General features: G+C 66.8%; 44 protein-coding genes, 1 tRNA gene and 1 other RNA gene (1 of these 46 cut by a window edge). 21 read left to right on the top strand and 25 right to left on the bottom strand.

The features are described from left to right. The 9 genes from OP497_RS07965 to OP497_RS07925 form a co-directional block, all read right to left on the bottom strand. On the bottom strand, positions 1-417 hold a 417-nt coding region (locus OP497_RS07965), incomplete at its 3' end, for a hypothetical protein (protein ID WP_280547662.1). 223 nt (positions 418-640) lie between these two features. Beyond that, positions 641-1090 (bottom strand): YcgN family cysteine cluster protein, encoded by a 450-nt coding sequence (locus tag OP497_RS07960; protein WP_280547661.1) that lies wholly within the window; start codon positions 1088-1090, stop codon positions 641-643. 93 nt (positions 1091-1183) lie between these two features. Continuing rightward, a complete protein-coding gene (locus OP497_RS07955) occupies positions 1184-1495 on the bottom strand; it encodes a YcgL domain-containing protein (protein ID WP_280547660.1) in 312 nt (103 codons plus the stop codon). Continuing rightward, on the bottom strand, positions 1485-2618 hold the full coding sequence (gene rnd, locus OP497_RS07950) for a ribonuclease D (RefSeq protein WP_280547659.1): 1134 nt from the start codon (positions 2616-2618) through the stop codon (positions 1485-1487). The genes OP497_RS07955 and rnd overlap by 11 nt, the downstream gene beginning before the upstream one ends. Positions 2619-2644: 26 nt before the next feature. Continuing rightward, a complete protein-coding gene (recR, locus tag OP497_RS07945; protein WP_280547658.1) occupies positions 2645-3250 on the bottom strand; it encodes a recombination mediator RecR in 606 nt (201 codons plus the stop codon). Positions 3251-3272: 22 nt separating this feature from the next. Then, entirely contained in the window at positions 3273-3599 is a 327-nt protein-coding gene (locus OP497_RS07940; protein ID WP_280547657.1) for a YbaB/EbfC family nucleoid-associated protein, read from the bottom strand. 46 nt (positions 3600-3645) lie between these two features. After that, positions 3646-5496 carry a DNA polymerase III subunit gamma/tau gene (dnaX, locus tag OP497_RS07935; protein WP_280547656.1) on the bottom strand — a complete coding sequence of 617 codons (1851 nt, stop codon included), beginning with the start codon at positions 5494-5496 and terminating at the stop codon, positions 3646-3648. 138 nt (positions 5497-5634) lie between these two features. Next, positions 5635-7896 (bottom strand): EAL domain-containing protein, encoded by a 2262-nt coding sequence (locus OP497_RS07930; protein ID WP_280547655.1) that lies wholly within the window; start codon positions 7894-7896, stop codon positions 5635-5637. A gap of 227 nt (positions 7897-8123) precedes the next feature. Next, on the bottom strand, positions 8124-9035 hold the full coding sequence (locus tag OP497_RS07925) for a LysR family transcriptional regulator (RefSeq protein WP_280547654.1): 912 nt from the start codon (positions 9033-9035) through the stop codon (positions 8124-8126). A gap of 106 nt (positions 9036-9141) precedes the next feature. Here OP497_RS07925 and OP497_RS07920 point away from each other — a divergent pair, with 106 nt between their 5' ends. The 9 genes from OP497_RS07920 to OP497_RS07880 all read left to right on the top strand — a co-directional run bounded on the left by OP497_RS07920 (position 9142) and on the right by OP497_RS07880 (position 17475). After that, the gene (locus OP497_RS07920) at positions 9142-10515 is read left to right on the top strand and encodes an aspartate aminotransferase family protein (protein ID WP_280547653.1); all 1374 of its coding nucleotides are present in this window, start codon (positions 9142-9144) and stop codon (positions 10513-10515) included. Between the two features lie 6 nt (positions 10516-10521). Then, complete coding sequence (locus OP497_RS07915) at positions 10522-11223, top strand: CoA transferase subunit A (RefSeq protein WP_280547652.1); 702 nt, start codon at positions 10522-10524, stop codon at positions 11221-11223. After that, on the top strand, positions 11213-11866 hold the full coding sequence (locus tag OP497_RS07910; RefSeq protein ID WP_280547651.1) for a 3-oxoacid CoA-transferase subunit B: 654 nt from the start codon (positions 11213-11215) through the stop codon (positions 11864-11866). Before OP497_RS07915 ends, OP497_RS07910 begins: the two co-directional genes overlap by 11 nt. After that, positions 11866-13149 (top strand): ArgE/DapE family deacylase, encoded by a 1284-nt coding sequence (locus OP497_RS07905; protein WP_280547650.1) that lies wholly within the window; start codon positions 11866-11868, stop codon positions 13147-13149. Before OP497_RS07910 ends, OP497_RS07905 begins: the two co-directional genes overlap by 1 nt. Continuing rightward, positions 13146-14324 (top strand): acetyl-CoA C-acyltransferase, encoded by a 1179-nt coding sequence (locus tag OP497_RS07900; protein WP_280547649.1) that lies wholly within the window; start codon positions 13146-13148, stop codon positions 14322-14324. Before OP497_RS07905 ends, OP497_RS07900 begins: the two co-directional genes overlap by 4 nt. A gap of 122 nt (positions 14325-14446) precedes the next feature. Beyond that, positions 14447-15250, top strand: coding sequence for a transporter substrate-binding domain-containing protein (locus tag OP497_RS07895; protein ID WP_280547648.1), 804 nt, complete (start codon positions 14447-14449; stop codon positions 15248-15250). 77 nt (positions 15251-15327) lie between these two features. Beyond that, positions 15328-15984, top strand: coding sequence for an amino acid ABC transporter permease (locus OP497_RS07890; RefSeq protein WP_280547647.1), 657 nt, complete (start codon positions 15328-15330; stop codon positions 15982-15984). Between the two features lie 45 nt (positions 15985-16029). Then, positions 16030-16683, top strand: a complete 654-nt coding sequence (locus OP497_RS07885) for an amino acid ABC transporter permease (protein WP_280547646.1) — start codon at positions 16030-16032, stop codon at positions 16681-16683. 36 nt (positions 16684-16719) lie between these two features. Then, positions 16720-17475, top strand: coding sequence for an amino acid ABC transporter ATP-binding protein (locus OP497_RS07880; RefSeq protein ID WP_280547670.1), 756 nt, complete (start codon positions 16720-16722; stop codon positions 17473-17475). Between the two features lie 103 nt (positions 17476-17578). On the opposite strand, the gene OP497_RS07875 is transcribed toward OP497_RS07880, so the two are convergent. The 6 genes from OP497_RS07875 to ffs all read right to left on the bottom strand — a co-directional run bounded on the left by OP497_RS07875 (position 17579) and on the right by ffs (position 21753). Further along, positions 17579-18301 (bottom strand): tellurite resistance TerB family protein, encoded by a 723-nt coding sequence (locus tag OP497_RS07875; RefSeq protein ID WP_280547645.1) that lies wholly within the window; start codon positions 18299-18301, stop codon positions 17579-17581. Between the two features lie 185 nt (positions 18302-18486). After that, the gene (locus OP497_RS07870) at positions 18487-18645 is read right to left on the bottom strand and encodes a hypothetical protein (protein WP_280547644.1); all 159 of its coding nucleotides are present in this window, start codon (positions 18643-18645) and stop codon (positions 18487-18489) included. An 11-nt stretch (positions 18646-18656) separates the two neighbouring features. After that, positions 18657-19451 (bottom strand): ATP-binding cassette domain-containing protein, encoded by a 795-nt coding sequence (locus OP497_RS07865; RefSeq protein WP_280547643.1) that lies wholly within the window; start codon positions 19449-19451, stop codon positions 18657-18659. Beyond that, on the bottom strand, positions 19448-20329 hold the full coding sequence (locus OP497_RS07860; protein ID WP_280547642.1) for an ABC transporter permease: 882 nt from the start codon (positions 20327-20329) through the stop codon (positions 19448-19450). The genes OP497_RS07865 and OP497_RS07860 overlap by 4 nt, the downstream gene beginning before the upstream one ends. A gap of 47 nt (positions 20330-20376) precedes the next feature. Next, entirely contained in the window at positions 20377-21339 is a 963-nt protein-coding gene (locus tag OP497_RS07855; protein WP_280547641.1) for an ABC transporter substrate-binding protein, read from the bottom strand. 317 nt (positions 21340-21656) lie between these two features. After that, positions 21657-21753: signal recognition particle sRNA small type (gene ffs / locus OP497_RS07850), an RNA gene on the bottom strand. Positions 21754-21962: 209 nt separating this feature from the next. Between ffs and OP497_RS07845 the strand changes: the two genes are divergently transcribed. The 3 genes from OP497_RS07845 to OP497_RS07835 all read left to right on the top strand — a co-directional run bounded on the left by OP497_RS07845 (position 21963) and on the right by OP497_RS07835 (position 26052). Continuing rightward, positions 21963-23186 (top strand): ATP-grasp domain-containing protein, encoded by a 1224-nt coding sequence (locus OP497_RS07845; protein WP_280547640.1) that lies wholly within the window; start codon positions 21963-21965, stop codon positions 23184-23186. Between the two features lie 64 nt (positions 23187-23250). Continuing rightward, complete coding sequence (locus OP497_RS07840) at positions 23251-25269, top strand: hypothetical protein (protein WP_280547669.1); 2019 nt, start codon at positions 23251-23253, stop codon at positions 25267-25269. An 18-nt stretch (positions 25270-25287) separates the two neighbouring features. Continuing rightward, positions 25288-26052: a TlyA family RNA methyltransferase gene (locus tag OP497_RS07835; protein ID WP_280547639.1), complete on the top strand. Its 765-nt coding sequence runs from the start codon at positions 25288-25290 to the stop codon at positions 26050-26052. A 35-nt stretch (positions 26053-26087) separates the two neighbouring features. Here OP497_RS07835 and mscK read toward each other — a convergent pair whose 3' ends face one another. After that, positions 26088-29483 (bottom strand): mechanosensitive channel MscK, encoded by a 3396-nt coding sequence (mscK, locus tag OP497_RS07830; RefSeq protein ID WP_280547638.1) that lies wholly within the window; start codon positions 29481-29483, stop codon positions 26088-26090. 205 nt (positions 29484-29688) lie between these two features. On the opposite strand from mscK, the gene OP497_RS07825 reads away from it, so the two are divergent. From OP497_RS07825 to OP497_RS07805, 5 genes are all read left to right on the top strand, one after another. Continuing rightward, the gene (locus OP497_RS07825) at positions 29689-30729 is read left to right on the top strand and encodes a phospholipase A (protein ID WP_280547668.1); all 1041 of its coding nucleotides are present in this window, start codon (positions 29689-29691) and stop codon (positions 30727-30729) included. A gap of 82 nt (positions 30730-30811) precedes the next feature. After that, positions 30812-31144, top strand: coding sequence for a DUF883 family protein (locus OP497_RS07820; protein WP_280547637.1), 333 nt, complete (start codon positions 30812-30814; stop codon positions 31142-31144). Then, positions 31144-31539 (top strand): phage holin family protein, encoded by a 396-nt coding sequence (locus tag OP497_RS07815; protein ID WP_280547636.1) that lies wholly within the window; start codon positions 31144-31146, stop codon positions 31537-31539. Before OP497_RS07820 ends, OP497_RS07815 begins: the two co-directional genes overlap by 1 nt. Next, a complete protein-coding gene (locus tag OP497_RS07810; RefSeq protein ID WP_280547635.1) occupies positions 31526-31804 on the top strand; it encodes a YqjK family protein in 279 nt (92 codons plus the stop codon). The genes OP497_RS07815 and OP497_RS07810 overlap by 14 nt, the downstream gene beginning before the upstream one ends. An 83-nt stretch (positions 31805-31887) precedes the next feature. Further along, positions 31888-32343, top strand: a complete 456-nt coding sequence (locus tag OP497_RS07805; protein WP_280547634.1) for a CopD family protein — start codon at positions 31888-31890, stop codon at positions 32341-32343. 67 nt (positions 32344-32410) lie between these two features. Here the strand turns inward: OP497_RS07805 and OP497_RS07800 are convergent, their stop codons facing one another. Then, on the bottom strand, positions 32411-33586 hold the full coding sequence (locus OP497_RS07800) for an NAD(P)/FAD-dependent oxidoreductase (RefSeq protein WP_280547633.1): 1176 nt from the start codon (positions 33584-33586) through the stop codon (positions 32411-32413). A gap of 256 nt (positions 33587-33842) precedes the next feature. Here OP497_RS07800 and OP497_RS07795 point away from each other — a divergent pair, with 256 nt between their 5' ends. Both OP497_RS07795 and OP497_RS07790 read left to right on the top strand, forming a co-directional pair. Continuing rightward, positions 33843-34934 carry an efflux RND transporter periplasmic adaptor subunit gene (locus OP497_RS07795; RefSeq protein ID WP_280547632.1) on the top strand — a complete coding sequence of 364 codons (1092 nt, stop codon included), beginning with the start codon at positions 33843-33845 and terminating at the stop codon, positions 34932-34934. Continuing rightward, the gene (locus tag OP497_RS07790; RefSeq protein WP_280547631.1) at positions 34934-38047 is read left to right on the top strand and encodes an efflux RND transporter permease subunit; all 3114 of its coding nucleotides are present in this window, start codon (positions 34934-34936) and stop codon (positions 38045-38047) included. Before OP497_RS07795 ends, OP497_RS07790 begins: the two co-directional genes overlap by 1 nt. 69 nt (positions 38048-38116) lie before the next feature. Here OP497_RS07790 and OP497_RS07785 read toward each other — a convergent pair whose 3' ends face one another. Together OP497_RS07785 and OP497_RS07780 are read right to left on the bottom strand one after the other, a co-directional pair. Then, entirely contained in the window at positions 38117-38542 is a 426-nt protein-coding gene (locus OP497_RS07785; protein WP_280547630.1) for a DUF3617 family protein, read from the bottom strand. Positions 38543-38704: 162 nt separating this feature from the next. After that, the gene (locus tag OP497_RS07780) at positions 38705-39265 is read right to left on the bottom strand and encodes a flavin reductase family protein (protein ID WP_280547629.1); all 561 of its coding nucleotides are present in this window, start codon (positions 39263-39265) and stop codon (positions 38705-38707) included. 476 nt (positions 39266-39741) lie between these two features. On the opposite strand from OP497_RS07780, the gene OP497_RS07775 reads away from it, so the two are divergent. Next, the gene (locus tag OP497_RS07775; RefSeq protein WP_280547628.1) at positions 39742-39957 is read left to right on the top strand and encodes a hypothetical protein; all 216 of its coding nucleotides are present in this window, start codon (positions 39742-39744) and stop codon (positions 39955-39957) included. 2 nt (positions 39958-39959) lie between these two features. Then, entirely contained in the window at positions 39960-40610 is a 651-nt protein-coding gene (locus OP497_RS07770) for a hypothetical protein (RefSeq protein ID WP_280547627.1), read from the top strand. Between the two features lie 79 nt (positions 40611-40689). Here OP497_RS07770 and OP497_RS07765 read toward each other — a convergent pair. The 6 genes from OP497_RS07765 to OP497_RS07740 all read right to left on the bottom strand — a co-directional run. Next, positions 40690-40777, bottom strand: a tRNA-Ser gene (locus OP497_RS07765). A gap of 116 nt (positions 40778-40893) precedes the next feature. Further along, positions 40894-41397, bottom strand: coding sequence for a YiiD C-terminal domain-containing protein (locus tag OP497_RS07760; protein ID WP_280547626.1), 504 nt, complete (start codon positions 41395-41397; stop codon positions 40894-40896). A gap of 2 nt (positions 41398-41399) precedes the next feature. Further along, a complete protein-coding gene (locus OP497_RS07755; protein ID WP_280547625.1) occupies positions 41400-41960 on the bottom strand; it encodes a nitroreductase family protein in 561 nt (186 codons plus the stop codon). 186 nt (positions 41961-42146) lie between these two features. Beyond that, entirely contained in the window at positions 42147-42986 is an 840-nt protein-coding gene (gene queF, locus OP497_RS07750; RefSeq protein WP_280547624.1) for an NADPH-dependent 7-cyano-7-deazaguanine reductase QueF, read from the bottom strand. Then, positions 42983-43756: an ABC transporter permease gene (locus tag OP497_RS07745; RefSeq protein WP_280547623.1), complete on the bottom strand. Its 774-nt coding sequence runs from the start codon at positions 43754-43756 to the stop codon at positions 42983-42985. The genes queF and OP497_RS07745 overlap by 4 nt, the downstream gene beginning before the upstream one ends. Next, a protein-coding gene (locus OP497_RS07740; RefSeq protein WP_280547622.1) for an ABC transporter ATP-binding protein crosses the window boundary here: on the bottom strand, positions 43753-43784 show its end. The gene runs 931 nt beyond the window's last position; only the last 32 of its 963 coding nucleotides appear in the window; its start codon lies beyond the right edge, outside the window; the stop codon is at positions 43753-43755. The genes OP497_RS07745 and OP497_RS07740 overlap by 4 nt, the downstream gene beginning before the upstream one ends.

The raw sequence follows: 43784 nt of genomic DNA, 5'->3' as shown, positions 1-43784 counted from the left end.
GTCATCGCCGCCGCCGTCATCGCCGCCGCCGTCATCGCCGCCGCCGTCATCGCCGCCGCCGTCATCGCCGCCGCCATCATCGCCGCCGCCGTCATCGCCACCGGTCCCGCCACCGGCCACGGGCGCAGAGCCACCATCACCCACGGTGCCGGGGCCACCACTCTCGTCATTACCGGCCCCGGGGGGATAAAGCAGCAACAACTCCTCGGGGCTCTGCCGTGTCGGCAGCCACGCCAACAGTTGCTCCATCTCCTGATCGTCAAGCACCCTGCCCTCGTACAGGAGGTCGTTGAACATCGCGGCCAGTTCGTCGTTGCTGAGTGGATCCGTTCCCCATGGAGACGACTGTGCCGACGCGACGGTTGAGGCCAGGGCCCCCATCGCCACCACCAGCGTAAGCTTCCTGAAGCCTTTCATGATTCTTCCCCTCTGCGTTATCCCATGCTCCCGGGCGTTACCCGTCACATTCGCCGTGACCGTGACCAACATTCTGTTACACACAGCAAAGCATCGTAGCCGCCCATGAACTGCGCCATAGGACGGAGACATGAAACAGCTGTCACAGAAGGGTGAATCGGAATACCTACCTGGGTACGAGGGGTCTCATACGTCGCGAGATCGGCTGACGAGCCGCGTCATATCAGGCATCGATGGGCAGGATGGCGATGATGTGCTCCTCGAGCTCCTCATCGGGAACCTCGCGCTGCGAGACCGCGAAGCTGCGCACACTGATGCCCTTGCGGTGCATGCGCGCCGGGCCGCCGGCGATCAGCGGATGCCAGGCGGCGAGCTTGCGCCCTTCCGCCACCCGTCGGTAGGCACAGGACCTCGGCAGCCAGCGGAAATCGTCGATGCGCTCGGGGGTCAGTTGCGTGCAATCGGGTACTCTCGCGAAGCGATGGGCGTAGTCACTGCAGCGACAGCTGTGGATATCCAGCAGCTCGCAGGCGACGTTGAGCACCGCCAGGTCGCCGGATTCCTCGTCCTGGAACTTGAGCAGGCAGCACTGGCCACAGCCGTCACAGAGCGCTTCCCACTCCTCGTCGGTGAGTTCCTCCAGGTCGAAGCGCTCCCAGAACCGGTCTCTCATGGTCTCTCCTGCGCGGCGTCAGGCGCGATGATGGGATTGCGCGCAGCGTCGGGCGCGATCCAGTGCGTTTCGCGCGGGGTCGGGCGCGTTAAACTAGTACCTCGCCTCGGTGGGGGTGCGATAGAGGTCCATCAGGTAGTCCTCCTTGGCCGGCGGCATCTGCAGGTAGTAGCCCTTCTCGCGGATGGCGGCCATGACGTCCGTGGCCCTGGCCAGTCCCAAGGATTTCTCGGGGGTGAGGATCAGCGTCATGGCCGGCAGCGGCTTGCCGAACCGCTCGAGCAGGGCCTGGGGCACCTCCACGAGGCCTTGGCGCTTGTCCACGTAAAGATACATCTGCTCCTGGAGCGAACTCTTGAAGACCTCGCACAGCAGCTTGTCACCGCGCATGCGGTCATCGCTCATCGGATAGCTCCTCGAGGGCCACCGTCAGGCCTGCATTCAGTCGGTCGCCGCGCCAGCTCCCGGGTAGCGGCAACGGCTGGCCCGTGAGGTCGGCGCCCACCAGGGCCTCCAGGTCACGGCGCTTCAGCAGCACCTCCGGCGCCACGCCGAGCGCCTGTGCCTCGGCATTCACCACTTTCTTCAGCGCCTTGAGGCGCTGCTTGAACGCGGGGGCCATCGGCGAGAGCGGTGCCGGCGGCAGCTCGCTCTCGTCGACGTGCAGCGCCTCACGGACCAGCCTGAGCAAGTCGTCACCCTCACGCTTGACCAGCGGCGGCTTGAGGTCTTCGACCCGGGCCAGCTCGAAGCGGTTCTCCGGTAGCTGCTCGGCGATGGCGTAGAGCAGCCGGTCGGGCACCAACCAGCCCCGTGGCACATCGCGGCGCCGGGCCTCTCCCTCGCGCCAGCGGGTCAGGCGTCGATAGGCCTCCACCTGACGCGGCGAGAGCCGCCACAGCTGGCGATGGCGCCGGTACCACTGGCCATCGGCGGCGTCGCTGCGGGCCGACAGGGCAACCAGGTCGGCACAGTCCGCCTCGACCCAGGCCCGTCGCCCCTGATGCTCCAGCGCCTCGCGCTGGTGCTGCCACACCTCCAGCAGGTAGACCACATCAAGGGCGGCATACAGCCGTTGGGTCTCGCTAAGCGGGCGCTTGAGCCAGTCGGAGCGGGTCTCGTCCTTGGGCAGGGTCTCGCCGACCCAGGTCTCCACCAGCTTCTGGTAGCCCATGGAGGGCACCTCGCCGAGCAACGACTGGGCGATCTGGGTATCCACCAGCGGCGCGACCGGCACGCCGGCCCAGTGAGCGAAGACCTCGAGGTCCTCACTGGAAGCATGCAGCAGCTTGAGCGGTCCCGACGAGAGCAGGCGCCGGAAGGCCTCGGTACAGGCCACCTCCAGGGGGTCCACCAGAAAGGCGGGGCCGCCCGCGGCGAACTGGATCAGCGCCGGTACCGGGTGGAAGGTACTCTCGCGGAAGAACTCGGTGTCCAGGGCAATGACGTCGGCCGAGGCTACCTCGGCGCAGGCGGCATCCAGGGCCTCGGGGGTATCGATCCAGCGGATCTCGGGGGTCAGTGGCATGCAGGATTCCGGCAGGGAAAGGGGCGTCACTCGCCCCGGAAGGGCAGGCGACCATTGAAGGCGCGGCTCAGGGTGCCACCGTCGACGTACTCGAGCTCACCGCCCATGGGCACACCGTAGGCCAGCCGCGTGAGCCTCACGCCGAGGGGCGAGAGCTGGGCGGCAATATAGTGGGCGGTCGCCTCGCCCTCCACGGTGGGGTTGGTGGCGAGCACCACCTCCTCCACAGCACCCTCGGCGACGCGTGCCTCGAGCTGGTCGAGGCCGATATCCTCGGGGCCGATGCCGTCCAGCGGCGAGAGATGGCCATGCAGCACGAAGTAGCGGCCGCGGTAACCGCCGGCCTCCTCGATGGCCAGCTGGTCGGCGGGGGATTCCACCACGCAGAGCAGGTCATCATCGCGCCGCGCACTCGTGCAGATGCTGCAGACGTCTTCCTCGGTGAGGGTCCGGCAGCGTCGGCAGTAGCCGACCTGCTCCAGCGCCACGCCCAGCGCCTCCACCAGGCGCCGGCCGCCGTCGCAGTCACGCTCGAGCAGGTGCATGGCCATGCGCTGGGCCGTCTTGGGCCCGACACCCGGCAGCACGCGCAGCGACTCCATCAGTCTCTCGACCAGCGGGGAAAAGCTCATCGGCGGTCCGTCTCGGCGTCGATCAGAAGGGCATCTTGAAGCCCGGTGGCAGGTTGAGGCCGGCCGTGGCCTCCTCCATCTTGGTCTTGGAGCTGGCCTCGACCTTGCGCACGGCGTCGTTCACGGCCGCGGCCAGCAGGTCCTCGAGCAGCTCCTTCTCCTCCTCCATGACGCTGGGGTCGATGTCGACCTTGATCACGTCATGGCGCCCGTTCATGGTCACCTTGACCATGCCGGCTCCGGCCTCGCCCAAGACCTCTGCCTTGGCGACCTCCTCCTGGACGCGCTGCATCTTCTCCTGCATCTCCTGGGCCTGCTTCATCAGGTCGCCCATTCCACCCTTCATCATGGCGGATTCCTCTCGTGGTTGGTGTGTTCGGTGGCCGCGGCGTGGCTCAACCGCGAGCCTCGGCATCGGCGGGCTTGACCGTGGATTCGATCAGGCGCGCACCGAAGGCCTGCTGCAGTTTCTGTACATGGGGGTCACGGCTCAAGGCTTCAATCGCCCCGGCATGGCGCTGGGCGGCCAGGCGGTCGGCCTGCTGCTTCGGCGTCTCGACCTCCGTAGGCAACGCCCCGGGCTCGAGTGACAGGCGACGCTCGACCCCCATGGCCGCCAGCGCCTCGCGAATGCGCGTCACGTGGACCTCGGCCCTCATGGCCTCCTGGGAGGGGTCAAGACGCAGCGTCAGCTGCTCGCCGTCGTCGGCCTCGACCATGCAGTGGGCAGCCAGGTTGCGGGTCAGCCCGCCCAGCCCCAGCGAATCGAAGCAGGTCAGCCAGTCGGCGTGGCTGAAGTGTCCGTTCGCGGGAGCCGGCGCGGAAACCGGTAGTTCGGGCGCCTGCGCCCCCGCGGTCGGCGATGCTGCTATCGCCTGCTGCCCCGGCGGCTCCGCGCCCTCCTCCTCCCGCTCGACCCAGGGGGGAGGCGCATCGTCCGGCGCCGGTGGGGGAGTGTCGGGAGGCGGGCTGGCCGCCGGACTCTTGTCGGCGGTCTCGGGCGCAGCCTGGGCAGGCCGAGGTGACGAGCTCTCCTCGGGAGCCGATCCGCCCGGTGGAGGCGGCTCCTCTCCGGCCGGTCCAGCGCCGCCGGGCTCGCCCTGGCCGCGCATGGGCAGCGGCGTCTGCGCGGGACGCGGCACACCCTGGGGGCGGAAGGCCAGCATGCGCAGCAGGGTCATCTCCAGGGCGGTGCGCAGGTCCGGAGCATGCTCCATGTCGCCACGGCCCTGGATGCCAATCTGGTAGTAGAGCTGGATGTCCTCGGCGGTGAAGCGCGCGGCCAGCGCAAGCAGCGCCTCGCGGTCGCCGTGGCCGTTGTCCACGGCGTCCGGCACCATCTGGGCGATCGCCAGGCGATGCAGCACGCCGGTGATGTCGTCCAGTACCGCGGCGAAGTCCGGCCCCTGCTCGGCCAAGGCAACCACCTCGGCGAGCAGCCGGGGGGCATCCACCGCGGCCAGGGCCTCGACCAGCGCCAGGACATGGCGATGGTCGAGGGTGCCGAGCATCGCCGCCACGTCGGCATGATGCACCTCACCCTGGCCGAAGGCGATCGCCTGGTCGGTGAGGCTCATGGCATCGCGCATGGAGCCTTCGGCGGCCTTGCCCAGCAGCCACAGGGCACTCTCCTCGAAGGGCACCCCCTCGGCCTCGAGCACCTTGGCCAGGTGGCCGACGATGCGCTCGGGCGGCATGTGCTTGAGGGTGAACTGCAGGCAGCGCGACAGCACCGTGGGCGGCAGCTTCTGCGGGTCGGTGGTCGCCAGCAGGAACTTCACATGGGGGGGCGGCTCCTCCAGGGTCTTCAGCAGGGCATTGAAGCTGCTGGTGGAGAGCATGTGCACCTCGTCGATGAGGTACACCTTGTAGCGCCCCTGGGTCGGCGCGTACTGGACGTTGTCGAGCAGCTCCCGGGTATCCTCCACCTTGGTGCGCGAGGCGGCGTCGACCTCGATCAGGTCGACGAAGCGCCCCTCGTCGATGGAGCGGCAGCTGTCACACTCGCCGCAGGGCGTCGAGGTCACCCCGGCATCGCCCTGGCCGTTCGCCGTGCAGTTCAGGCACTTGGCCAGGATCCGTGCCAGGGTGGTCTTGCCCACCCCGCGGGTCCCGGTGAACAAGTAGGCGTGGTGCAACCGCCCCTGGTCCAGGGCATTGACCAGCGCGCGCTGGACATGCTCCTGGCCGACCAGTTCATGGAAGGTACGCGGTCGCCACTTGCGGGCCAGAACCTGGTAGCTCATGCAGCGCGGGATCCTTGCGATAAAGCGAACAGCAGCTGTGGGGTGACGGACACCGGGGCCTGCAACGACCAGGCCCGATGCCCGACTTGAACCCATCATTCTAGCGACCGGGGCGCTTCGCGGGAAGCGGCGCCCAGCTCAGGCCTCGCGAACCAGCCCCCCGCCGCCCCAGCGGTGCTCGAACTGCTCGGCGGTGAGCGGCGGACTCAGGTAGTCGCCCTGGTAGGCGGGACAACCCAGGGCCTTCAGGAAGGCCAGCTGCTCGGCGGTTTCCACCCCCTCGGCGATCACATCCAGCCCCAGGCGCTCGGCGATCGACAGGATGGCGGCGACGATCGTCTCGTCATCGGGGTCACCGGGCACATCGGCGACGAAGGACTGGTCGATCTTCAAGCACTGCACCGGCAAGCGCTTGAGGTAGGAGAGCGAGGAGTAGCCGGTACCGAAGTCATCCACGGCCAGCTCGACGCCCAGCAGGCGCAAGCCGTGAAGCCGCTCGAGCCCCTCGTCGGCATGGCCGATCACGAAGCCCTCGGTGATCTCGAGCTCCAGTCGCGAGGGCGACAACCCGCTCTGGTGCAGCGCGGCCCGCACGTCACCCACGATGTCCCCCTGCACCACCTGCAGCCCCGAGAGGTTGACCGAGACCCGCAGCGGCAGGCCCCTCAGCTCCCATTGCCGCGCCTGGTGACAGGCCTCCCGCAGCACCCAGCGGCCAATCGCATGGATCAGGCCGGCCTCCTCGGCCAGGGCGATGAAGCGCCCGGGACCGATCAGCTGGCCCTCGGGGGTCGTCCAGCGCACCAGGGCCTCGGCCCCGAACACCTGGTCGCCCGCCACCCTGGCCTGGGGCTGGTAATGCAGCACCAGCTCGTCACGCTCGAGGGCGCGGCGCAGCCCGGTATCCATGGCGAAACGCTCGCGGCTCGCCTCGCCCAGCTCGGGGGTGAAGAACTGCCAGGTGTTGCGCTTGAGTGCCTTGGCACCGTACATGGCGGTGTCGGCGTGCTGGATCAACTCCTCGGCGATGCGCCCGTCGCGGGGATAGAGGCTGATGCCGATGGAGGCACCGATGAAGATCTCGTGCTCGCCGATATCGAAGGGCCGCACCAGGGCATCGATCAGCTTCTGTGCCACCCGGCCGGCATCGGCAGGTTCGTGCAGATGTTCCATCACCAGCAGGAACTCGTCTCCCCCCAGCCGCCCCAGGGAGTCTCCGTCGCGCACCACCCGGCCCAGGCGCTGGCCCACCGCCTGGAGCAGGCGATCTCCCAACGGATGGCCCAGGCTGTCGTTGATGTCCTTGAAGTGGTCCAAATCGAGAAACAGCACCGCCAGCTGCCCCTGGGCCTCGTCGGCACGCTCCAGGGCCCCGTCCAGACGCTGATTGAGATGCGCCCGGTTGGGCAGGCCGGTCAGCGGATCATAGTTGGCCGAGATGCGCAGCCGCCCGGCCTGGTCGGTAATACGCGACAGCAGCGGACTGATGGTGCGTGCCGTGGCGAAGGCGCCCAGGGCCATCAGCACCAGCACCAGGATGGCGGGCCAGAGCAGCTCCTGGTAGACCGAACCGTAGAACGCCCGGGCGGGAATCTGCACCATCAGCCCCCAGCCGGGAGAGGCCAGGGGCACATGCACCAGTACCCGCTCACCCCGCCAGCCGCCCTCGCGGAACAGCCCGGCTCGTCCCCCCTCCAGGGCCTCGCGGACCCGGCCGGGAACCAGGGTCGCCGCTTCTGCCAGCGTCAACGCCCCCGCCGCATCCACCGCCAGCAAGGTCTCGCCGGTCGGACCCAGCAACCACTGCCGGGAGTTGCCAGCGAAGGACGTGGCATCGGCGAGCAGCGCCGCCATACCCGTCGTATTGAAATAGAGCACGTCGGTGCCGATGCGCTCGCTGTCCCGGGAGATGATCGGAGCCGCCACCTCCAGAAGCAGTTCATCGTCATGACGTACCAGCTGCATGCTGCCGAGCCGGGTGGCCTCCGCCAGCTCAGGACCCGGCGACGGCCAGGGCGTGCGGCCGATCGTCACCAGCGGCTGGCCCATCGGGCCCAGCCGCACCAGCCCTACCACGTCGGGGGACTGCAACATGGCATCCACCAGGCGCGGCGTGGTGAAGGCGACCAGCGACTGACGATCCACAGCCTGCTCGGCATAGCGTGCCAAGCGGCGGCGGATCTCGGTGCGGCTGGTGAACTGCCTGGCCAGGTCCCGATAGCGCGCCAGCAGGTGCTCCAGGGATTCCGCCTGGGCCGAGGCGCTGACTAGGGTGTTGGTCTCCAGCGCCTGGCGTTGGGCCTGGAACAGCGGCCAGGCCGTGGCGAGGCCCACCAGGGCCCCGGTGACCAGGATGCCGAGCATGGCCAGCAGCACGATGCGCTGCTGCGACCGTCTCATCACCGTGGATCACCCAGGAGCGGGCCGACTGCGATACCGGCACCGCGCCTCACCCGAACAGCATCGTCATACCACAGATCGTCGTGCATTATGCTTCCCGGTCCCAGGCGCTCTTCAATATTCTAGTAAAATCTCGCCCCGCGCGAACGCCAAACTTGTCGCCGGCCAGAGTGCACGGTCATCACGCTGGCAGGGTATCTCAGCGAGGAAAGGCACAGCGGTGGTCGTCAACCGGGATAGTCCCGCAGCAGGTCGCGACCACAGGCGCGGATGAAGTCCAGGGCCCGAGCATGCTTCCAGTCCTCGCGATAGACCAGCCCGAAACTGAAGTCGATCTCGGGGGTGAAAGGCAGCATCACCACCCCATCTCGCTGGGAGAGCTGGTCGGTTGCGGTGATCGGGTTCATCACGCTGATACCGACGCCATTGGCCACCAACGCGGTGATAGCCCCGATATTGGCCTCGGTCTTGCCGGCGATATGGATGCCGTGAGTGGTGGCCAGGTTGAGCAGCGGGTCGGCGCCGACATTGGGCTGGTTGCTGATCACCAGATACTGGTCCTTGAGATCGCCGATGGTCACCGCTACGCGGGTCCCCAGGGGATGGCCCTTGGGGACCAGACAACGGGCCTGGGTGGTCAGCCACTCCTCTACCCGCAGCACGCGCGAGGTGACCGGCAGCGTCACGAAGCCGATGTCGGCATGGCCAGACTCCACCTCCCGGAGCACGTCATGACTCGACATCATGTCGAAACTGATGCTGAACCCGCGGTTATCCTCGAGCAGGGCGGCCACCAGACGCGGCACGAAACCGAAGGCCAGGCCGGGGATCGCGGCAATCCGCAGCCGCGAGGTGCCGAATTCCTTGAGGGCCAGCACGCTGTGGCGAAGCTCATCGATATTGCCCATCAGGCGCAGGATCTCCTCATAGAGCTCCCGCGCTTCGGGGGTGGCCACCAGGCGGTTCTTCTCGCGCAGGAACAGCTCGAGCCCCAGATTCTGTTCCAGCTGGGACAGGGAGCGGCTGACCCCCGACTGAGTGATGCCCAGCGTCCTGGCCGCCTGCGAGGCGCTCCCGGCCTCGAACAAGGTCTTGAAGATCGCCAGCGCCTTGAGCGAGTGAATGTTGATGTCAGCCATGACTTAAACTCATCGTATTCGATAAAAACATCATATATTGAAATATCTTGTCGATGCTACCTAGACTGAGGTTATCCGACTTACACAACGACAACGGATCGACAAGATGACGGTTTCTCCCCTGTTCTACCAGGCCGGGCCCCCGCTGCCGGAAATCAGCCACGGGCGTGGCGTCTTCCTGTGGGACCATCATGGCAAGGAGTACCTCGATGGCTGCTCGGGCGCCATCTCCTGCAACCTCGGCCATGGCCGTGAGGACATCCGGGACGCCATGCTGGCCCAGCTTGACCGGGTCGCCTTCACCTACCGCACCCAGTTCGAGAATGCCCCGGCCGTGGCACTGGCCCATGCGCTGGTCAACATGACAGACGGCATGCTGGAGAAGGTCTTCTTCGTCTCCAGCGGCTCGGAGGCGGTGGAATCGGCCCTCAAGCTGGCCCGCCAGTACTTCGTTGCCCGAGGCGAATCCCGGCGCCGCCACTTCGTATCGCTGCGTCCCTCCTATCACGGCAGCACCCTGGGCGCGCTGGGTGTCACCGGCTACCAGCCCCTCGAGGCCCCGTTCACCGCCATCACTTCCAGCTCCATCAAGGTGCCGGGGCCGGATTTCTATCGCCAGAAGGACGGTGATCGTGACGCCCACATCCGCCGCGTCCTCGACGACACGCGCGCGGCGATCGAGGCAGCCGGCGGCGATACCCTCATCGCCATCGTGCTCGAGCCGGTGGGTGGGGCCAGCACCGGGGCGCGACTGGTCGACAAGGCCTACCTGGAAGGGATTCGTCGCTTGTGCGACGAGTTCGGCTGCCTGCTGATCTTCGATGAGGTTCTGAGTGGCGTCGGCCGAACGGGAACCTGGTTCGCCTACCAGCAGTGGGGCGTGACCCCGGACCTGCTCACCACTGCCAAGGGGCTGGGGGCCGGCTACTATCCGGTGGGGGCGCTGCTCGCCCGCGAGGATATCGTCGACACGGTCATGGCCAGCGGCGGCTTCCAGCACGGCCACACCTATGCCGGCAACCCGCTGGCCTGCGCGACCGCCCTGGCGGCCCTCCGCGCCATCCAGCGCGAGCACCTCCTGGACAACGTCGCTGCGCGGGGCCGGCAGCTGCAGCAGGGTCTGAATGTCCTGCAGGGGCGCCACCCCTGGATCGGCGACGTGCGCGGCCTTGGCCTTCTGTGGGGCGTCGAACTGGTCATGGACCCCGTGGCGAAGCTGCCCTTCCCCGCCGAGGCCAACCTCTTCGCCCGCATCACGGCCCTGGCCAAGGAGGAAGGCCTGCTGATCTACCCACGCCGGTCCCTCAACGGCCTGGCCGGCGACCACTTCCTGGTCAGTCCGCCCTTCACCATCAGCGAAAGCGAGACCGAGCTGCTGCTCGAACGACTCGGGATCGCGTTGGACCGCCTCGACAAGGAGGTCGTGTCGCCACTGCTCGTGAAGCTCGCCACTTCCACCGCCAACGGCATCACAGGCTGATACTCCATGACCCTGCTCAACCAGAAACTCACGGCAATCGAGACGGCCATCGCCACCATCCCGGATGGCGCCTCGATCATGGTCGGCGGCTTCGGCTCACCGGGCACCCCGTTCGCCCTGCTCGACGAGCTGCTGGCCCAGGGCCAGAGGCGCCTGACGCTGATCAAGAACGACGCCAATGAACCCGACATCGGCATCGGACGGCTGATCCGCGCCGGCCGCGTCGAGCGGCTGATCACCTCGCATATTGGTCTCAACCGGATTGCCATCGAGGAGATGAACCAGGGGCGGCTGGCCGTGGAGATGCACCCCCAGGGGCTGCTCGCCGAGAAGATCCGCTGTGCCGGTGCCGGCCACTACGGCTTTCTCACCGACATCGGCCTGGGCACCGAGATCGCAGGAAAGCGCCGCGAGATCGAGTGTGACGGCCAGACCTGGGCGATTGAACCGGCCATCCGCGCCGACGTCGCCCTGGTTCATGCCGACCTGGCCGATGCCTACGGCAATCTCGTCTACCGCGGCACCGCCATCAACTTCAATCCGCTGATGGCCATGGCGGCCGACAGGACCATCGCCCAGGCCTTCAAGGTCCAGGCCCCCGGCAGCCTGGTGCCGGAAGCCATCCACACCCCCTGCGCCTTCATCAACCAGGTCGTGCAAGTGGCTACCGCCAGCAGTGAACAGGGGAGGAGTGTCCATGCCGTCTGATCAGGACAGGATTCTCGCCCGCGCCGCCCGTGAGGTGGTCTCCGGCCAGATCGTCAACCTCGGCATCGGCCTGCCCACCCGGCTGTTTCATTACCTGCCCACGGAGATGGAGGTCCTGATCCACTCGGAGAACGGCGTGCTGGGCTGCCAGCCCCTGGCCCCGGGCAGCGAAGCCGACCTCGAGATGATCGACTCGGGAGGGGCCTATATCGGCACCCGGCCAGGGGCCAGCGTGTTCGACAGCGCCCTCTCCTTCGCCATGATCCGGCGCAGCCGGGTGGACATCACCTTCATGGGCGCCTTCGAGGTCGACCAGTTGGGCAACCTGGCCAACTGGAAGATTCCCGGCAAGTTCTCCCCGGGCATCGGCGGGGCCATGGAGCTGGCTCAGAAGGTCGATCGGCTGGTGGTGCTCTGCTCGCACAACGACAAGCACGGCAATCCCAAGATCCTCCGGCAATGCCGGCTACCGCTGACGGCGCCGCGCTGCGTGTCGCGGATCATCACCGACAAGGCCGTGATGGAAGTGACCGATGCCGGGCTCGAGGTGATCGATATCGCCGAGGGGCTGGAGGTGGCGGCATTGCGCGCCGCCACCGAGGCCGAACTGATCATCGACGAACAGCGACTGGGGAGATTCTGATGCTGGATGCCACCGAGAAGCGCATCGTCGCCGCCTGCGAGGCGCTCATGGACGACACCCTGGCGCTGACCCGGGACCTGGTCCGCGGCTACAGCGTGCTGGGTCAGGAACAGGACGCCCTGACCACCATGGAAGGCTGGTTCGAGCGCCTGGACCTGTCGACGGAGCGCGTCCCCCTGGATGCCCCGGACTTCGCCGACCATCCCCACCGGGCGCCGACCGAGTGGTCGAGCGCGGGCCGCTACAACCTGGTCTCGCGCCTCAACCCCGGGGCCGACCACCCCCACCTGGTGCTCAACGGGCACCTGGACGTGGTGCCCGCCGAGCCCACCGCCATGTGGACGCGGCCCCCGTGGGAGCCCTGGGAGCAAGACGGCTGGCTCTATGGCCGCGGCGCCGGCGACATGAAGGCCGGCATCGCCGCCATGGTCATGGCGGTGCAGGCCGTGCGCGAGGCCGGCGTGGCGATCGACTTCCCGCTGACGCTGCAGACGGTGATCGAGGAGGAGTGCACCGGCAACGGCGCCCTGGCCTGTCTCCACCAGGGCTACCACGGCGACTTTGTGCTGATTCCCGAGCCCTTCGGTGCCCGAATCTACAGTGGGCAGGTCGGCGTGCTGTGGTTCCGCCTGCGTATCGAGGGCGTACCGGCCCACGTGCTGGACACCCGCGCCGGCAGCAACGCCATCGAAACGCTGCAGGGCTACCTGCCGGCCTTCAAGGCACTGGAGGAGGAGATCAATGCCCTGCCCCGCCCGGCGCCGTATGACGCCCTGGATCATCCCTTCAACCTGAGCATCGGCCGGATCGAAGGCGGGAACTGGGCCTCCAGCGTGCCGGCCCATGCCGTCCTCGAGGGGCGGGTCGGCTTCCCGCCGGGCATGACCGCGGACGAGATCATGGCGCGCGTTCGCCAGGTCGTCATCGGCCGCCATGCCGAACTCGACGACGGCAGCCCGGCACCCCAGGTGGCGTTCCACGGCTTTCGCTCCGAGGGCCACCTGGTCGACCTGGAGACGCCGGAGATCCGCCTGCTGGCGCGCTGTCACGAGGATCTGGTCGGCGAGCCGCCCGCCCACTACCTCTCGACCTGCACCACCGATCTACGTGCCTTCCAGGTGTCGGGTGGCATCAACGGTACCTGCTATGGCCCGGTCGCCCAGCGCATCCATGGGGTCGACGAGTGCGTCGAGATCGATTCCATCCGCCGGGTGCTGACCACCTACGCGCTGTTCATTCATCGCTGGGCTCGCCTGGCGGACACCGGGAGGAACGACGCATGAGCGATGCCTATCTGGTCGACTATGCCCGCACTGCCTTCACCCGCGCTCACCCCCGCAAGCCAGAGGTCGACGCCTGGTCGGGACAGCGCGGCGATGCCCTGCTGGGCCTGGTCATCGATGCCCTGCTGACCCGCAGCAACCTCGAAGGTGACGCCATCGAGGATCTGAGCGTCGGCTGTGCGCTACCCGTCAAGGAGCAGTGGAGCTTCGGCGGGCGCTATCCCCAGTGGCTCTCCCGGCTGGGCCTGGGCTGTGCCTCGCGCCAGATCGACCAGCAGTGCGGTTCAAGCCTGGCGGCCCTGCGCGGCACGGTCCGCGAGGTCCAGGCCGGCACCATCCAGGCCGGGCTGGCAGGCGGCTTCGAGAACATGTCGAGAGTGCCGATGGGCCCAAGCCTGTTCCAGGAAGGCATCCTGACGGTGCCGGAGACCCTGCAGAAGGCCGAGGGACTCGACCTCGGCGTGGCCATGAACATGGGCCTGACCGCCGAACGGCTGGCCCGGGAGAGCGGCATCTCCCGGGAGGCCATGGATGCCTTCGCCCTGCGCTCCCATCAGCGGGCCGCCCAGGCCGAGCAGGCCGGATGGTTCGACGGCGAGCGGCTGGCGCTGACTAACCCGGCCGGCGAAGTCGTTGAACGCGACGCCAACATCCGCCCCGACACCACCCTCGAACGCCTGGCCGGTCTCGACCCGGCGTTCGTCGAGGGCGGCCAGGTCACCGCCGGCAACAGCTCACCGTTGACCTCCGGGGCTGGCGCGGCCCTGGTGATGAGCGAATCCGCCATGGGTCGGCACGGCCTCACACCCCTGGCCAGGGTCGTCGAGGTGGTGGACTGCGGCGTGATGCCGGAGCGTATGGGTGCCGGGGCAGCCAAGGCCATCGAGCGAGCGCTGACCGCTACCGGCCTACGAGTCGACGATATCGATGCCTGGGAGATCAACGAGGCCTTCAGCGTCGTGCCGCTCTACGCCATGGATTCGCTGGGCCTCGACCCCGAGCGCGTCAACGTCTTCGGCGGGGCGCTCGCGCTGGGCCATCCCCTGGGCGCCACCGGCATCCGGCTGGCCGGCACCCTGGCGCGCACCCTGCAGCACCGACAGGGACGCTTCGGCTGTGCCGCCGCCTGCATCGGCGGCGGCCAGGGCATCGCCCTGCTGCTCGAGCGGATGTGACAGCCACAGACAAAGCTTGCTAGTTTCAAACTGTAACGTTCATTAACGACCGGGAGGTGGCACCACCAACGACGAGAGTTCGAAGCTCCACAACACAACTTCAACAACGAGCAGGCATTGATATGAAAATCGACAAATCATCATTCTACCGTCCCTTCGTCGGCGCCCTGGCGCTGCTGGGCGCCCTTTCCGTGGTCAGCTTGCCGGCCCAGGCCCGGGATCTTGCCGAGATCCAGGACGACGTCTTCCAGGTCGCCAATTCCGGCGCCTATCCTCCCTTCAGCTTCGTGGATACGCAAGGCAACCTCGTCGGATTCGACGTGGACATCGCCGAGGCCCTGGCCGACAAGATGGGCGTCGAAGTCAACATCCAGACCTCGCCCTGGAACGGCATCGTCGCCGCCCTGGCCGGCGGTCGCTTCGATGCCTGTATCTGCAGCATGAGTGCCACCGAAGAGCGCCGAAAGGCCGTCGACTTTACCAACTCCTACTATCGCTCGGGACTCTCCATCTGGGTGCGGGAAGAGACCGATGACGTCTCGAGCATCGCTGACTTCGAAGGCAAGCGAGTGGGCTCGACACTCGGCGAGACCGGCAATCAGTGGGCTACCGAGAAAGCCGAGGGAAGGTGGCGCAACCAGACCTTCCAGGGGCTGCCCGACATGCTCAATGCCCTCACCACCGGGCGCATCGATGTCATGGTGGCCGATGACATCCCCGTCTACGTGGCACTCAACGAGAAGGACCTGCCCATCAAGCAGGTCGATGTGGGCGAGCTGCCCCGCTTCCCGGCCGCCATCGCCGTCCAGAAAGGCTCTCCGCAGCTCAAGGAGGCGCTCAACACGGCGCTGGCCGAGATCCGGACGGATGGCACCTACCAGGAGATCGTCGATAGATGGATCGGCCCGGGGGTCGAATTCAACTGATGGAATCGACACAGCAGGGCTTGCGCCCTGCTGTCCCCGCACCTTCCTGACAACACGACAACAAGATAGAAGGGATCATGGACATCAATCTGATGATCGAGATCGCGCCGCTGTTGGTGAAGGCGGCCTGGGTCACCGTCGACATTTCCGCGCGCGCCCTGTTTTTCGGTTTCTTTATCGCCTCGGCACTGGTGGCACTGCGCACCTCGCGAATCCCGCCCGTTCGCTGGCTGGCCCGCGCCTATATCAGCGTGGTGCGCGGCACGCCCTATTTCGTGCAGCTGCTGCTGATCTTCTACGGCGGGCCCGCCATCGGCCTGCGCCTGGACCCCTTCACCTGCGGTGTAGTGGTCGGCGCCTTCAACATCGGGGCCTACATGAGCGAAGCCATGCGCGGCGCCATCGAGTCAGTGGACAGTGGCCAGAACGAGGCATCGAGATCGCTGGGCTTCGGTCGCCTGGCAACCCTGCAGCACATCATCCTGCCCCAGGCGGCCCCCCTGATGATCCGCTCGGTCGGGGTGCTGGCCATCATCCTGGTCAAGAACTCCTCGCTGGTATCGATCATCTCGGTGGTCGAGCTGACCTATCAGGCCCAGCGGCTGATCGGCTCCACCTACAAGCCCCTGGAAGTCTTCACGCTCAGCGCCCTGATGTACATCGTCATCATCTATGCGGTCATGGGCATCGTGGAGTTCCTCTACCGCCGGGCCACGCGCTACACCTTCCTGTAACACTTGCCGGGCGCCTTGCCGGGCCACAACAACCAGGATAGCCCCATGGAATTCGACTTCAGTCCCGTCATTGACTACTGGCCCACCCTGCTCCAGGGCGTCGGCGTCACCCTGCTGATCGGCCTGGCAGTCGCTGTCATGTCGATAATCGGCGGCCAGATCGTGGCAGTCATCACGCTGTATACCCGCAAGATGGTGAACTGGCCGCTACGCTTCTTCATCTGGCTGTTCATGACCACACCGCTGCTGCTGCAACTGTATTTCCTTTATTTCGGGATTGGTGAGTGGATACTCATACCGGCGATCGTGGTGGGGGTTCTGGGCCTGGGCTTTCACTACATGGCCTATAACGCCGATATCTTCATCGCTACCATCAAGTCAGTCTCGAGCGGCCAGTACGAGGCATCTCGCTCGCTGGGTTTCGGCCACATCAGGACGCTCCTCTACATCATTCTTCCCCAAGCCTTCTATCGTGCCCTGCCCCAGCTGAGCAACAACATGATCATCATGGTCAAGGATATCTCGGTGCTGTCGGCCATCGGCATCGGCGAGATGGTATATGCCTCGCAGTACGCCATCAGCGTGACCTTCCGCCCCTTCGAGTTCTACATCACCATCGCCGTCATCTACTACCTGATCAATCTGATGATGGAAGCCGGCCAGACGTGGATCGAGCGTCGTGCCGCCTATCGCAGCTAACGAGGACGTCACATGACACAGACAACAGAGACCCCGATGGTCGAACTCAAGGGGATCAAGAAACGCTTCGGTGACCTGGAAGTGCTCAAGGGCATCGACCTCAGCGTAGATCGCGGCAAGATCATCTCCATCATCGGCCCATCAGGCTCGGGCAAGAGCACCCTGCTGCGCTCTGTCAACAACCTGGAAGTGATCGACGAGGGCAGCATCATGCTGGATGGCGTTCAGGTCAATCGGCCCGACCTGAAGGGCCTTGCCTACGAGAAGCACATCAACCATATCCGCCAGAACATGGGCATGGTGTTCCAGCACTTCAATCTGTTTCCCCACCTTTCGACACTGGAAAACGTGACGTTGGCGCCCAGGAAGCTCAAGGGAATGAGCGCCAATGAGGCTCGGGAGCTGGGTATGGAGCTGCTTGAGCGCGTGGGCCTGGCGGACAAGGCACAGGCCTACCCGAGTGCGCTCTCCGGGGGCCAGAAACAGCGGGTGGCCATCGCCCGGGCGCTGGCCATGCGGCCCAAGGTCATGCTCTTCGACGAGGCCACCTCGGCGCTCGACCCCGAACTGGTCGAGGAGGTAAACCTCGTCATGAAGGGGCTGGCCGAGGAGCATATGACCATGCTGATCGTCACCCACGAGATGACCTTCGCTCGCGACGTTTCCGACTGGGCGATGTTCATGGATGGTGGCGTGGTGGTCGAGGCCAACACCCCCGATCACCTGTTCAGCCATCCCGACCAGGAACGCACCCAACACTTCCTGCGCAAGCACCTGGGGGCACAGGCTTGAGTGGAACGATGCAGACCCTCCAGCGCCTGGTGCATGCCGTCGGTGACCATACGGCGTGGGCGCATGAGGCAACTTCTGCGCCCTTGCTGTGTGTGGGTCTACTTCAAGCCCCCAGCGCCTGGCGTTCAATTTCCTGCCTCACGCCTTCATCCAGGCCCAGCGCGCCGCCCAGCTGGTCGAGCCAGGCCCGCTCCATGGGATTCTGGTCGTCGGCCACTGCCACGCTGATCAGGTACATCTCGCGGGCGGCCTGGGGCGAGTCCGCATGCCGGGCCAGCCCCTCGGCGTCCAGCGGCGCCTCGAGCTGGCGCTGCACCCAGTCGTGCAGCTCGGCATCCGCGCCCAGGTCATCGATCTGCTCACTGATCAGGGCACGCTCGCGGTCGTCGATGTGGCCATCGGCCCGCGCCGCCATGATCACCGCCTGCAGCAGCTCCATGCTGCGCTGCTCCTGCGCCTTGCCCCCCAACTGCTCAATAGCATGGCCCTCCCGGGCAGTATCGGCCTGAGCATCGCTGCGCGAGTTCTGCCAGGCCTTCCAGGCCAGCATGCCGACCCCGGCAATGGCACCATACTTGATGGCCTTGCCGCCCAGCTTGCGGCCACGCTTCGAGCCGACCAGCAGGCCCAGGGCGCCGCCGCCGAGCAGGCTCTTCACGTCGACCCCGCTGCCCTGCCCCGACTTCCGGCCGCCGCCACCGCCGAGCTGCGAGGAGAGGCTGTCGATCATCTCCTGGACATCCAGGCCGCTACCCGATTGGCCGTTGCCCTGCCGGCCACCGCCGGCCTGCTTCATGATCTGTTCGAGGATACGGCTCGCGTTCATGCTGGTTCGCTCCCGGTAACATGCTGGAAAGTGCCCGCGGGCGGCACCGCTCGTGATATGGGGAACGAGAACAGCACCTCTCGTCGCTGAGCAGTACGCCGCGCGACAGGCGTCACAGAACGGACTTCAGGGGAAGGCAAGGATCGTGCATGTCCAAACCCGATGCCTGCCTGGAACCCATCATTCTAGCGACCGGGGCGCCCTGCGGGAAGCGGTGCCCGGCGCAAGCCAGCCAGTAGCGTGTCGACCCGCTCCGGGCACTCCCAGGGTATCACCAGCTGGCCGCCGTCGAGCGCCGCCCGGGTACGCCGGGTCTTGGTGGTCTCGGAGTGAACGCTACGCATGGCGTGTCTGCTCAGCCCAGCAGCAGCGAGTCGTCGTCGACCTGCCCGCCCCGGGCGCGCTCGAAGAGCTTGAGCAGGTCCGGCACGTCGAGGCCGGCGCGCTGCTCGCCCCTGACGTCGAAAGCCACCTCGCCCTGGTCCATCATGATGGTGCGGTGCCCAACATCTAGCGCCTGACGCATGCTGTGGGTCACCATCAGGGCGGTGAGGCGCTGCTCGCGGATGATGTCGGCGGAGAGCTCCAGCACGAAACTGGCGATGCGCGGATCCAGCGCCGCAGTGTGCTCATCGAGGAGCAGGATCTCCATGGGCTGCAGCGCCGCCATCAGCAGGCTGACCGCCTGGCGCTGGCCGCCGGAGAGCAGGCCGATGCTGTCGTCGAGGCGATCCTCCAGCCCCAGCCCCAGCCTGGCCAGGTTGTCGCGCAGGCGGCGGCGCAGCGCGCCGTCCAGCGCCCGCCCCAGGCGCCGACGTCGCCCGCGGGCGAAAGCCAGGGCCATGTTCTCCTCGAGGGTGAGGGTGCCGCAGGTACCGGCCAGCGGGTCCTGGTAGACCCGCGCCACCAGGTCGGAGCGCCGGAAGGCGGGCAGGCGGGTGACATCGCGGCCGCCGATCAACACCCGTCCGGGCTGGGCGATGATCTCGCCGGCCAGCACGTTGAGCAGGGTCGACTTGCCGGCGCCGTTGCCGCCGATCACGGTGACGAACTCGCCCTCGTCGATGGTCAGGTCGATCCCCTTGAGGACATGGTTCTCCAGCGGCGTGCCGGGGTTGAAGGTGACGTGGATGTCGTGGAGCTCGATCATGCGGCGCGCCTCCTGCGTTTGAACCGCGGCAGCACCAGGGCGAAACCGACCAGCAGCGCGGTGACCAGGTTGAGGTCCTGGGCCTGCAGGCCGATGAAGTCGGCATTGAGGGCCACCGCCACCATCAGGCGATAGAGAATGGAACCGAAGATGCAGGCCAGGGTGGCCACCAGGATGGTGCGCCCGGGAATCAGCGACTGGCCGCCGATCACCGCCGCCAGCCCCACCACGATGGTACCCACGCCCATGGTCACGTCGGCGCTGCCCTGGCTCTGGGCGAACAGCGCACCGCCCAGCGCCACCAGGGCGTTGGAGAGGGCCATGCCGGCCAGCACCATCACCGAGGTGTTGATGCCGTTGCCTGAGGCCATGCGCGGGTTCTCGCCGGTGGCGCGCATCGCCAGGCCCACCTCGCTGGTGAGGAAACGGTTGAGCAGCACGGTCACCACGGCGAGCCACGCCAGGATCGCCAGCGGATAGACGATGTAGCGGCTCAGCGGCAGCGTCTCCAGCGGGGTGAAGATGGTGCTCTCGGTGAGCAGGGCGATGTTGGGCCGCCCCATCACCCGCAGGTTGATGGAGTAGAGCGCGATCATCGACAGGATCGACGCCAGCAGGTTGAGGATCTTGAGCTTCACCGCCATCCAGGCGGTGACGATGCCGGCCATGCCACCGGCGATCACGGCCAGGGCCGTGCCCACCCAGGGGTTGCCGCCGCCCACGATCCATACCGCCGCCACGGCGGCACCCAGCGGGAAGCTGCCATCGACGGTGAGGTCGGGGAAGTCGAGGACGCGGAAGGAGAGATAGACGCCGAGGGCGACAAAACCGAAGATGAGGCCAAGCTCGATGGCCCCGAGAAACGCGATAAGACTCATGAATGCTTTCCATAACGGGGAGAGTCGCCCCTCCCCGGTGACATGCCTCAGTCGAAGATCTCGACCGCCTGCTCTTCGAACTCGGCCGGGATCCCGTAGCCGATCTGATCGGCGGCGCCGCGGTTGAGGATCAGCTCCAGCTTCTCCACGGTGCCCACCGGCAGATCGCCGGCCTTCTCGCCGCCCAGGATGCGGGCCATCATCGCGCCGGTCTGGCGGCCCATGTCGTAGTAGCTGAAGCCCAGGGAGGCCAGGGCGCCGCGCTCCACCGAGGAGTTGTCGCCGGTGAACACCGGGATGTCGGCGTCGTAACTCACCTTGAGCACGCTCTCCAGGGCGGAGACCACAGTGTTGTCCACCGGCACATAGATGGCGTCCACGCGACCGGCCAGGCTGCGCGCCGCGCCCATCACCTCGGAGGTCCGCGAGGCGGTCACCTCGACCAGCTCGAAGCCGAACTCGGGGGCCATCGCCTGGAGCTTCTCGACCTGGGAGACGGAGTTGGCCTCGCCGGGGTTATAGAGGATGCCGAGACGCTCGGCCTCCGGGAACATGTCGCGGATCAGCTGCAGCTGCGCCTGCAACGGCGGCGCGTCGACCACGCCGGTGATATGGCCGCCGGGCGCGTCCATGTCGTTCACCAGCTTGGCCAGCAGCGGGTCGGTGACCGCGGTGAAGACGATGGGAGTGTCATCCTGCAGCGCAGCGGCCGCGGCCTGGGCCGAGGGTGTGCTGATCGCTAGCACCAGGTCGGGGCGGTCGCCGGCGAACTTGCGGGCGATCTGTGCGGCGATGGTGGGATTGCCCTGGGCGTTCTGGAAGTCGATCTCGAGATTCTCCCCCTCGACATAACCGCGCTCGGCCAGCTCGTCCAGCGCCCCTTGGCGACTGGCGTCCAGCGCCGGGTGCTCGACGATCTGGGTGATGCCCAGGTTGACGGTCTCGGCCTGAGCCATCCCGGCCATCAGCATGGAGCACAGTACCGCGGAGAGGATTGGACGCCGCATCATGGTGTTCCCTCTTTTTGTGGAGTTGAAAAACCGAGCCTGCACCTTAGCGCGCTTCCCCAGCGCGGCCAATAGGAGCATACAACGAACGTCCGTTTCCTGGGCCTTCGCCGCCCCCTCGTCGCGGGACGGCAGGCAACGCATCGACCGACGCGCCATGAGCAGATGGAACGGATGATACCGAGCTGGAATAGCCACTGACGGGTTCGAATGTCACAAGGAGGAGGGGTTGCCAGGCCTGGGGCACCGGAGCACGCTCTCGACGAAGCCGTTAGCGAGAAGCGCCCTTGAATCGATGACACGTCCAGAAATGGAGGCGGCCCCGACAGCCACATCCCGGCACACGCGTCCACCACTACCGTTGCTCCCTTCCGGGCCTGGCGGGGTTTGCGGTCTAGCGTTGCGGGAGGACCGACGGGGCCACCACAGCAGGATGCCGAAGCATCGCTCGCTCGATGTCGATTCGTGCCGTCATCGAGCGGGGCGCACTATATCAATGCCCGGCCCCGGCCACAAGGGCAGAAGCGTTCAGTCCGGTCGGGCGACGCCACAAGAATGAGGAAATCGCTTTGCTCGTGTATGGTAAAAGAACCATTGACGTCCAATGCTCATCACGGAGGCGCACCATGAAGAAGGATCCGAACAAGGGCTATATCGCCCTGCTGGGCTGGAGCCTGAACGCCATCGAAGCCGCCGAGAACTTCGACCGACGCTATGTCGTGGTCGCCCCTGACTGGGCGGAGGAATACTGCCAGAAGCACGACATCCCCTATGTGCCCTGGAACTTCGAGCGCCTGAACGACCGCTCGATGGAGATCGCCCACACCCTGCAGGAGATGGGTGTCGACGTGGCGATACCGCTGTTCGAGGAGACCGTGGAGTGGGCCGGCGCCGTCAACTCGGTGCTGCTCGACCATCCGCGCCTCTATGGCCAGTCGCTGCTGCTGCGCGACAAGGCGCTGATGAAGCGTCGCGCGCAGCTCGGCGGCATCCGCGTGGGCATCTTCGAGGAGGCCCACGACAAGGAGGACGTCGTGCGCTTCCTCAAGCGGGTCAACCAGACCCTGCTCAAGCTCGATGGCGACCCCAACGACCCCATCCACCTCAAGGCGTTCGACAAGGCCGGCTGCCTGGGCCACCGGGTGATCCGCACCCCGGACGAGGTCGATACCATCCCCGACGAGGAGTTCCCGGTGCTGATGGAGTCGCACCTCGACGGCTGGGAATTCGCCGTGGAGGCCTGGATCCATAACGGCAAGATCGTCTTCCTCAATATCTCCGAATACGTGACCCTGGGTTACTCGGTGTTCGTGCCGGCCTCGCCGGAGCTCGAGAAGTACCGCCCCCAGATCACCGCCCAGATCGAGAAGCTGATCAAGGCCTTCGACATCGAGTTCGGGCTGATCCATCCCGAGTACTTCGTGACCAATGACGGCGAGATGTACTTCGGTGAGGTAGCCTACCGTCCGCCGGGCTTCAAGGTCTTCGAGCTGCTCGAGCGGGTCTACGGCTTCAATGCCTACCAGGCCTCCATGCTGGTGTTCGACCCCAAGTCTACCGCCGAAGAGGTCAAGGCCTTCTTCCCGAAGGAATTGGTGGATGCCGACGGCTACGCCGGCTGCTTCGGGGTCTATCCGCGCCGCCGTGTGGTCAACAAGCTGGAGATTCCCGAAGAGGTCGAGGACGACCCCTACTTCGAGTCCCACGAGCTGACGCCGCCCACGGAAGAAACCGTCACCAAGCGGACCGCCTTCGGCACCCATTGGGGCCTGATCTACTTCAAGGGCGACGAGGCGACACGCATGAAGGAACTGCTCAAGCACATGGAAGAGCTTGATTTCTATGTCTGATACAGGCGTCATGGAAAATGTGACAGCCTGACGACAAGGAGTCGGCGTGACCACGCATCGACATATGCAAGACACCAATACGCCGCCACCGGCCAGCGACAAGCTCGCTGGCCTGCTCAAGAAACTCGATGAAGCCATCATCCTGCTGGCCGAGTCACGCGCGTTCGCCAAGCCGGGCAAGCTACCCAGGGTGCTCGATACCGCCCGGCGGGTCATGCTGCAGGAAGGCGGCTGCGAAGCCATCGAGCAGCGTGCCCGGGTCATCGAACAGGCGGGGGTCTTTCTTGGCTCCGACTGGGAGACCCCTCAATTCCTGGTGCCGTCCCTCACCACCCATGCGCTGAAGAGTGCCGACCCTAACATCGTGGTGATCGAGGCGATCAGCGAGCTACGCATCCTCGCCGTGGCCAAGGGGGAGTATCTTCATCCCCTCCTCTCCGAGGAGCAGGCCCACCATTACCTAACCCAGGTAATGGCGCTCAATCTCTGGCTGCTGTTCGGCGCACCCACCGAGGCCGAACGGGAGACCCTGGGGCGTCTGGCACAGCTTCCCCGCCACCTGTTCCACCACCTGGCCGAGCGCGTCGGCTATGAGCATGTGATCGATCGGCTGATCGCCGAAATCTGGCGGATCCTGCAGCAGCGACCGATCCAGGTGGACACGATCAAGCAGATGATCACCCAGATCGCCATCTGCCAGGCCAATCCGGAGATCGATCTGGGATCCAGCGGCCAGGGCGCCGACCGCCTGGTCAGCTCGCTGTTCGGCCCCACGCATGCGTGCCGCGAGGATCCCGGCATCGACACCTACCGCGAGCGCCTGTCGAGCATGGACAGCGGCGCCCTGCAGTACGAGGCCACCGGCTTCGCCCGGGCCATGCACGATACCAGCCTGGTCTCGCCCTACCACGCCGTGCTGCTTCGCTACCTGCTCGACCATAGTGACCACCTCCTTACCGAGGCCTTGGGGCTGTCGTCCACCGGAAGGGACTGCCTGCTCTGCTATCGCGAGCTGGTCCATGCGCTGATCCGCGGCGCGGTCTACCCGACCACGCCCCAGGCGGTCTACGGGCTGGCCCTGATACTCGAGCGCGGTATCCTCTACCAGCCTCCGGTGGCCCCGGCCATGTGGCGACAGCTGGGGCTGAGGCTGTCGGACTGGTCCGAGGCGAGGCTCAACCTGGCCTTCGGCGACAGCGCCTCGCCACGTGCCCGCCTGCTGGAAGGGGTGCTGTGCATGCTCGGGCTGCCACTGGGCGTCGGGCAGGGCAACAACCCGACCTGCCAGTCCGCCCGGGCGCTCTCCATGTGGGCCTACAACGACCCGGACTACCTGCTGCAGATGGTCACCTGGGCCGCGCGTGACGATGAGATCATCATGCACTTCGAAGGCATGCCCCTCTCCTCCATGGCCAGCCTCTCCGGGGTGGCCAAGGAGCTGCCGATGGACCTGGACCCAGTCTCGCTGCTGGTCGTACCGCACCTGGACCGCATCTATGCCGAGATGGGACGACGCTGCCTCGGGCGCGAGGGCGACCCGCACCGCTGGGTCAACCCGGAGTTCCACGGCTGGTGGTCGGGCCGCGGCTTTCGCATCAACGTCGACGTGGCCACCGGTAAGCTGCACGAACTTGACGACTTCCTGCGCCACTTCTATGCCAGCTATCACCCCTACTACAACGGCAACCAGCCGTTGATTCACCCCCAGCCGGCCGGCATTGCCGTGACCGACAGCGCGGCCCGCTTCATCGGCTGGCACGCCATCACCCTGCTGCGCGTCACGCTCGATCCCAGCGATACCATGCGGGTCTACTTCTACAACCCCAACAACGACAGCGGCCAGGACTGGGGCGATGGCATCGAGGTCAGCACCGCCGGCAACGGCGAGCGCTTCGGCGAATCCTCGCTGCCCTTCGAGCAGTTCGCCTCGCGCCTATACATCTTCCACTACGACCCGCTGGAACGTGGCGAGCTGGCCAAGATCACCCAGGAGGAAATCGACCGGGTGATCGGCTACATCCACCGCAGCTGGGGGGCCGACCGGATTCCCCCGGGCGAGCTGCAGGCCGACGAGGGGCCGTGAGGCCCCACTGACCCGCCCATGCCGCGTCTCGACCAGTTGCTCCTCTCCCAGGGCCTGGCCCGTTCCCGTACCCGCGCCCAGCGATTGATCCGCCATGGCCGGGTACGGCGGGCCGACGACGGCACGCCACTCAGCAAACCCGGCGAGAAGCTGCCCGACGATACCCGGCTGATCGTCGAGGCGGATCCCGAGGAGCGCTATGTCTCCCGGGCGGGGCTTAAGCTGGAGGCGCTGATCGAGGCGCTCGGCCTGACGCTCTCGGGCCGCCTGGTGCTCGACGTGGGCCAGTCCACCGGTGGCTTTACCGACTGTGCCCTGCGCTCTGGTGCGCGCCACGTGATCGGCGTGGAGGTCGGCCATGGCCAGCTCGACCCGTCGCTGCGCGATGATCCCCGCGTGACCTGCCTCGAGGGGCTCAACGCGCGCGCCATGGCCGGCGAGCCGCGGCTGAGGGCGGCCTTCGATGCACTGGCAGTTGCAGGCCCCGACCTGGCCGTGATGGATGTCTCCTTCATCTCCCAGACGCTGATCTTGCACGAGCTCGCCGCCCTCCTGCCGGCAGGCGGCGAGCTGCTGAGCCTGGTCAAGCCGCAGTTCGAGCTGGGGCCGGGCGGCGTCAACGCGCGTGGCCTGGTAAGTGACCCGGGGCGCTACGCCGAGGTAGAGGCACGCGTGCGTGACAGCTGCGAGGGGCTCGGTCTCGAGGTGGTTCACTGGCAGCAAAGCCCGCTTCTCGGCGGTGACGGCAACCGGGAATTCCTGCTCCACGCCGTGAGGCGCTGACGGCCCCTTCGCGCAGCCCCGTTCGTACCCACGGCTTAACGACCGGCGTCGTCCCCACCGCCATCGAAATTCCCCGGATCGCCGCGGGTCCCGGGTGGCGGATGCTCGGGGGGAATCACCGGGCCGGCGGCAACGCGCTGAACCCGGTTCGCCTCGCCGCCGGCACGGTGCAGCCAGACATCGAGCTGATTGAAGGCGATGTCAAGGCCGTATTCGGCGAACAACTCGCCGACCCGGCAGTTGATCTCGTCGGTGGCGAAGAGCCGGTCGCCGAGGCTGTTGACGAAGATGCGCAGCTCAAAGTCCAGGGTGCTCTCGCCGTAGCTCATGAAGAAGACCTGGGGCTCGGGATCCGCCAGGACCCGCGGGTTCTCGTCGGCGGCCTCCCTCAGCAGGCGATGCACCAGGCGATGATCCGAGCCATAGGCGACCCCATAGCTGAGCACGACCCGCGTGACCGTGTCGGAGAGCGACCAGTTGATCAACTGGTCGGTGATGAAGGTCTTGTTGGGGATGATGATCTCCTTGCGGTCGAAATCGATCACCGTGGTGGCACGGATGCGGATCTTGCTCACCGTGCCGGTGAGGTTGCCCAGGGTAATGGTGTCGCCGATGCGCACCGGCCGCTCGAAGAGGATGATCAGCCCGGAGACGAAGTTGGCGAAGATCTCCTGGAGCCCGAACCCCAGGCCCACGCCCAGCGCCGCCACCAGCCATTGCAGCTTGCTCCAGGAAACCCCCAGGGTCCCCAGAGCTGACACCACTCCCACACCGACGATAGCGTAGGCGAGCAACGAGCTGATGGCATAGGCGCTGCCCTGCTTGAGCTCCAGGCGGGAGAGCACGCTGACCTCGAGCAGGCCCGGCAGGTTGCGCGCCATCATCAGGGTCAGCACTACCACCAGCAGGGCGGTGATGATGTCGGCCACTGAAACCATGCTCGCCACCGCCTCGGCCGTCTGGCCCTCCCCCGGCTCGATCAGGGTGACCTGCTCCAGGTAGCTGAAGACGGTGAGCAGGTCGGACCACACCAGATAGAGCACGAAGAAGAAACCGATCAGCAGGATCAGCGTTGAAAGACGCAGCGACTGCTGGTTGACCTGCTGCATGTCCAGGGGCGGCTCCTCGACCACCTCCAGGCTCCCCTCTGCACCCTCCTGAGCCTGGGCTCGACGCCGCGCCAGGGCCCGGCGATAGGCCAGGCGGCGGGCCGCCACGGCCAGGCCACGGATCACCGTGGCTTCCACAAGGATCCACAGCCCCAGCAGGTAGAGGGTGATCACGAAGCGCCCCAGCAGGCTGAGTGCGGTGTATTCGAAGCCGTAGACGATCAACCCGACCAGCACCAGCGGCACCAGCGCGATGACAAGCCCCAGCCCGAGCCGGAGCAGCTTCACACCGAAGAAGGGCACATGGGCCAGGATCAGCTTGGTCAGCACCAGGCTCATGGCCAGCAGGCCGCTGAGCAGCAGGCCCAGGGCCAGCGGCCGCTGGTTGAGCTCGATGCCTGCATCGCGGGCCAGGGGGCCGATCAGCAGCACCGGCACCAGCGCCACCCCCAGCCACAGCAGCCACCAGCGCAGGGCCGCCGCATAGCCGGGAGGCCAGTAGAAGTGTCGAGTCGCCACCCCGCCCTGGAACAGCAGGTTGCGCGCCCAGCCAATCACGGCCCAGGCTAGGGCCAGGTGGAGCAGGGCGAGCCCAAGGCCTCTGGCCACTCCCTCGGTGCCCATCAGCAGCGCCAGGCCGACAGCCAGCACGCATAGCGGGCCGGGCAGAGCAAGCAGGGCATTGAGGGCCACCGCCTGGGGGGTATGCTCCTGGGAGTCACGCTTGAGATGACCGACCTCCTGATGCAGGCGTGCCAGGCGCGCGCGGATTCGCCGTCGACCAACGACCAGCCCCAGCGCCACCAGCAGTACCGGCAGGCCGAGCAGGGCTCGGGCATCCGGTAGCCGCCAGTTCATCGGCAGTGCCGCGCGCCACTCCCCCTCGCGCCATTCCTTGGCGAGGTTCTCCGGCAGGTTGCCCAGCCAGACCAGCCCCAGGGGACGGCTGTTGGGGATCCAGAACAGCTGCTCGTCGATGGTGGCACGCAGCTCCTGACTGGTGGCCAGCAGCTGCTGTTGATTGAGCTGGAGATCGATGGCCGCGCCGAGCATCTCGCCATAGGCCTGTTCCAGCTGGTCGACCAGCTCGCGACGCGCCTGGTAGAGCGCGAGCAGGGAATCGACCAGCGCCGGGGAGGCCTCGGCGTCGGCCTCCTCGATCCGCTGGCGCGCCAGCTGCTCGCCCTCACGCAGCTGGTCACGCCGCCGGCCGAGCTCGAACTGCTTGAGGCGAAGATCGGCGATCTCGTCCTGCAGGCCGCGCCGTTCCTCCACCCGGGGCAACGTCTGGCGCTGCTCGCGCAGGATGCGCGCCAGCAGTATGCTTCCGCGAATGGCGTCGATCTGTTCGTTGAGGCTGCGCTGCAACTGGCGTACCCGGTCGAACTGGCGACGCACCTCGACGCCTTCCCGGACCAGGCGACTGGCCCGGTCGGTGGCGCGCAGCAGCTCCAGACTCATGGTGCGGTTGATCTCCCGGGCCTTGCGTACCACGGGATGTCCGATGACGCCCGGTCCCTCGTCGCTGACCGCCTCGGCGATGGCCTGCTCGGACTCCTCACGACGGCGCCGGTCGATGATGCTCTGGAGCATGGCCAGCCGAGCCTCCTGGCTGGCCACCTGACGCTCGAGAAGGTCGCGATGCTCCTGGTCCAGCTCTCGCAAGCGGGTGTTGGTGGCCAATTCACGCTGATGGAGCTGCAGGGTCTGCTCGGCCAGCTCGCGTTCGATCCGCAGCTGCCAGCGCCTCGGATCATCCTCGGCGACCTGGCTGGCATTCAACTCCTCCAGCCGACGCCGACTCTCCTCGGCCCGCTGCATCGCCTCGCCAATGGCCTGCTGGGCCCGCTCCGGCAGGGTCTGAGCACTCAGCAGCCGGGTCGAGACCTCGGCAAGACGATCCTGGAAGGTCGACAGGGCTTCCTCGGCCTCCTGGCGGCGCGCCTCCAGCGCCTCGAGGGAGAGAGCGTCCAGCTCGTCGAAGGTCTGCTCCTGGTCCGCCTGTTCCATCTGGCGAAGCTCCCGCTGCAGACGCTCGATCTCCTGGGGCGCCTCCTGGACGCGCGTCTCGAGACGGGTCAGCTCTTCCCCAACCGCCGCCAGCCGCTGAATGGCCTCGAGGGCCGCATTCAGTGCCTCGATGTCACGCTGCGCGCCCTCACCGGCGGTCTCGCCTTCGGCCGGCTGGCGCTCCTCCAGGCGGGCCTCGATCTCCTCACGCGAAGGCAGCTCCCGGGGCGTCTCTTCCTGCGGTGCGTCGACCTGGGCCAACGTGGGGGTGGCGATCGCCTGCCACCCCAACCAGCACAGCAGCACGAGCATCGAGACGCGCCGGAAGACAACTTTTCGGTGGCAGTGATGTCGAACGGCGTTCAATGGGCGGCCTCGGTTATAATGAACCCGATCCTGATTCTCGACCCGCCGGGCCGGCATGGCAATGGTGCCCTGTCGCCCGGGGGCACAGTTGACTTGCCGCACTGGCGTGATAGAAACAGCCTTTTGACCTTGTACCAGGTGCCTGACCATGATGTCTGCCCGATTTCCCCTGCTCGCTGCCATCCTGATGATGGCGGGCCTGAACGCAACCGCCCTGGCCGCCGAGCCGATGAGCGAGGCCGAGCGAAAGGCCATCGAGGCCCGTATCGCCACCCTGCAGGAGGAGATGGGGGAATTGCGTCGGCAACTGGCCGATGGCAAGAACACCCAGGCCGCCGCCCTCATCGAGAAGGATGCCGACCAGGAGCTCGAGGAATCGGTGGACGAGCGACGCCAGCTCGAACGCGAATCGGCACGCAACCCCTTCGCCATTACCACCCACCGGCGTAACTACTGGTTCCCGTTGAGCTACAACGCCAGCCCGAACAATGAGGTCTTCCGCGACATCAGCGACCCCAGCTCGCCTGACCGGGCGGAGATGAAATTCCAGTTCAGTGCCAAATTCAACCTGGTGGAGGACCTGTTCGGCGACTACGGCGGCGACCTGAACTTCGCCTACACCCAGCGCAGCTGGTGGCAGGCCTTCAACGCAGATGCCTCCTCGCCCTTTCGCGAGACCAACTACGAGCCGGAAGTCTTCATCGACTTCGAGAACCGCATGTCACTGCTGGGCTGGACCAACATCAACAACCGCCTGGCATTCAACCATCAGTCCAACGGCCGCTCCGCCCCGCTGTCACGCAGCTGGAACCGGCTGATCCTCGAGTCCACCTTCGTCAAGGATGACTGGGCCCTGACCCTGGCGCCCCACTGGCGCGTCCCGGAGTCGGAGGCGCAAGACGACAATCCCGATATCCACAAGTACCTCGGCTACGGCGACGTTACCCTGGCCCACCGGCTCAATGGCGACAACGAACTCAGCCTGATGCTGCGTGGCAACCCCAGCGACGGCAACATGGGCACCCAGATGGACTACTCCTGGCCCCTGTTCAGCAGCATCCGCGGCCATGTACAGTATTATTACGGCTACGGGGAAAGCCTGATCGACTACGACCAGCGCAGCCACCGCTTGAGCCTGGGGTTCAGCCTCAACCCGCTGTTTTCCGCCAGCAGCCTTGAGCGCCAACCCTGACCCGGATCAAGGTCAGATGCATTGAAGTCGCCCCGCCGGCTGCTATGCTAGGCCTGTCATTCACCGTCAGAGGAAGACCCCGATGGCCAATAGAACTCCCCGTACCAGCGAATCCACCCAGCAGCTCAAGGAAGATCTGCACCACCTCACCCAGACCATCGAGGAGCTGGTCAACGCCACCGCCGATGACTCCCGCGGCAACATCAAGGAGCTGCGCGAGCGCGCCGAGAAGCGCATAAAGGATACCCGCGAGCGTCTCGAGAGCCGCGGAGAGCGCCTCTACGGCGAAGCCCGCGACAATGTCACCCAGCAGGCCGAGACCTGTGACCGCTATGTCCACGACAATCCCTGGACCAGCATCGGCATCGGCGCTGGCGTCGGGGTGGTCGTCGGCATGCTCATCGGGCGGCGCTGATGTCGGCGAGCCAAGGACCGGCTCAACGCTTGTTCGCTGCCGGCAAGCGACTGCTCGGCAGCCTGCTCGCCATCGGCGAGACACGCCTGCGCCTCGCCGTGCTCGAGCTCGAGGAGGAACGCGCCCGGCTGATGGGCCTGCTGATGCTGGCCGGTCTGAGCCTGATCCTGCTGATGCTGGGCATTGGCGTGCTCACCACGCTTGTTATCGTTGCCTTCTGGGAGACCCACCGCCTGGCGGCCATCGGGGTAAGCGCTCTGGTGCTGCTGGGCAGCGGGGGCTTGCTCGCCCTTAGGGTGATACAGCTGGCACGTCGCCGCACCTTGCTGGCCGGCACCCTGCGCCACTTGGCCAGTGACCGCGAGCTGGTGGAGGCCTCTCGTGAATCGCGCTGACCGCCGGGCCCGCAAGGCCGAGCTCGAACACGCCATCGAGCAGCAACGCATTGACCTGCTGGTAGCGGCCAGCCGCTGGCAGTCGGCAAGCCGTTCCATCGACCGGGGCTGGCACACATTGGTGCGCTTCAGGGCGCCGCTGCTGGCCGTGGGCGCGATGCTGCTCTACCGCGGCGTGCGACGCCCCGGCGGCGTTGTGCGCCTGGCGGGCCGCCTGACCACCGGGGCACTGCTGGTCAAGAGGGCCCGCCGACTGCTGCACTGACCCGCTGGTCCCTGGTCCACCGTTCGACGACACGGCTCCGCTGCTCACCTGCCGTGTCCCTCACCGCCCGCAGGAGCCCTGCCATGTCCCTCGCCATCACCCTGCATGTCCTGGCTGCCGTGATCTGGGTCGGCGGCATGTTCTTCGCCTGGATGATCCTGCGGCCGGTGGCCGGGGAACTGCTGGAACCTCCCCAGCGCCTGACCCTCTGGTACCGCGCTTTCCAGCGCTTCTTTCCATGGGTCTGGGCCGCCGTGGTGGTGCTGCTGGCGACGGGGCTATGGATGCTCTTCGGGGTCTTCGGTGGCATGGGCAGCGCCGGCGTCCATGTCCACCTGATGCTGGTGTCGGGGCTGGCGATGATGGCGATCTTCCTGCACATCTGGTTCGCCCCCTATCCGCGCCTGGGTCGGGCCGTGGCCGGCGAGAACTGGTCCGCGGGCGGCCAGCAACTGGGGCAGATCCGCCGGCTGATCGGCATCAACCTAATCCTGGGCCTGGCCACCGTGGCCATCGCTTCCGGTGGGCGCCTCCTCTGATCGCGGGCGGCCTGATGGCAAACTCACCGCCTCGGCCGCGCCCCGCATTCGCTGGTGACGAGGGAGGCTATAGCGAATTACCGCAGGCCACCCCCGAGGCCCAAGCCCACTGGAAGTTGTGGCCACCGAGCTCGCCGGTGACGTCAAGCACCTCGCCAATGAAGCGCAGCTGGGGCAGTTCCTTGACCGAAAAGTCCTGCGACGAAATCGCTGAGGTATCCACGCCCCCCATCGTCACCTCGGCGGTCCGCCAGCCCTCCGTGCCGGCGGGCTTGACCCGCCAGGCGTGGAGGACCTCGGCCCAGGCCTGAAAGCGAGCGTTACCATACTCGGCGAGCACCCGGTCGTCGTCATGCCACTCGACCAGCGCCTGAGCCAGGCGCTTCGGCAGATGCTCCCCCAGCCAGGTGGAAAGCCGCCGCTTGGGCGTCTCGCGCCGGGCGCGGCACAGCGCCTCGAAGGCATCGAACCCCGGCAACAGGTCGATGGACAGGGTGTCCCCGGGCTGCCAGACACTGGAGATCTGCAGCATGGCAGGCCCCGAGAGCCCGCGATGGGTGAAGAGCAGCGGCTCGCGGTAGGTTTTCCCGCGGCAAGTCGCCGCCACCTCGCAGCTGACCCCGGCCAGTGCCTCGGCCCGCGCCTTCCACTGCGAGGTCAGGGTGAAGGGCACCAGGGCGGCCCGGGTCTCGGTGACCGCCAGTCCGAACTGGCGGGCGATGTCATAGCCGAAGCCACTGGCCCCCATGGTGGGGATCGACAGCCCCCCGGTCGCCACCACCAGGGCCCCGCAGTCGATGGGCCCCAGCGAGGTCGCCAGCCGCATGCCCTCCCCGCGCCGTTCGACGCCCTCGACGGCGGTCTTCAGGCGCACATCGACACCGGCCCAGTCGCATTCGGTGAGCAGCACCCGGAGAATCTCCTTCGAGGAGTCGGCGCAGAACAGCTGCCCCGGGGTCTTTTCCACGTACGCCACGCCGTGGCGATCCACCAGTTCGACGAAATGCTCGGGGCGGTAGCGCTTGAGCGCCGAAATGCAGAAAGAGGGATTCTCGGAATAGAAGTTCGCCGGCCCCGAGGCCAGGTGGGTGAAGTTGCAGCGCCCCCCGCCGGACATCAGGATCTTCTTGCCCGCCTTGTTGGCATGGTCGACCACCAGCACCCGCCGTCCGGCGTAGCCGGCGGTCAGCGCACACATCAGCCCGGCGGCACCGGCGCCGATCACTACCACATCGTATGTCACGACCTTGCTCTCCCGCGGGGAATCGATCCAGGCCGCGCATTCTAGCAGTCCGTCGCCGCGTCGCCGACCGGTGTCGCGGCGGCGCCAGGCCGCCTTCCAGACTTCCCAAAACTGTACATGTCTTGTACAGTCAAAAGGCCCTCGAACGCTTGTGCAATATTGTCACACTCTTCCCCTCCCAGGCGTTTAGGCTTCAGGGAAGCGACCCGACGGACCGGACGCCCGCTCACCGCTCACCGACAAGAACGACCCCTCCATGATTCCATCGCGACCTCGCCTGCTCCTGCTGCTCGGCCTGGCAGCCTTGATGCTTTCGCCGATGCTGGCTGCCCAGCAGCCCACCGCGGTGATCGCCGCCCGTGCCAGCCTGGCGGCCTGGTCCGATCCCCTCGAGGCCCTGGGCACCCTGCACGCCGACGAGAGCGTGACGCTCTCGGCCACCGTCACCGACACCATCCGCGAGCTGAACTTCCGCGATGGCGAGACCGTCGAGGCCGGCCAGCTGCTGGTGCGACTGACCGATGACGAGGCCCAGGCCGACCTGCGGGCCGCCCAGGCGCTGCGTGACGAGCGCCGCAATGCGGTGAACCGCCTGGCACAGCTGCAGAGTCGCAACCTGGCGCCGCGGGCCGACGTGGAGGATGCCCGGGCGCGGTTGCGCCAGGCCGAGGCGCAGATCCAGGCCCTGGAGGCCCGGCTGGCCGACTATCGCATCGAGGCCCCCTTCGACGGCGTGGTGGGCTTTCGCAATGTCAGCGTCGGTGCCCTCGTCTCCCCGGGCACGGAGCTGGTCACCCTGGACAAGCTGGACATCATGAAGCTCGACTTCACCCTGCCCGAGCTCGCCCTGGGCCAGGTGGCGCCCGGCCTGCCATTGACCGCCACCAGCGGAGCCTATCCCGACACCACCTTCGCGGGCGAGATCGCCACCATCGGCGCGCGCGTCGACCCGGTCAGCCGCAGCGTCACGGTGCGCGCCGCGCTCGACAATCCCGATCACCGCCTGCGGCCCGGCATGCTGATGCGGGTCGTGGTCGAGCGCGCCCCGCGGGAGACCCTGGTGATGCCCGAGTCGGCGTTGATCCCCCAGGGCGAACGTCAGTTCGTGCTGGTGCTGGACGAGACGGACCAGTACCGGGTCGAACGGCGCCAGGTGGTGATCGGTGCCCGCCGTGAGGGCCAGGTGGAGGTGCTCGAGGGACTCGCGGCCGGTGAGCTGGTAGTCGCCCATGGCACCGAGCGGGTCCGCGACGGCCAGCCCACCCGCCTGCTGGGGGTCCTCGATGACGACACCAGCATCCCTGAGCTGCTGCGCCGCGGGCGTGACGATGCAGAGGCCAACGGCTGATGCGCCTCTCCGACGTTTCCGTCCAGCGACCGGTGTTGGCGGTGGTGCTGGCCGCGCTGATCGTGGCCTTCGGGCTGCTCGCCCTGCAGCGCCTGCCGCTGCAGGAATACCCCTCCATCGACCCGCCGGTGGTCGGTATCGACACCCGCTACCCCGGTGCCTCGGCCAGCGTGGTCGAGACACGCATCACCCAGGTGCTGGAAGATCGCATCTCCGGCGTCTCCGGCATCGAGGTGATCTCCTCCTCCAGCGAGGACGGCCGCTCCAGCATCCGCGTGGAGTTCGGCCTGGACATGGACATCGACGCAGCCGCCAACGACATCCGCGACCGCATCTCGGGCTCGCTGGACAACCTGCCCGAGGAAGCGGACCCGCCGGAGGTGCAGAAGGCTGATTCCAGCTCCGATGTGGTGATCTGGCTGTCGCTGTCCGGTGCGGGCTTCTCCATGGCCGAACTCACCGACTATGCCAACCGCTACCTGGTGGACCGCTTCTCGGTGCTCCCCGGGGTCTCCCAGGTCCGCGTCGGCGGGGGACGCGAGTACGCCATGCGGGTGTGGCTGAATGCCGATGCCCTGGCGGCCCGCGACCTGACCGCCGGCGACGTGGAGGATACCCTGCGCGCCGAGAACGTCGAGCTGCCCGGCGGGGCCATCGAGTCGCGCGAGCGCCAGTTCATCGTGCGCCTGCCGCGCAACTTCGCCACCCCCGCGGATTTCCGCCGCCTGGTCCTCGACCAGGGCCGCGACGGCTACCTGGTGCGCCTGGGCGATGTGGCCCGGGTGGAGATCGGTGCCGTGGAGGAGCGCACCATCTTCCGCGGCAACGGGACGCCCATGGTGGGGCTGGGCATGATGAAGCAGTCCACCGCCAATGTGCTGGAGATCTCCGAGGGGGTCCAGGCCGAGATGGCGCGCGTGCAGGACAGCCTGCCCGAGGGCATGTCGCTCTCGCTGAACTTCGACTCCTCGGTGTTCGTGCAGGGCGCCATCACCCAGGTGGTGCAGACCCTGTTCATCGCCATGGGCCTGGTGGTGGTGGCGATCTTCCTGTTCCTCGGCAACCTGCGCACCACCCTGATCCCCGGGGTCACGGTACCCATCGCCCTGATCGGCACCTTCGCCGCCCTGGCAGTGATGGGCTTCACCCTCAACCTGCTGACCCTGCTGGCGCTGGTGCTGGCCATCGGGCTGATCGTCGACGATGCTATCGTGGTGCTGGAGAATATCCACCGGCGCATGCACGACCACGGCGAGACGCCGCTGGTGGCGGCCTTCCGCGGCACCCGCCAGATCGCCTTCGCGGTGATCGCCACCACCCTGGTGCTGATCGCGGTGTTCGTGCCGCTGAGCTTCCTGCAGGGCGACATCGGCCGGCTCTTCTCGGAGTTCGCCCTGACGCTCGCCGCGGCCGTGGCCATCTCCAGCCTGCTGGCGCTGACCCTGACGCCGATGATGGCCTCCAAGATCCTCAAGGCCGACATGCACGAGGGTCGCCTGGCCCACGCCGTGCAGTGGGTGCTGGAACACTCGCGCTGCGTCTACCGCCGGCTGCTCGAGCGGGTCCTCAGGCTGCGCCTGCTGGTACTGGCGCTGTTTCTCGGCATCATCGGCGGCATGGTATGGCTGAATGGCGAGCTGCCCAACGAGTACACCCCCCGGGAGGATCGCGGCAACTTCTGGGTGCTGGTCAACGGACCGCCCGGCGCCACCTACGACTACATGCTCGACTACATGGACGAGATCGAGGCCCGGCTGCTGCCCATGGTCGACACCGGGGAGATCGAGCGCGTGGTGGTCCGCGCGCCGCGCGGCTGGGGCAACATCGAGAACTTCAACGGCGGCTTCGTGATCGTCAACCTGGCCGACTGGGGCAGCCGGCGATCGGCCTGGGCGATCATGGACGAGGTCCGCCAGACGCTCGGCGACCTGCCCGGCGTGCGTGCCTTCCCGGTCATGCGCCAGGGCTTCGGGGCAAGCGTCGAGAAGCCCGTGCAGTTCGTGCTGGGCGGCGGCACCTATGAGCAACTGGCCGAGTGGCGCGATACCCTGATGGCGCACATCCGCGCGGACAATCCGCGCCTGACCGGCCTGGACAGCGACTACGAGGAGAACCAGCCCCAGCTGCGCGTGGACATCGACTACCCCCGCGCCGCCGCTCTGGGGGTCACCGTCACGGAGATCGGCCGAACCCTGGAGACACTGCTGGGCGGGCGCAGCGTGACCCGTTACGTGGACGACGGCGAAGAGTACGACGTGATCCTCGAGGGGGAACCCGGTGCCCGACCCAGCCCTTCCGCCCTGGAGAACATCCGGGTCCGCTCGCAGCGCACCGGCGAGCTGATTCCCCTGGGCAACCTGGTGACACTGCGCGACTTCGCCGGACCCAGCACCCTCAACCGTTTCAACCGCCTGCGCGCCATCACCCTGCAGGCCGACCTGGAAAGCGGCTATCCGCTCGGCGAGGCACTGGCGTACCTGGAGGCCACGGTGGACGAGATCCTGCCGCCCGAGGCCCAGACCGACCTCAAGGGCGCCTCCCGGGACTACCAGGAGGCCAGCGGCGCCACCGGCTTCCTGCTGGGGCTGGGCATCCTGGTGGTCTTCCTGGTACTGGCCGGGCAGTTCGAGAGCTTCGTGCACCCCTTCGTGATCATGCTCACCGTGCCCCTGGCGATCTGCGGTGCCCTGCTGGGGCTCTACCTCACCGGACAGTCGCTGAACATCTACAGCCAGGTGGGGCTGGTGATGCTGGTCGGGCTCGCCGCCAAGAACGGCATCCTGATCGTGGAGTTCGCCAACCAGCTACGCGACCAGGGCATGGACTTCCACGAGGCGCTGGTGGAGGCCGCCGTGACGCGGCTGCGCCCCATCGTGATGACCGCGGTGACCACCATGGCCGGCGCCGTGCCGCTGATCGTCTCCAGCGGCGCCGGCGCCGAGACCCGGCTGGTGATCGGCACCGTGATCCTCTGCGGCCTGGCCGCCGCCACCCTCTTCACCCTCGTCGTCGTCCCGGTGGCCTACGACCTGCTGGCGCGGCGCACCGGCTCACCGGGCGACGTGGCCCGCCGCCTGGAGCGGGAGATGGGTGAGACGCCCGCCGGCTACTGACCAGGCGAGCACTCAGACGACGAAAGCCACCCCGGGGGTGGCCTTCGTCGTTGATGCCGGAATGACGGTTCAGCAGTCGCCGATGCGCCGCCCCTCCATGCTCGTGGTCATGTTGATCTCGCCCGCGGGCGAGTCGACAAGGATATCGACGTTGCCCTCGACGCGCTCGCCGAGGAAGTCCATGCGGCCGACGATGTTGGCCTCACCGCCCTCGGCACGGCAGACCATGCGGTAATCCAGGCCGTCGACCGTGACCTGGTGCGCGAGCAGCTCGCAGCCCTCTTCCTCCTCGATGAAGCTGAACTCCTCATCGTCGATATCGCCCTGGGCGATGCACTCCTGGTGGGTCTCGGTCTGGTCGGGGATCGGCAGGTCACCCCGCACCGAGGTGGTGCTGGTGAACTCCCACTGGCCCGGCTCGATGTTGGGGGATTCGGCAACGGCCGCCAGCGGCAGCGCCAGCAGCAGGCCGGCAAGAAGGGGACGGAATGACATGCGGGAACTCTCCCTGATGATGGGTGGTATGCCACGCCCTCGGCATGGCGCCCAGCATAGCCCAATCGACGCCCGTCCCCCAATCCGGCCCCGCTCGGGACAGACGATGGCGTGGGACCGATACTTAATGCCGGAGCGGAACCTGCCGGCGGCCGAGTAGCCTCACAGCATCTGCGGCAGGAACTGGCTGCGCCGGTCGATGATCTCGCCGGCGACCATGAAGACGCCGTCACCGGTGTAGTGCAGCGTCTCGGGATAGGCGGGCGTCGCCCGGGCACGAGCCGCCACCACCTCCCAGATGAAGAAGTCATGGCGGTCGACCAGGCTGTCGTCGACGAGCCGGCACTCGAAATGGGCATGGCACTCCTCGATCAGCGGCGCCTCCACGGCCCTCGCCGGCGACGCCGTCAGGCCGAAATGATCGAACTTGTCGATCTCGGCGCCGCTGCTGTTGCCGCAGCCGATCACCTCGTCGGTCAAGGCCGTGGTCGGCAGGTTGATGACGCAGGTCCCGCTGCGGCGCACCAGGTCGAAGCTGTGATTGCCGGAGGAGATGACGCAGCCGACCAGGGAAGGCGAGAAGGCCATCACGGTATGCCAGCCCAGGGTCATGATGTTGCGCTCACCCTGCCAGGCCGAGGAGACCAGCACGATGGGGCCCGGCTCGAGGTAACGGCGCACCCGGTCCAGCGGCACATCGACCATATCGACATCATCACGCATCGGTTTCTCTCCCTGGTTTGGAAACGAGAACACCCGCCCCGGCGCCCTTCTCCGTCGGCCCTCCCCCGCTACAGTCTGGCCACCAAGGCACGACCCTGCCAGTGGTCAACTCGATGCCCACGTCCTGCAGCAGGCCATCAATGCCATCGAGCAGGCCAAGCAGGCCCACCCCAGGGTCGGTCTCTATGCGAGCCGGTATTGACACCCCATGGCCTGGCTGGCTATCGTTTTCAAAGCGCCGATTTGAGACTCAGCTTGCGGGCGCTCTACAAATGCCGCTAAAGCGACGCCGGAGGCCCGCTTTAGCACATGCAAAGCGGGTTTTTTGTTGTCTGGCCTTCGGGTCTCCGCCGATTTAAGCACCAACTTGCGGGCGGGATAGAAATGCAGCTAAAGCGGCGTGCGACTCCACTCCCCTGGGTCGGCGCTTGCCGAACCACACCTTCCGAGGCATCACAGGGGAAATGGAGACGATCATGACGCACCTCACCACCGGTCATCACCACCAGGCAAAGGCTGCCGAGACCGACAGCTCTTCCGCATTAGGGGGCGAAACGCTCGCCGCCCTGCTCGACCAGGACGACATCGTGCGCCCGGAGCTTCGCAATGCCGCCATTCTCGGTGCGCAGCGCGCATCACGGGGCTCTCTCCCTGCCGCCCGCAGGTCCCATACGCTGGCGGGGAGGTCGTGACCATGAACCTGCAACAGGAACTGCTCCTTAGAACCCAGCACCTGGCGGACGCCGATGTGCTCCATGGCATGGGCTACACGACGGCCGACGAGACGGCCCTGGCGCAGCTGCACGCCATTCGGGCGAGCCCCTATCTCGGCCTGGAGAAGACGCATCGGGACGCCCGCTACGGCGAGCGCGGCTTTCTCGAGGCACTCTGCCACTGCGCGGGCCTTGACGGGGCCGACTCCCTGGCCGCCATCGAGACCCTGGAGAAGCGACTCGCCGAGGACCGCGCGGCCTTTCGCCATTGGCTGTTCGCCGATACCGACTATGTGCGCGGCCCCGGCACGCCGATCTTCGCCATGGCCTTCACCGAGCACTTCCGCCGGCTGACGTTCCCGCTCGGCTTCTGGCGCCTGCCATGGGAGGAACGTCTGGCTGCCGCCTGCCAGAAGGCCCGCGACCACATGCAGGAGAGCGGCGGCAAGCTGGTCACCTGGGGCGAGATCAAGCGCTACCACTACTGCTACGCGGAGAAGCGCAGCATCGTCATCTCGACAACGGGCGAGGTGATCGGCGAACAGGAGGGCTTCGATCCGCCACGCGCCACCTTCGGGCTGGCAGGCAGCGACGAGAACCTGCCGGATCGGTTCGTGAAGGACGATGAGTAGGCTCAAGGGCTGAACGGGAGGGGAAATATCCCGGAAATAGAAAGAGCCGCTGATGTCTCAGCGGCTCTTTCGATATTCGTGGCGGAGGGGGAGGGATTCGAACCCTCGAAGCCTTTCGGCTTACGCGCTTTCCAGGCGCGCTCCTTCGACCGCTCGGACACCCCTCCGCATTGTGATTCTCGATTCGAGCGACCTCGGCTGCGCCGTGCCTTCTCCTCCAGAACGGCGCACAGCTTATCGACTTAAGTGCGCGATTGCAAGCCGTTTTCCCTTGATCACCCGCTCAGCTCGCGGGCAGCACGGCATAATCACCGCGTGCTTCCAGGCAGAGGGTGTCGCCGCACCAGAGCCGCTGAACCAGGGCGATGCGCCCCTTGCCGCGCTGCTCCAATCGCTCGGCCAGGGCGGCGGGCCCGTCGGCTGCTTCGGGCTCGCAGGTCAGGCAATAGTCGCCGGTCACCGGGGCCATGAAACGCTGATTGGCCTCGGCCACCACCACGTCCCGGGCGAGACCGCGGCGACGCAGCCAGAGGGTAGTCCAGCACCAGCCCAGCAGGGTCGTCTGGGCGGTAAGAGCGCCGCCGAAGCCGGTGCCCTTGTCATTCAGGCTGGGGGTGAGCGAGAGGGACCAGGCCAGGCAATCGCCATCACGGGTCATTTCGCGGATGCCCAGTGAGGGGACCATGGGGATCGCCTCGCCCAGCCAGGCGAGAAACGTGGCCATGTCGTCCTCGCCGCCGGCGGCAGGCAGCGGCAAACGCGGGTGGGGAACGCCGATCTGTCGCATACTCAGTCCCAGCGCTCCACGAAGGCCTCGATGTCATGCTCCGGCAGCGGCTTGTGGCGACCACCCAGCGTGCCCAGGTAGAGGAAGGCCACCACCTCGTCCTCCTCGCCAAGCCCCAGGCCCTTGCGCACCGTGGGGTCGAAGGCGTACTTGCCGCTGCGCCACATGGCGCCGAGCCCCTGGGCGTGGGCGGCGAGCAGGATGCCGTGGGCTGCACAGCCGGCGGAGATCACCTGTTCGATCTTCGGCACCTTGGGGATATCGGGCGTGATCTTGGCGATCACCGCGATGATCATCGGAGCGCGCCGCGGCTTCTTGCGCGCCGCGTCGAGGGCCGCGTCGCCCACGTGGGGATCCTCGCGGAACTCCGCCTCGGCGAACAGCTCGCCGAGACGCGAGAGGCCCTCGCCGGAGAACTCGATGAAGCGCCAGGGACGCAGCTCCTTGTGATCCGGCGCCCGCAGGGCCGCCCGGTAGATCGCCTCCAGCTGCTCGGGGCTCGGCGGCGGGCCCATTAGCTTGCCCATGGAGCTGCGTTCGTGCAGCAGCGTCATCGCATCCATGTTGCTCTCCTGTTCAGGTTCTAGCGGCACTCGAGGCTAAGTCCGAAAACTGCCTGCGCTCGGCCATACGGCGTTAAAAATTGGCTCAAAGTACTCATTTACACCGCGTAAACTCCGTCTTTTCGCCATTTTTTGCCTTGTCTGACCTTCGCTCGCCGACTTTTCAGACCAAGCCTACCCAAGCGGCTACTGCCGCGCCAGCCGCAGCGGCTCGGGCGGGCGCTCGCCGGGGGTGGCACGCCAGGGGCTGATGTCCAGCCCGCCGCGGCGCACATAGCGGGCCAGCACCAGCAGTCGCTGCGGCCGGGCGCGGGCCATCAGGTCCATGAAGATGTGCTCCACGCAGTGCTCGTGGAAGTCCTGGTGCTGGCGATAGCCGATCAGGTAGCGCAAGAGCCCCTCGCGATCGAGTCGTTGGCCCCGGTAGCGAATCAGCACGCTGCCCCAGTCGGGCTGGCCGGTGACCGGGCAGTTGGACTTCAGCAGGTGGGAGTGAAGCGTCTCCTCGACGATCGCCTCATCGCTCACTCGCAGGTGCTCGGCGCTGGGCGTGTAGTCCGTGACCTCGATGTCCAGGTCGTCCAGGTATTCGCCGGGCAGGCGACGCGGCGAGAGCGCCTCGTCGTCGATGTCGAACAGCACGACGGAGACCGGCGCACCGGCGGCCACCGCCAGGTCGTGCTCCAGGATATCGATGACCGCCTGGCGACTCTCGACGCGAGTCTGGTTGAAGCTATTGAGGTAGAGCTTCCAGGACTTCGACTCGATCAGGTTCGGCGAGTCTGCCGGCAGGCGGAAGCGCGCCACGGCGACCCGCGGCTTGCCGCGAGCATTGAGCCAGGAGACCTCGAAGGCGTGCCACTCGTCCTCGCCGACGAAGGGCAGTGCGCCCTCCTCGATGCCCAGCGGCGCGCGATTGGCGGCGCGGGGGATGGGAAAGAGCAGCCCGGCGTCATAGTGCGCCGGGTAGGCGGCCTCGCGCCCCAGGGGGGCATGCGCGAGGGTGTCGGGACGATGGTGGCTCATGAGCGAATCCCCTTGCCATGCTCCAGCATCCACAGCGCCAGCCCGAAGAGCACGCTGATGAAAGCCAGGATAGCGGCCAGCGCCCAGCCCACGGGGATGTCCGAGACGCCGAGGAAACCGTAGCGGAAGACGTTGACCATGTAGAGGATGGGATTGAGCATCGACACGCCCTGCCAGAAGCTCGGCAACAGCGAGATGGAATAGAACACCCCGCCCAGATAGGTCAAGGGCGTGAGAATGAAGGTCGGCACGATGGAGATGTCGTCGAACTTCTTGCCTAGCAGGGCGTTGATGAAGCCGCCGATGGCGAACAGCGCCGCGGTAAGCACCACCACGAACACCGTCAGCAGCGGGTGCGCGACCTCGAGCCGGGTGAAGAACAGCGACACCCCGGTGACGATCAGCCCCACGCCGAGGCCGCGGGCCATGCCGCCCAGCACGAAGCCGGTGAGGATCACCCAGTTGGGCATCGGCGAGACCATCATCTCCTCGATGGAGCGCTGGAACTTGTTCGAGAAGAAGGATGATGCCACGTTGGAGTAGCTGTTGGTGATCACCGCCATCATGATCAGCCCCGGGACGATGAAGTCCATGTAGCTGTAGCCATCCATCTCGCCGATCCGCGAGCCGATCAGGTTGCCGAAGATGATAAAGTACATGGTCATGGTGATCGACGGCGGCAGCAGGGTCTGCGGCCAGATCCGCGTGAAGCGCTTGACCTCCTTGTGCACCAGGGTCCAGAGGGCGATGGCGATCTGGGTCGGATTCATGCGCGCGCCTCCGTTGCCTCGGCCGCCG

The sequence above is a fragment of the Halomonas sp. 11-S5 genome, from assembly GCF_029889825.1.
Taxonomy (GTDB): Bacteria; Pseudomonadota; Gammaproteobacteria; order Pseudomonadales; family Halomonadaceae; genus Halomonas.
The sequence above is the reverse complement of the archived record's forward strand: the minus strand, read 5'-3'. Positions and strand labels throughout refer to the sequence as shown.

Coding starts and splice junctions, on each gene's coding strand:
- OP497_RS07835 (WP_280547639.1), top strand. CDS start 25,288: ATGCCGCGTCTCGACCAGTTGCTCCTCTCCCAGGGCCTGGCCCGTTCC.
- OP497_RS07745 (WP_280547623.1), bottom strand. CDS start 43,756: ATGAATCCGACCCAGATCGCCATCGCCCTCTGGACCCTGGTGCACAAG.
- OP497_RS07895 (WP_280547648.1), top strand. CDS start 14,447: ATGAAAATCGACAAATCATCATTCTACCGTCCCTTCGTCGGCGCCCTG.
- OP497_RS07875 (WP_280547645.1), bottom strand. CDS start 18,301: ATGAACGCGAGCCGTATCCTCGAACAGATCATGAAGCAGGCCGGCGGT.
- OP497_RS07845 (WP_280547640.1), top strand. CDS start 21,963: ATGAAGAAGGATCCGAACAAGGGCTATATCGCCCTGCTGGGCTGGAGC.
- recR (WP_280547658.1), bottom strand. CDS start 3,250: ATGAGCTTTTCCCCGCTGGTCGAGAGACTGATGGAGTCGCTGCGCGTG.
- OP497_RS07870 (WP_280547644.1), bottom strand. CDS start 18,645: ATGCGTAGCGTTCACTCCGAGACCACCAAGACCCGGCGTACCCGGGCG.
- OP497_RS07860 (WP_280547642.1), bottom strand. CDS start 20,329: ATGAGTCTTATCGCGTTTCTCGGGGCCATCGAGCTTGGCCTCATCTTC.
- OP497_RS07955 (WP_280547660.1), bottom strand. CDS start 1,495: ATGAGCGATGACCGCATGCGCGGTGACAAGCTGCTGTGCGAGGTCTTC.
- OP497_RS07785 (WP_280547630.1), bottom strand. CDS start 38,542: ATGTCATTCCGTCCCCTTCTTGCCGGCCTGCTGCTGGCGCTGCCGCTG.
- OP497_RS07755 (WP_280547625.1), bottom strand. CDS start 41,960: ATGGATGCGATGACGCTGCTGCACGAACGCAGCTCCATGGGCAAGCTA.
- OP497_RS07865 (WP_280547643.1), bottom strand. CDS start 19,451: ATGATCGAGCTCCACGACATCCACGTCACCTTCAACCCCGGCACGCCG.
- mscK (WP_280547638.1), bottom strand. CDS start 29,483: ATGCTCGTGCTGCTGTGCTGGTTGGGGTGGCAGGCGATCGCCACCCCC.
- OP497_RS07925 (WP_280547654.1), bottom strand. CDS start 9,035: ATGGCTGACATCAACATTCACTCGCTCAAGGCGCTGGCGATCTTCAAG.
- queF (WP_280547624.1), bottom strand. CDS start 42,986: ATGAGCCACCATCGTCCCGACACCCTCGCGCATGCCCCCCTGGGGCGC.
- OP497_RS07825 (WP_280547668.1), top strand. CDS start 29,689: ATGTCTGCCCGATTTCCCCTGCTCGCTGCCATCCTGATGATGGCGGGC.
- OP497_RS07880 (WP_280547670.1), top strand. CDS start 16,720: ATGGTCGAACTCAAGGGGATCAAGAAACGCTTCGGTGACCTGGAAGTG.
- OP497_RS07890 (WP_280547647.1), top strand. CDS start 15,328: ATGGACATCAATCTGATGATCGAGATCGCGCCGCTGTTGGTGAAGGCG.
- dnaX (WP_280547656.1), bottom strand. CDS start 5,496: ATGAGCTACCAGGTTCTGGCCCGCAAGTGGCGACCGCGTACCTTCCAT.
- OP497_RS07770 (WP_280547627.1), top strand. CDS start 39,960: ATGAACCTGCAACAGGAACTGCTCCTTAGAACCCAGCACCTGGCGGAC.
- OP497_RS07910 (WP_280547651.1), top strand. CDS start 11,213: ATGCCGTCTGATCAGGACAGGATTCTCGCCCGCGCCGCCCGTGAGGTG.
- OP497_RS07905 (WP_280547650.1), top strand. CDS start 11,866: ATGCTGGATGCCACCGAGAAGCGCATCGTCGCCGCCTGCGAGGCGCTC.
- OP497_RS07795 (WP_280547632.1), top strand. CDS start 33,843: ATGATTCCATCGCGACCTCGCCTGCTCCTGCTGCTCGGCCTGGCAGCC.
- OP497_RS07805 (WP_280547634.1), top strand. CDS start 31,888: ATGTCCCTCGCCATCACCCTGCATGTCCTGGCTGCCGTGATCTGGGTC.
- OP497_RS07915 (WP_280547652.1), top strand. CDS start 10,522: ATGACCCTGCTCAACCAGAAACTCACGGCAATCGAGACGGCCATCGCC.
- OP497_RS07940 (WP_280547657.1), bottom strand. CDS start 3,599: ATGATGAAGGGTGGAATGGGCGACCTGATGAAGCAGGCCCAGGAGATG.
- OP497_RS07815 (WP_280547636.1), top strand. CDS start 31,144: ATGTCGGCGAGCCAAGGACCGGCTCAACGCTTGTTCGCTGCCGGCAAG.
- OP497_RS07885 (WP_280547646.1), top strand. CDS start 16,030: ATGGAATTCGACTTCAGTCCCGTCATTGACTACTGGCCCACCCTGCTC.
- OP497_RS07780 (WP_280547629.1), bottom strand. CDS start 39,265: ATGCGTGATGATGTCGATATGGTCGATGTGCCGCTGGACCGGGTGCGC.
- OP497_RS07960 (WP_280547661.1), bottom strand. CDS start 1,090: ATGAGAGACCGGTTCTGGGAGCGCTTCGACCTGGAGGAACTCACCGAC.
- OP497_RS07900 (WP_280547649.1), top strand. CDS start 13,146: ATGAGCGATGCCTATCTGGTCGACTATGCCCGCACTGCCTTCACCCGC.
- OP497_RS07920 (WP_280547653.1), top strand. CDS start 9,142: ATGACGGTTTCTCCCCTGTTCTACCAGGCCGGGCCCCCGCTGCCGGAA.
- OP497_RS07820 (WP_280547637.1), top strand. CDS start 30,812: ATGGCCAATAGAACTCCCCGTACCAGCGAATCCACCCAGCAGCTCAAG.
- OP497_RS07855 (WP_280547641.1), bottom strand. CDS start 21,339: ATGATGCGGCGTCCAATCCTCTCCGCGGTACTGTGCTCCATGCTGATG.
- OP497_RS07760 (WP_280547626.1), bottom strand. CDS start 41,397: ATGCGACAGATCGGCGTTCCCCACCCGCGTTTGCCGCTGCCTGCCGCC.
- rnd (WP_280547659.1), bottom strand. CDS start 2,618: ATGCCACTGACCCCCGAGATCCGCTGGATCGATACCCCCGAGGCCCTG.
- OP497_RS07840 (WP_280547669.1), top strand. CDS start 23,251: ATGCAAGACACCAATACGCCGCCACCGGCCAGCGACAAGCTCGCTGGC.
- OP497_RS07930 (WP_280547655.1), bottom strand. CDS start 7,896: ATGAGACGGTCGCAGCAGCGCATCGTGCTGCTGGCCATGCTCGGCATC.
- OP497_RS07790 (WP_280547631.1), top strand. CDS start 34,934: ATGCGCCTCTCCGACGTTTCCGTCCAGCGACCGGTGTTGGCGGTGGTG.
- OP497_RS07775 (WP_280547628.1), top strand. CDS start 39,742: ATGACGCACCTCACCACCGGTCATCACCACCAGGCAAAGGCTGCCGAG.